This window comes from Bradyrhizobium sp., from assembly GCF_035570375.1.
Taxonomy (GTDB): Bacteria; Pseudomonadota; Alphaproteobacteria; order Rhizobiales; family Xanthobacteraceae; genus Bradyrhizobium.
This window is the reverse complement of the sequence record NZ_DATMLW010000073.1, coordinates 1-57,371: the sequence shown is the minus strand read 5'-3', so window position 1 is coordinate 57,371 and position 57,371 is coordinate 1. Positions and strand designations below refer to the sequence as shown.

Sequence of the window (57,371 nt, the reverse complement as noted above, 5' to 3'; positions counted from 1 at the left end):
TTACGAAAGTCTGGTCGCCGTGATCGCCGGGGAGGCCGGCGCCTACAAGGTGGCGGACGGCCAGTTCGTGTTCCAGTTTCAGCGCACCGTGGACCGTTTCAACGTCGCGAACCACGCAACCGCCGTCGCCGCCAGGCGCGTCGGCGACCTCGCCGAAGAAAGAAAGCGCCTCGATACCTCGCAGCAGGAAGCCTGGGTGCAGTTTGTCACCGGCAAATGATGCCAGGCGTCGGCGAGGGGATAAAAACGACCCGACGGGCAAATCACTTGCGTTTTTTCAACTTCCTCTGTCCAGCCCCTTTTGCAAAAATATTCTGATTTTCCGAATAAGCGAATCACCGTATGACTCCCGCTGTCCTGTCCTTCGGAAGAGGGGCGTTGGCCATCGTCACGAACGTTGGGACGGGATGCGGTGGACGCGAGGAGCGCCAAAGACGAAAGCGCTCTGCTTGCGGACGGAGAAGTCGTGTGGTCCTGACGCCTCGACGCCGGCGTCAAGTTCGTGAGAAGCAAGCTTCTCAGGGATGACGGTGACAAGAAAGCCCGATCACCGGGGAGAGCCTGGAATAAGCCGTAAACCCATCGCGCGGGGAATGCCGGGTGAACCGGTGTGACCTGTGGTGGACTTACTCGTGTGCTTCCATTTTTTGCACGCGAGGCCGCCGGCGCATCGGACGCCCGGCATTCCCTGCGCCCTTTGATTTCGAAGGGTAGATTGCTCATGCACAACTCGGGCGCGTGCGCGTCGCGGGAAGGTGGGTGCTCGTCTGTAGCTACCAACTTCGTCATTCCGGGGCGCCCGAAGGGCGAGCCCGGAATCCATCCGGCCACATCATACGTAGAGAAATGGATTCCGGGCTCGCTCGTTTCACTCGCGCCCCGGAATGACGGAAGGGTTTGTCACTGCAAGCGTGAAGCGTTCGGCTGCGAACAGGGGGTATCAACAAGTGGGCAGAAGATGGTAGGACATCGGCGACCGCCCGTTGCTGCCCACAACATCTTCCCAATTTCTCGCCTTAAAGCTCTACTTGATGAAAAACGACCAGATCCTGAGCCAGATTTCGGAATTCTGCCGGCAGGCGGATATGGCGGAATCGACCTTCGGGCGGCGGGCCGTCAATGACGGCAAGCTGGTGCACCGTCTGCGCGAGGGAAAGCGGATCACCATCGACACGCTGGAGCGCATTCAGGCCTATATCGCTGCTTCCATGCCGGGCGGAATGCCGCCGCCGCGGGGGCTCGAAGTACCCCCGGAAAAGCGCGATCCGAGAGGCAATTTCCGCTTCTTCGAGAACCGCCAGAAATACCTCTTGTTCGTCCATACCTGCAGCGAGAAGCGGGTGAGCGCATTGCGCGTGGCGCTTGAGTTGTCCGGCATCCATCCCCGCCCGCCGGCGCTGCGGGTATTCGATGCAGGCGTTGGGGACGGCACCGTGCTGGCGCGGGTGCTTCGGGCGATGCACAACCGCTTTCCCCATATGCCGTTCTATGTCGCCGGCAAGGAGTTGAGCCTCGAGGATGTGCGGCTGACCCTGGAAAAGGTGCCCGACCGGCTGTTTGAGCACCCGGCTACCGTGTTCGTGCTGACCAACATGTACTACGCCGAGGCGCCCTGGCTTGCCCCTGCCTCGCCGGCCGCGGCCGCCGGCATGATCTGGCACGAATTGCCCTTGAGGGGGGCTTCCTCAGGGGATTTTGAGGCCCAGATCGCGGAACTCGGCCCGTTTCTGGAGCAAAACTGGCGGGCGAGCGTCAGCCCGCGCTCGGGGATGCCTGTCTATGAACGGCCGGTCGCCATCGTGCTTTACCGGGAAGATCACCGTTTCCTGCTCGATTCGATCATCCCGCGCGCGGGCCGAACCGAGGCCAATTTCGACCTCGTCATTGCTTCCCAGCCCTACAGGGCCAAATCGAGCGTGAATTTCCGTGCCAAACGCATCATCGCACCGCTCGCCCGCTCGTTGCGTCCCGGCGGGCGGCTGATCGGAATCCACTCCCATGGCGAGGATCCAGGATTAGAGATCATCCAGGCGGTATGGCCTGGAGAAAATCCTTTCGCGGTCAGCCGTCATGAGCTATTGCGCGCGGTGAAATACGAACTGGGCTCGGGTGGGCGCGACCTTAATTTTAACGCCTACGCCGATAACCGTTCGATCTTTCGTTATGATATGGAAGCGCTGCCAAATGAGGTCACCGGCTCGATCGGAACCTCGACGGCCTTTGCAGCCTGGAACGCGGCAGTGTATGTCGCACAGATTGAAGATGACCGGTTGACGGAAATGACCCAGAGTGGCCGTTATCTTGATGCCGTCAGAGAGGTTTTGCGCAAGCATAACGGACTCTGGTTCTACGACGAATCCTACGTCATCTCGCGCCGTCGCGACTGACAATCAGGACATTTTAGATATCGAGAAAGGACCGCCGGAGGCGGCGGAAAAGGGGCTAGCTTGATGCGCGCGTCTTACTTGTTTACTTCAGAGTCGGTTTCCGAAGGCCACCCCGACAAGGTGTCGGACCAGATTTCGGATGCCATCCTCGACGCCTTCATCGAGAAGGACGTCAAGCTCGGCATTGCCGACGACAGTCTGGTCAACACCAGGCTCGGCTGCGAGACGCTGTGCACGACCAACAAGATCGTGATTGCCGGCGAAGGTCGCGGTCAGCTCTTTCGTACTATCAACGGCGTATCGGTGGTCGATCGCGAGCTGATCAGCCACATCGCCCGCGGCGTGGTCAAGGATATCGGCTACGACCAGAACGGCTTCTCCTATCACGGCGCCGACATCGAGGTATTGCTGCACGGCCAGTCGCCCGACATCGCGATGGGCGTCGACGCCAAGAGAAAGAAGGGCAGCGAGGAGGAAGGGGCCGGCGACCAGGGCATGATGTTCGGTTACGCCTGCACCGAGAGCGAGGTCTACCAGAAGGGCTCGTACATGCCGGCGCCGATTTTCTTCGCGCACCGGATCCTCAAGGTTCTCTCCGAGCAGCGCCGCAACGGTCAGCTGGCCGACCTGCAGCCCGATGCCAAGAGCCAGGTCACGGTGAAATATATCGAGGGCAAACCGGTCGGCTGCACCAAGGTGGTGGTGTCGACCCAGCACAACGAGAAGAGCCGCAACAACAAGAAATACACACCCAGCCTGATCAGGGAGATGATCTCGACGGCCGTGGAATTGGCGCTGCCGAAAGGCTGGATGCCGCAAAGGCCATCCGATTTTCTGGTCAATCCCACCGGCAATTTCGTGGTCGGCGGCCCCGACGGCGACTGCGGCCTCACCGGGCGCAAGATCATCGTCGACACCTATGGCGGCTACGCGCCGCATGGCGGCGGCGCCTTCTCCGGCAAGGACCCGACCAAGGTCGATCGCTCGGCCGCGTATGCAGCGCGCTATCTCGCCAAGAATGTGGTGGCGGCCGGGCTTGCCGAGCGCTGCACCATCCAGGTGGCCTATGCGATCGGGGTTGCCGATCCGATGTCGCTCCTGGTGGACACGCACGGCACCGGCAATGTCGACGAGAAGAAGCTCGAGAAGGTGCTGCCCGAGATGTTCCGCCTCACGCCCACCAACATCCGCCGCACCTTGAAACTCAATCGCCCGATCTATCGCCGCACCGCCGCCTACGGCCATTTCGGCCGTGCGCCGGAAAAGGACGGCGGTTTCTCATGGGAGAGAACCGACCTCGCCGACGAACTCAGGCGCGCGGTGTAACCCTTGCGTCATTCCGGGGCGCTCGCGGCAGCGAGCGAACCCGGAATCCTTATCCATCATTTCGAGATTCCGGGTTCGCCTCTTCGAGGCGCCCCGGAATGACGAGCCAGACAACGGGAATCTCACATGACCGCCACTGCCAAGAAGCCCGCTTTCACCGATTACATCGTCAAGGACATTTCGCTCGCCGAGTTCGGCCGCAAGGAGATTTCGCTCGCCGAGACCGAGATGCCCGGGCTGATGGCCACGCGCGAGGAATATGGATCCAAGCAGCCGCTGAAGGGCGCGCGCATCGCCGGCTCCCTGCACATGACCATCCAGACCGCCGTGCTGATCGAGACGCTTGCGGCACTTGGCGCCGACATCCGCTGGGTTTCCTGCAACATCTATTCGACGCAGGATCACGCCGCGGCGGCCATCGCTGCCGCCGGCATTCCCGTGTTCGCGGTCAAGGGCGAAACGCTCAAGGATTATTGGGACTACACCGCAAAGCTGTTCGACTGGCATGGCGGCGGCACGCCGAACATGATCCTCGATGACGGCGGCGATGCCACCATGCTGGTGCATGCCGGCTATCGTGCGGAAGCGGGCGATACCGCTTTCCTCGACAAACCCGGCTCGGAAGAAGAGGAGATTTTCTACGCGCTGATCAAGCGTCTCCTGAAAGAGAAGCCGAAGGGTTATTTCGCGGAAATCGCCAAAAGCATCAGGGGCGTTTCCGAAGAGACCACCACCGGCGTGCATCGGCTCTACGACATGGAAAAGAAAGGCACGCTGCTGTTCCCGGCCATCAACGTCAACGACAGCGTCACCAAGTCGAAGTTCGACAATCTCTATGGCTGCCGTGAATCGCTGGTTGACGGCATTCGCCGCGGCACCGACGTGATGATGTCGGGCAAGGTCGCGATGGTCGCGGGCTTTGGCGACGTCGGCAAGGGTTCGGCGGCCTCGCTCCGCCAGGCCGGCTGCCGCGTCATGGTCTCCGAGGTTGATCCGATCTGTGCGCTGCAGGCGGCGATGGAAGGATACCAGGTCACGACCATGGAAGATGCGGCGCCGAGTGCCGACATCTTCGTCACCGCGACCGGCAACAAGGACATCATTACCATCGAGCACATGCGCGCGATGAAGGACCGCGCCATCGTCTGCAACATCGGTCACTTCGACAACGAGATCCAGATCGCGCATCTGCGCAACATGAAATGGACCAACATCAAGCCGCAGGTCGATGAGATTACCTTTCCTGATAACAAGCGGATCATCCTGTTGTCGGAAGGACGGCTGGTGAATCTCGGCAATGCCATGGGCCATCCGAGCTTCGTGATGTCGGCCTCCTTCACCAACCAGACGCTGGCGCAGATCGAATTGTTCGCCCAGAACAAGGACGGCAAATACGAGAAGAAAGTCTACGTGCTGCCGAAGACGCTCGACGAGAAAGTGGCGCGGCTGCATCTCAACAAGATCGGCGTCAAATTGACCAAGCTGCGGCCCGACCAGGCCGAATATATCGGGGTGAAGGCGGAAGGCCCGTACAAGCCGGATCATTACCGGTATTGATGTTTGAGCATCATTGCCGGGCTTGACCCTGCTAGGGGCGTTGGCGGAACGCTTCTTTTTTGACGATGCGCCCTCGGTTCTGATCAAGCTGCGCCAGCTCAGTGAATTTCTGGCCAAGGAAATCGCCGCCCGCCACGGTTTGTTGCCCGCAAGCTCCGCGTCATTTGATGAGGTCTTAAGGACCTTGAAGCTGCGGTCGGTTCTTCCCCGTGAAATCACGGACCTCTTTTTTCACCTCAAGCGGGTCGGCAACGCCGCAGTTCACGAGAACATCGGGACCACAGCCGATGCACTTAGCGGCTTGAAAGTGGCCCGTGCCTTGGCCGTCTGGTTTCACCAGAGCTACGGTGGCTCTGCCCAATTCAAACCCGGACCATTCGTCCCGCCCGCCGCGCCTATTGATGCAACGGCAGCGTTGAAGGCGGAGCTGGAGGAGCTTCGGCAACAAGTCCGCGCCAGCGCAGACAATGAGGCGAAGGCGCTGCTGGCCCATCAGGAGGCGGAGGCAGCTCGTCTCAAAGCCACGCTCGATGCAGAGGCATCGCAAGGACCGCGAGTTCTGGGAAAGCTATGCAGCAGAGACCGAGGCGGGACTTCGAAAAACCGAAGCCGCCCTCAAGGAGGCACAGGCCAAGGCAGAGGCTACGCCGCCCCAGCAGCTTGATCTCTTGGCAATGCTTGCCAGCCAGCAGGCCGAAAAGATCGAACTCGATGAGGCCACGACCCGCATCCTGATCGACGATCAACTCCGCGCGGCCGGCTGGACCGTCGATAGCCAGGTATTGCGCCATGCGAACGGTACGCGGCCCAAACTAGGAGAGGCGATTGCAATCGCCGAATGGCCCACCGAGAGTGGTCCGGCTGACTATGCGCTTTTCATCGAAGGGCGTTGTGTTGGCGTGATCGAGGCTAAACGCGGCGTGAAAGACGTCCCCGGCCGTCTTGGCCAATCCAAACGCTACGCCCGCGACATCAAGCTCACGGCGGACGAGACCATCCCGGACAGACCCTGGATTCACAGTCTCGATCAGTTCCGCGTGCCGTTTCTGTTCGTCACCAATGGTCGTCCCTATGTAAGTCCGGAATCTGGTTTTGGGATGCGCGGCCGGGCGGGAGTGACCCGCGCGCGCTCTCGGAATGGTTCTCGCCCCGCGACCTCGTCGAACGGCTCGATCAGGTCACCGATGATGTTCGCGAACTTGCCGAGCGTGAATTGGGTGTCACGGGCCTGCGTCCCTATCAGGAACAGGCGATTGAGGCGGTCCAGTCCGCGATCGCGACAGGACAGCAGAACATCCTGCTGGCGATGGCAACGGGTACAGGCAAGACCCGGCTTGCTATCGCGCTGATGTACGAGCTTTTGCGGCGAAAGCGTTTCCGGCGGATTCTCTTCCTTGTCGATCGGAATGCGCTCGGACGCCAGACGCTCGATGCAATGAGTACCACAGACACCAGCGGCTTCCTGAAATTCGATCAGGTTTTCCCGGTGGCAGATCTCGCGAAGAAGTTTCCGGAGGCGACCGACCGGGTGCAGGTTGCAACGGTGCAGGCCTTGATCCGGCGCATCTTCGAGGACCCCGACGCGGTGCGTCCGACGCCCGGCACTTACGACCTCATTATCGTCGATGAGGCCCATCGCGGCTACACGCTCGATGCCGAGCCGCGCGAAGATGATCTCGGCTTCCGGAATCTCGACGACTATCTCTCAGCCTACCGCCGTGTTCTCGACTATTTCGACGCAACGCGGATCGCACTGACGGCAACGCCAGCCCTGCACACGAGGGAAATATTCGGTCATCCGGTGTTTCGCTATGGCTACCGGCAGGCGGTGATCGACGGCTACCTGATCGACCACCGCCCGCCGCGGCGCATCACTACTGCGTTGAGCCAGACCGGGATCACCTTCGAGCCGGGTGAGGAGGTCAATATCGTCGATCCCCGGACCGGCCAGATCGACCTCTTCAACCTTGAGGACCAGGTCGATTTCGAGGTCGCAGAGTTCAACAAGAAGGTCTATACGCGCGCCTTCAATCGTGCCGTGGCCGACGCCATCGCGCGGGAATGCCCGCCCGTCGAACGGGGCAAGACACTGCTTTTCGCCGCCCGTGACGACCACGCGGATATCCTGGTCGATGAGTTGCGCGCGGCGCTCAACGAGGAATACGGGCCGCAACCGCACGATCTCGTCGAGAAGATCACAGGGTCAGTGGACCAGCCGCTCGACCGGATCAAGGCGTTCAAGAACGATCCCCGGCCGAAATACGTGGTCACCGTCGATCTGCTCACCACCGGTATTGACGTGCCAGCGATCACCAACCTCGTTTTCGTCCGGCGGGTCAACAGCCGCATTCTCTACGACCAGATGATCGGCCGCGCGACACGGCGCTGCGACGAGATCGGCAAGGAGTTCTTTCGCATCTTCGACGCTGTCGATATCTACGCCAATCTGCAGGAAGTCACCGATATGCGGCCGGTGGTCGTCGATCCCGGGCTGTCATTCGTGACATTGGTCGGCGATCTCGAACGCGCAACCACAGACGAGGATCGTGCCTTCGTCCGCGACCAGATCGTGGTTAAGCTGCGCCAGCGGATCAAGCATATCGACGCGAACGAACGAGAGACCCTGGAAACGGTCCTCGGGCCGCTGACTGATCTCGCCGATCGCCTCAAGTCCGCTGCACCCCTGGAAACAGTGGCGCTGTTCCGCCAGCATCCGCTGCTGGCGTCGGTCCTCGATGCGGCCAATCCGACCCGCAAACGAGATGGAATGTATATCTCCGAGCACGCCGACGAGATCATCAGCGTCGAGGACGATTACGGCGGCAAGGCGAGTCCTGCCGACTATATCGAAAGCTTCGAGAGGTTCGTGCGCGACAACATGAATGCCGCGCCGGCCTTGATCGCCGCGACCCAAAAGCCGCGCGAACTGACGCGCAAAGAGCTGAAGGCCCTTGCAGTTCTGCTCGACGAAAACGGTTTTTCCGAAGCGAGCCTCCGCCAGGCCTATGGCCGGGCGCGCAATGCCGACATTGCCGCCCACATCATCGGGTTCGTCCGTCAGGCCGCGCTCGGCGATCCCTTGGTTCCCTACGAGACGCGGGTTCAAAACGGGGTGCAGCAAATCATTTCAAGCCGCAATTGGACAGCAAATCAGAGGAAGTGGCTGGAACGAATTGGGCGCGCACTAAAGGCCCAGCCGGTCGGCGATCCAGAAATCCTCGCCGACCCGCTTTTTGCACAGGCTGGCGGCTTTGAGACGGTAGACCGCGAGTTCGATCACGGGCTAGGTGATGTCCTGAAAGATCTCAACAGCGCCATCTGGGATCACCACGTTGCATAGGCAGAACCAGAAATGAATCCATCGATCGATCTCGTCAATCGCCTGTGGCGCCTGTGTACGCTGTTGCGCAAGGATGACGTGACCTACCAGCAATATGTAACGGAGCTGACCTATCTCCTGTTCCTGAAAATGGCATCGGAGCAGAAGGACGAAAGCCGCATTCCCGAGAAATATCGCTGGGCCGCGCTGAAGTCGGCCAGTGAGACCGAGGTTCTGCAGCGTTACCGCCAGGCGCTGATCGATCTTGGCGACGGCACCAAGATCGCCGACCGCTCGGTGGTCGCGATCTTCCAGAACGCCGCCACCATTGTCCGCGAGCCGGCCAATCTGCGGAAGCTGATCGATGCCATCGACGGCCTGCACTGGTTCAGCGAGGAGCGCGACGCCTTCGGCGACACTTATGAAGGCCTGTTGCAGAAGATGGCGGAGGAGACCAAGCGCGGGGCCGGGCAGTATTTCACGCCGCGCGTGCTGATCAAAGTGATGGTTGGCCTGATGCAGCCCAAACCCGGCGAGGTGATCCGGGACCCTGCGGCAGGCACCGGCGGCTTCCTGATTGCCGCGGATCGCTGGATGCGCGCTGCAACGGACGAATATTTTGAACTTTCGCCCAAGCAGCAAACGTTCCAGCTTCAATCCGCCTTGCGCGGCCTTGAAAACGTGCAGGACACGTTTCGCCTGCTTCTGATGAATCTGCATCTGCACAAGATCGATCCTGACCATCTGGACTTTGCCGATACGCTATCGCCGAACGGGGCGCAGCCGAAATTCAAGAATGCCGATCTCATCCTGACCAATCCGCCGTTCGGCCCGGCCGGTGGACCACCAACCCGAGATGACCTGACCATCACCGACCGGGTCTCGTCCTATCAACTACCGTTCGTCGAGCATTGCATCCGCGCGCTTAAGCTGGGCGGCCGGGCGGCCGTGGTTGTCCCCGACAACGTGCTGTTCGACGGATGGCCGCGGCAAGGCGCTGCGGCAGCGACTGATGAACTGGTGCGACCTCCACACCATACTGCGGCTGCCGACAGGAATCTTCTATGCGCAAGGCGTGAAAACCAACGTGCTGTTCTTCGTCCGAAGCGAGGAGGAAGCACCGGCGGAGGACGCGCCAAAGGCTGTTTGGATTTACGACATGCGCTCGGGCGCACCGCCCTATGGCAAGACCAATCCGCTGAAGCCGTCCGACTTCGATGACTTCGTTCGTGCGTTTGGCGACGATCCATATGGTCGCGCGACCCGGAAGGACAAAGGTGAGACCGGCCACTTCCGGCGCTTCACTCGTGAGGAAGTCGCCGCGCGCGCTGACAATCTCGACATCACCTGGCTCAAGGACACCAGCGCCGATGCTGAGGATGGGCTGGAAACGCCGGAGGAGATTGCGTCGGCGATCGAGGGGCATTTGGCGGCGGCGTTGGAGGAAGTCCGCGCCTTGGTCGAGGAGCTTGGGGCGGAAGCGACCGAGCCAGCGATTGAGGAGGCTGCAGAGCGAATTTGCCTGAAGGATGGACAATTGCGAATGTTGATGAACTCGCTGGCTCAACCGGATTGGTCGCCGACGGAGATTGGGTCGAAAGCAAAGATCAAGATAGTGAAGGCGGCGTCCGTTTAGTGCAGCTCGCCGATATCGGCGAGGGTGAATTTCGAGATCGCTCAAGGCGCTTCATGCGTCAGGAAGTCGCTGATCGGCTGCGGTGCACTTACCTGAAACCTGGCGACGTACTGATAGCGCGCATGCCCGACCCATTGGGACGCGCCTGCGTATTTCCTGGACTCCAGCAACCAGCCGTAACAGCAGTCGATGTAATGATTTGGCGAACGGATGGTTCACTGTCTCATCCGGACTGGTTTGCAAAAATTCTCAACAGTCCCCTCGTGCGATCGAAAATGATCGAAGGGGCAAGCGGAACGACCCGGCAGCGGATTGCAGGCGGCCGAATCAAGGAAATGACCCTTCCTCTCCCTCCGTTAGCCGAGCAACGACGCATCGTTGCGAAGTTGGACACGCTAACGGCGCACATCGCCCGCGCACGGGCAGAGCTAGATCGCGTGCCACAGCTCGCCGAGAAGCTGCGTTTAGAGGTACTGCGAGCTGTTTTTCATTGGAAGGCGGTTGATCTGCCAAGTGGCTGGTTGCTCAAACGTTTGGATGAGATCGGTGATGTTCAACTCGGCCGACAGCGGTCTCCCAAGGATCACGAAGGTCCGAACATGCGACCCTATCTTCGGGCTGCAAATATAACCTGGACCGGATGGGATTTGTCTGACGTCAAAAAAATGAACTTCTCTCCAGCGGAGTTCAAAACATTTCGACTGATGCGTGGCGATGTTCTTTTGAACGAAGGCTCGGGTAGTGCAAAGGAGGTAGGTAAGCCAGCAGTTTGGAACGGCGACTTAAAGGATGTTTGCTTCCAAAATACACTTCTCCGAATAAGGCCTCGCGAATACGATCCTGATCTTCTCAGATATTCCCTGCTGTTTATCGCGCGAAGTGGCGGATTCATTGCCAATACGCAGGGGGTCAACATTATCCATATTGGTAAGGCTGGCCTCGCGCGAACCGTTATTCCAGTTCCTCCTGCAAATCAGCAAAGGGATTTGCTTGAATTGATTGAGGAGGCATTCGCTCGCGCCGACCGACTCGAAGCCGAAGCCGCGCGCGCTCGCGCGTTGCTCGATCGCCTCGAATCCGCGATCCTTGCCAAGGCCTTCAGAGGCGAGCTGGTGCGGCAAGACCCGAATGATGAACCGGCGAGCGTCCTCCTTGAGCGGATTCGATCGCAGCGCACGGAAGCGTCCAATGGCAAGCGGAGCCGTCGTTCTGCTGCGGCGGCATCAACGTTGGTTGACTTGAGTTGAGGCGTGCCAACCCATCGACAACTTGGGCAACTGCGAAGGACTTTGAAGCAATGGCGGAAGAACATCCAATCTGGGGGATTCACATGAACAGGGATTTTGGAACCCGCCCCATTTCAGAAGGCTTTGTCGCAATCGGCTGGAAGGCCATGGGCGACCTGTCGGCTTTGCCTCCCAACAGGGAAGGTTTCAAGAAAGCAGTCTCTTCAATCTATCCCAGCGTGAAACCCGGCGCGGTCCCTGTGATAGCGGGGACCTTGTTTAAATTCATACACGAGATCAAGAAGGGTGATTTGGTCATCTACCCTTCAAAGATCGATAAAATGGTCAATTTGGGCATCGTGCAGGGCGACTATGAGTTCAAGCCTGCAGCCGATGATCTCGGATGCCCCAATCGCCGGGCGATCAAATGGACCAGCCATCTTCCACGTGCAGCCTTTTCCCAGACAGCTCTTCACGAAATTGGATCGGCGGTCACGCTTTTCAGCGTCAAGAACAATGCTGAAGAGTTCATGGCTGCGTTCGAAGGAAAGCCGCTTCACAGCGATGATGTGGATGCAGAAACCGGTAACGCGGCCGCTGTGCTGGCGGAGGAGGAGATAGAGGATTTCGTCATTAAACGGTTGAAGTCGGGCCTATCATTTCGGCAATTCGAATTTTTCATTGCTCACTTGCTGGAGTGCATGGGCTATCATTGCAGGGTAACGCAAGCGACCGGCGACGGCGGCGTTGACGTTGTCGCCCACAAGGACGAGCTAGGGTTTCATGACGTTGTCAAAGTGCAATGCAAGCAGACGCTCAACACCATAGGCCAGCCGCAGGTCGCGCAGCTTTACGGACATGTGCAGGATGATGAGCACGGCCTCTTCGTGACACTCGGGGCGTTTTCCACGCCTGCGATCGAGTTCGAAAGGGCAAATCAAAACCTCCGCCTGATCGGAGGCGAGGAGTTGATCAAGCTCATCTTTGACCACTACGAGGATTTCGACCCGCAGTATCGGATGTTGCTGCCGCTGAAGCGGGTTTATGTCGTGGCGCCGACAACCGGAGAGGACCTGATCTAGGCCAATCGCGATTTTGGGAAAGACATCCAGAGGAAAGATGAACCGTAGTTACCTTTATTTCGCTGTGGCCGGCAATTCGGCCCGGCTTTTCCCGTCCAAGTGCGGGCCATTGTGCCCAGGCATCCATATCTTTACAGTCCATCTAGCTGTCGAAGACGTGGATGGTCGGGATGAAGCCCGGCCACGACGACGATAGAGTCGAGCGGATGCAAACGACCCAACAACCCGAACATTTCGACGTCATCATCGTCGGCGCCGGGCTCTCCGGCATCGGTGCCGGTTATCACTTGCAGCACAAGTGCCCGTCCAAGAATTTCATCATCCTCGAGGGCCGCGAGCGCAGCGGCGGCACCTGGGACCTGTTCCGCTATCCCGGCATTCGATCCGACAGCGACATGTTCACGATGGGCTACTCGTTCAAGCCGTGGAACGAGCCGAAGGCGATTGCGGACGGGTCGCACATCCTCAATTATGTCCGCGAGACCGCAGCCGAGAACGGCATCGACAGCAAGATCCGCTTCCGTCACCGCGTCAGGCACGCCTCCTGGTCGACAACGGACGCGCGCTGGACGCTCGAGGTCGAGCGCACATCAGGCGAAGGCGCAAGCGAGATCGTGCGCTTCACCTGCAATTTCCTGTTCATGTGCTCCGGCTATTACCGGTATGAGGAAGGCTACACGCCGGAATTTTCAGGCCGCGAGAATTTCAGGGGCGAAATCGTCCATCCGCAAAAATGGCCAAATCATCTCGATTACGCGGGAAAACGCGTGGTGGTGATCGGATCGGGCGCCACCGCCGTGACGCTGGTACCGGAGATGGCGAAAACCGCCGGCCACGTCACCATGCTGCAGCGCTCGCCAACCTATGTGGTGTCGCGCCCGGCGCAGGATCAGCTCGCCATGAACTTGCGGGCGAGGCTCGGGGATAAGATGGCCTATCACCTGATCCGCTGGCGCAACGTGCTGCTCGGCATGTGGTTCTTCCAGTTCGCAAGGCGCAGGCCGGAGAAGGTCAGGAAACTGATCCTCGGCGGCGTGCGGATGGCTCTCGGTCCCGACTTCGACGTCGCGACCCATTTCAACCCGCGCTACAACCCGTGGGACCAGCGGCTTTGCCTGGTGCCCGACGGCGACCTCTTCAACACGATCAGGGAAAAGCGCGCCTCGGTCGTGACGAACGAGATCGACCGCTTCACCGAACGCGGCATTCGCCTCAAGGACGGCAGCGAACTCGAAGCCGACATCATCGTCACCGCGACCGGATTGGTGCTGCAATTGTTCGGCGGCATGGAAGTAGCCGTTGACGGCCACGCGGTCGATTTCGCGAAGGTGATGAGCTACAAGGGCATGATGTATTCGGGCGTACCCAATCTGGCCTCCGCCTTCGGCTACACCAACGCGTCCTGGACGTTGAAGTGCGATCTCACCTGCGAATATGTCTGCCGGCTCATCAATTACATGGACCGGCATGGCTACAAGAGTTGCGTGCCGCATAATGTCGATCCCTCCGTCACCGAAGTGCCGTGGATCGATTTCTCGTCAGGTTATGTGCAGCGCTCGATCGCGCAGATGCCCAAGCAGGGCTCGAAGCGGCCGTGGCGGCTCTACCAGAACTACGTGCTCGACATCATCACGCTGCGGTTGGGGCGCGTCGATGACGGCGTGATGCGGTATTCCTGAGCAGTCCCATAATCGGCGGTCGTTCCGGAACAGTTAACGCTACATTAATCGGTGCACCGCAAGATGGACGGCTCAGGCTCAAGACGCGTGAGAAAGCCCATGGACGCCCAGGGAATTGCCATCGAAGCTTTGGTGGCGTTGACCAATTGCGATCGTGAAATGGCCACCGCGTTCATCCGTCGTCTTTATCTTTCCGGTGTGAAGGACCCGAAGCGCCTGACCTTCAAGGGCTTGCAGGCGCTGGCAAGGGCGTAACTCGTGTTCTCAGTCGTCATGGCCGGGCTTGACCCGGCCATCCACGCCTTTCTTGTTCGCGTCGCCAAAAACATGGATGCCCGGCACAAGGCCGGGCATGACGGCTAGCGTTCGAAATGCCTGTCCTTTAATCCGCCTTGCCGATCGCAACCCTCAGCGTGCCGACGCCGTCGACCCCGCATTCGATCTTGTCGCCAGGGGAGAGTGCGGCGACGCCAGCCGGCGTCCCGGTCATGATGATGTCCCCCGCGCCGAGGGACACCTGCTGCGATAATTGCCAGATAATTTCCGGCACGCTCCAGATCAGCTCGGTCAGGTCGCCCTTCTGCCTTTCGGTGCCGTTGACCGAGAGCCAGATCTTGCCTTTCGACGGGTGGCCGATCCTTGAAGCCGGCTGCAAGGCGCCGCAGGGCGCGGAATGGTCGAACGACTTGCCGACTTCCCAGGGCCGCTCCTTCTTGCGCGCGGCGAGTTGCAGGTCGCGGCGGGTCAAGTCGATGCCGACCGCATAGCCCCAGACGTGATCGAGTGCCTTGTCGGCGGGAATGTTCAAGCCGCCGCTCTTCATGGCCACGATCAATTCGACTTCGTGGTGCAGGTCCTTGGTCAGCGGGGGGTAGGGGATAGTGGCGCCGTCGGCTTCGAGCATGTCGGGATGTTTGGCGAAGAAGAACGGCGGTGCGCGCTCATCGTTTCCCATCTCGCGGATGTGCTCCAGATAGTTCCGCCCAACGCACCAGATGCGCCGCACCGGAAAGGATTTGGAATCTCCGCTGACCGCAATCGCGGCCTGCGGAGGAGGGGGGATGACGAAGGATGAGGCGTTCATGAAGCAGTCTCAGCGGGTTGGGATTGGAACTTCGATTCAGGCCTTAAGCGGTTGCGCTGATCGGCGCCAGCGACGGGGTAGCCTGGCGCTGCTGCAGGCGGAAGAACGACGCATAGCGTCCGGCGCGGCGCAGGAGATCGTCATGCCGCCCGCGCTCGACGACCTCGCCGCCTTCGACCACGAGAATGGCGTCGGCGTGCATGATGGTGTGCAGGCGGTGGGCAATGACGATGGTAGTGCGGTTATGGCACAGATGTTCGATCGCTTCCTGCACCTGCCTTTCCGATTCGGAGTCGAGCGCGGCGGTCGCCTCGTCGAGCAGGATGATGGGCGCGTTTTTCAGCAGCGCACGCGCCACCGCAATGCGCTGGCGCTGGCCACCTGACAATTGCATGCCGTGCTCGCCGACCGGCGTGTCGTAGCCAAGCGGAAAACCCAGGATGAATTCGTGCGCGCAGGCCGCCTTCGCAGCAGCGACGATCTCTTCCTCGCTCGGGTCATGTTTGCCGAACGCGATATTGGCGCGAATGGTGTCGCGGAACAGGTAGACGTCCTGGCCGACAAAAGCGGTCTGCTGGCGAAGCGATTTGCGCGACACCGACGAGATCGACTGTCCGTCGATCAGGATCTCGCCGTCATTCACCTCATAGAATCGCAAGAGCAGCGCCAGCACCGTCGACTTGCCGCCGCCGGAAGGGCCGACGAGCGCGGTGACCTTCCCGGGTTCGGCGACGAAGCTCATGCGATTGAGCACCGGCTCGTTTGCCCGGTAGGCGAAGTTTACATTACGCAGTTCGACGCGCGCCTCGGAGAGTTTGAGCGCCGGCCTGCCGTCGTCTTCGGGTTCGCTGGCCGGACTGTCGATGATCTCAAGCAGTTTCCTGGCGCCGATCAGGCTGCTGTTCAACTCGATATTGAGGCGAGCCAGGCGCTTGGCGGGCTCATAAGCCAGCAGGAATGCGGTCAGGAACGAAAAAAACTGGCCGGGCTTGGCGCCCCATGCGATGACGCTGTAGCCGCCATACATCAGTCCGCCCGCGATTGCCAGGCCGCCGAGCGTCTCCATCAGCGGGCTCGAACGATTGAAGACCCGCGCCATCTTGTTGGCGTTGCTTTCGACCGCCGTGATGCTGGCGTCGATGCGCTCGCGCATGGTCTGTTCCAGCGTGAAGGCCTTCACCGTGCGGATGCCCTGCAGCGATTCCTGCATGGTCTCCATAATGTCGGCGGTGCCGGTGAACTGATTGTGGGCCAGCCCCTTGATCCGTTTCACCAGTTTGCGCAGCACCAGCATCGCTGGTGGCGCAACTGCGAACCCAAGCAGCGACATCCATGGATCCTGCGTCACCATCACGGCGATCAGCCCAATCAGGGACAACACATCGCGGCCCACGGCGTTGATCAGGAGATTGAGGACCTGGGTGACGGAATTGGCGCCTGCCGTCAGACGCGCCAGAAATTCGGACGAATGCCGCGCGGAGAAAAAGCCCACGCTCTCGCGCATCAGCTTGGCAAACAGCGCCCGCTGGTTGTTGGCGAGGATAGCGTTGGAAATCTTCGACAGAATCACCTGATGACCGTAGGTCGCCGCGCCCTTGATCAGGAAGATGACGATGGTGATCGTGGAAAGGATCGCAATCCCGCGGATGTTCTTGTCGACATAGGCCTGATTGATGACCTGGCCGAGCAGGTAGGCGGAACCCGCGGTGGCCGCCGCCGAAACCGCCATCAGCGCAAACGCCTGCAGGTAGCGTCGCCAGTAGGCGGCGCCCTGTTCCATGACCAGGCGGCGAATCAGGATCGCCGCGCCATAGGGATCATCGGTGATTTTCGTGGGAAGTTCGGTCATCCGCGTTCCATTGACAGTCCTGGGCGGCTCTTGCGACGCCCCAGCTGTCAGGGTTGCTCCGAAACCTCCGTTTCCTTGCCCGCTATGGGCGGTTTTTTCAAGCTAAATCAGAACTGGTCAGGGCTTGCGGCGAATGAGAATTTCAGGCCGATTTCGCCTGCGCGAGCTTCGGCACCGCAAGATGGAGCCCGACGTGGCACTTCAGAATATTTCCGCCGAAAATCTGCAAGTCGTCGTGCCTAACCTGCACAGGCGGTATTCCGGCGTCACGGCAACCAACCGCATGGTGGCGCCGAAGCTTGCGAAAATGTTCCGCGCCGCGTGGCTCGGTCGCAACCGACCCGAAGGCATCGCCGAAATCGGATTTTCCGGTCTGCTGAAATTGTGGCGGAGCCAGACGCCGCTGATCTGGCATGCGCGCCGCAACAACGAGATGATCGTGGGCGTCTTGCTGCGCTTTCTCGGCTGGCCGTTCAAACTGGTTTTCACTTCTGCGGCCCAGCGGCATCACAGCTGGGTCACGCGATGGCTGATCCGGCGGATGGATGCGATCATCGCCACCAGCGAAGCTTCCGCGTCGTTTCTCAAGCGCAAGGCAACCGTGATTTTGCACGGCGTCGATACCGATCGATATGCGCCGCCGCTCGATCGCGCCGCCGCCTTCGCCGAAACCGGCCTGCCGGGCCGCTGTGCCATCGGCTGCTTTGGCCGGGTGCGCGCGCAAAAGGGCACGGACGTGTTCGTCGAAGCGATGTGCCGGCTGTTGCCGCATTATCCGGATTTTACGGCGGTCGTGGTCGGAGCGATCACGGTCGAGCAGCAGGGCTTTGCCGGCGATCTGAAGAAGCGGATCGAGACTGCGCGCCTTCAATCGCGCTTCCTCATCACGGGCGAAGTGCCGATCGAAGAGGTGCCGCGCTGGTACCAGCGGCTGACGATCTATGCTTTCACCTCGCGCAATGAAGGTTTCGGCCTGACGCTGATCGAGGCGATGTCGGCGGGATGCGCGCTGGTAGCCTCGCGCGCGGGTGCCGCTGAAGTCGTGGTCGAGGAGGGCGTCAGCGGCGTGCTGACACCACCGGGCGACGTCGATGCGCTGGTGGCGGCGCTCGAGCCCTTGATGCGCGATCCTTCCCTTGCGACGGCGATGGGCGAACGCGCGCGGGCGAAGGTTTTGGAGAAGTTCAGCCTGGATGCGGAGGCAAACGCGATCGCGAAGGTTTATCGCGCCTTGATCTGAGCCATGACATCGGCGACAAAGGCGTCGAGGTCGCCGCCTTCGAACAGAAAGCCCGGAAGGTCCGCGGCCTTCGCCGCCTCGATGTCGCTCGCGCGATCGCCGATGACAAAACTGCCTTGATGCCGCACCGGCCAATGCGCCATGAGGTCATGGATCATTCCAGGGCTGGGCTTTCGCCAGTGATGGTCCTCAAGATATCCTTCGACCGAACCATCGGGATGATGCGGGCAATAGCGGACGTCGTCGATATGCGCGCCCTGTGCTGCAAGTTCCTCGCGCATCCAGTCGTGCAGGGTATTGAGATCGCTTTCGGTGAAAAAGCCGCGCGCCACGCCGGATTGATTGGTGAAAAAGAACACGAAATAGCCCGCGTCGTTGAGCCTGCGGATCGCCCTTGCCGCGTTCGGCATCCAGCGGATGCGCTCCCGCGTGCCCATGTAGCCGTCGTCGTGGTTGACCACGCCGTCGCGATCGAGGAATGCGGCGGGCCTCGTTGCGGAGCGGGCGAAATCGGCGCCGCTCATGTTCGGGGGGCCTCGCGCATCATGGCCTGTTCGATCGCCTCGCAAATGCCGTGCGCGACCGCGATGTGGATTTGCTGGATGACCGGCGTGTCGTTGCTGGGCGCGACCAGAAGATGATCGCAGAGCGCCGAAAGCCTCTCGCCTCTCTCGCCCGTCATTCCGACGGTGACAATGCCGCGCTCGCGCGCCGTGGTCAGCGCGGCCAGAATATTGGGCGAGCGGCCCGAGGTCGAAAGCGCGAGCAGCGCATCACCGCGTCGGCCGAGACCTGCGATCTGCCGCGCGAACACCTGTTCGAAACCATAGTCGTTGGCAATTGCGGTCAGCGCCGAGGTGTCGGTGGTCAGCGCGATCGCCGCATAAGCCGGCCGGTCCTGCTTGTAGCGGCCGACGATTTCGGCGGCGATATGCTGGGCATCGGCGGCGCTGCCTCCATTGCCGACGATCAGGAGCTTGTTGCCGCCACGCAGTGTTTTGGTGATGACTTCGGCGATCTTCCGCGCAGCCGCAAGCAAGCTTTCGTCCTTGACCGCGCGCTCAAGGGCGGCGAGCGAAAGCGCCAGATGATCCTCGATCGGGTCGTTGGAATTTTGGCTCAAGCGATACCGTCAAAGTTTGAGGTCTTCGTCCTTGGTAATGACGGCGCTGTCGCCGCGCAAGGTTAACGCGCGCCTATGTGCGCCTGCGCCAGCACGCGCTCGGCAATATCGACAACGTCGGATGCGGGTATTTCCCGCATGCAGCGATGGTCGTTCATGGTGCAAATCGGCCGATGACAGGGTTGGCACGGCACCACGGTCCTGGTCTGAACCGTTGCCGCGAGCGGGTTGAGCGGCGCCCAGTGATAGGGGCTGGTCGGGCCGAAAATGCCGATTGTCGGCGTCCCCAGCGCGGCCGCGACATGCATCAAGCCGGAATCGTTGGAGATCGCCAGCTGGGCTGCCGCCATCGCGAGAATGCCATGGCGCAGGTCGTTTCCCGTGAGGTCGCGCACGCGCGGGCCGCCTTCGGTCACGATTTCGGTAGCGAGAGCCTTTTCGCCGGGGCCGCCGACGACCCAGACGTCAAACCCTCGCTTGGCCAAAATCCGCGCCGCCTGTGCATAGTAGGTCCAGCGCTTGGCGGCCCCGACCGAACCGGGCGCCAGGGCCACGGCGGTTGCCTGGCCTAATCCGCGCGCCTGCCGAAACCGGCTGACGTCTTCTGCTGGCACTTTCAACTGCGGCACCGGCCATTCCGTCGGCAGGACGGCGCGATCGGGCAGCGCCAGCGCGCCGATCTTGTCGATCATGCGGGGCAGGGCTTTTTCACCCCAGCGCCATCGGTTAATGAGGCCAAATCTCATTTCGCCGACAAAGCCCACCCGTTCCGGGATGGCCGCGAGCGTCGGCGCGATCGCCGATTTCCAGGTCCGGGGCAGGACGATGGCCGTACCGTAGTTCCTGGCGCGGAGCTTTTCCGCCAGTGCCCGCTGCTTGGCGAGAGCGAGCCGGCTGCGCGGCAGATCCCAGACGATGCCGGCGCGGACCCCCGGCATATAATCGATCAGGGGGGCGCAGAGGGTCGTCGTGAGCAGGTCTATCGGCCGGTTGGGCCAGCGCTGGTTGAGCACCCGGACGAGGCTATGCCCGCGCACGAAGTCGCCGATCCACATATACGGAATAATCAGGATCGGCCTTGTATCCGCGGCCTCCTCGATCGTGACATCATTCTCTGAATATATGTTCATTTCTTACAGCGGGCGCTGCATCCTTCTGCAGCCTGTCGGTAACTGCTCCTTGTGGCGGGGTAAAGCCGGCAATGCGACGGTTTTCACTGTGCCCGGCGACCCAAGTTGCTTGCGGGCAAGGAGTGGGGCAAAGCTGGCGGCAGATGGAGGGCAGGGCGCGGAATGTTGCTGGTGACCGGCGGCGCCGGTTTTATCGGGTCGAATGTCGTGGCAGCGCTCAACGAGGCTGGCCGCACGGATGTCGTTGTCTGCGACGTGCTCGGCGAGGCCGGTAAATGGCGCAACCTCGCCAAGCGCCAACTCGCCGACATCGTGCCTCCGAAGGAACTGCCGGATTGGCTGAAGGGCCGCCGGCTTGATGCGATCATCCACATGGGCGCCATTTCCGAAACCACGGCGACCGACGGCGATCTCGTGATCGAGACCAATTTTCGTCTTCCCATGCGGCTTTTGGACTGGTGCACGGCCAATCCGACGCCGTTCATCTACGCGTCCTCGGCGGCGACTTACGGCGACGGCACGCAGGGGTTTGCGGACGATCGGTCGTCTTCGGCGCTGAAGGCGCTGCGGCCGATGAACCTCTATGGCTGGAGCAAGCATCTTTTCGACCTCGCCGTTTCCGAGCGCGCAGGCAGAGGCGAAAAACTGCCGCCGCAATGGGCCGGGTTGAAATTCTTCAACGTGTTCGGCCCCAATGAATATCACAAGGGCGCGATGATGAGCGTGCTGGCGCGGCGCTTCGATGAGCTGCGTGCCGGTCGCGTGGTGGAATTGTTCAAGTCGCACCGCGAAGGCATCGCCGACGGCGATCAGCGGCGCGATTTCATCTATGTCGACGACGCCGTGCGCGTGGCGATGTGGCTGCTCGCCACGCCATCGGTCTCGGGCATTTTCAACGTCGGCACCGGCAAGGCCCGCAGCTTCAAGGATCTGATGCTAGCGGCCTATGCCGCCCTGGGAATGCCTGCGAACCTTCGCTATGTCGACATGCCCTTGTCGATCCGCGACAGCTACCAGTATTTCACCCAAGGCGATGTCGCCCGCCTGCAGCGTGCCGGCTATAACGGCGGCTTCACGCCGCTGGAGGAGACCGTCGGCCTCTATGTCAAGGGCTACCTCGATCGCGCCGATCCCTATCGCTGAGCGCGTCACGGATAACGGGAACCAATGTTCGATTTCGAAGCCCTGACTGATGAGATTGCCGGCAAGACCGTGCTCTGCGTCGGCGACCTCATGCTCGACGAATTCGTCTATGGCGAGGTGTCGAGGGTTTCGCCGGAGGCGCCCGCGCCGGTGATTGCCGTGCAGCGGAGCGAGACCAATATCGGCGGAGCGGGGAACGTGGCGCGCAATGTGGCCTCGCTTGGCGGGCGTTGCATTTTCGTCGGCCTGGTCGGTGACGACGATGCGGGAAGTAAGCTTAGGGCCGCGCTCGCGAAGGAGGCCAGAATCGAAAGCGTTCTGGTTTGCGATTCGACACGGCCGACCACGCGAAAGGTGCGCTTCGTCTCCGAACATTTCTCCACCCATATGCTGCGCGCGGATTGGGAACTGGCACGACCGGCGGCGGCCGAAACCGAGCAGAAACTGATCGACGCGATTTTGCCGCTGGTGCCGCGAGCCGACATCGTGCTGTTGTCCGACTATGCCAAGGGGACGCTGACCGCGCGCGTGATCCGCAATGTCATCAATGCCGCGCGCAAGCTCGGCAAGGCCGTGATCGTCGATCCCAAGAGCCTCAATTTCGCGATCTATCGCGGTGCGACCCTGCTCACGCCGAATCGCAAGGAGTTTGCGGAAGCAACCCGAAGCCTGGCGGATTCGACCGAGAGCATTGCGGCTGCCGCGCAGGACGCAATCCAGCTTGCCGACTGCGAGGCCATTCTGGTCACGCAAAGCGAACACGGCATGACGCTGGTGCCGCGCAAGGGCGAGGCGATTCATGTGCCGGCGCACCCGGTGAAGGTGCGCGACGTCTCGGGCGCGGGCGATACGGTTGCCGCGGTGCTTGCCGCCGTGCTTGCGGCAGGGGCGGATTGGGAAACCGCCCTGCGGATGGCGAATGCCGCAGCCGCGGTCGCGGTCGGCAAGAAGGGTACGGCCAGCGTAACCTCGGCCGAATTACGGCGGAAAATCCTGCCGCATGCGTTCCTCGCGGCGGAGGAAAAAATCGTCTCCGATGGCGAGCTCGATGAGCGCCTTTCGGATTGGCGTAAGGAAGGCCTGAGGATCGGTTTCACCAACGGCTGTTTCGATATCCTGCATCCCGGCCACGTCAAGCTTCTGACCGCGGCACGTGCCGCCTGCGATCGTCTGATCGTTGGCCTCAACAGCGACGCTTCGGTCATGCGGCTGAAAGGCGAGGGTCGTCCAGTCCAGAACGAGCGGGCGCGAGCGGAAGTTCTCGCCGCACTCGAAGCGGTCGATCTCGTCGTGATCTTCGCGGAAGACACGCCGATCAGGTTGATCACCGCGATCAGGCCGAGCGTGCTGGTGAAGGGTGGCGACTATAGGCGCGAGCAGGTGGTCGGCCACGAGATCGTCGAAGCGCTTGGAGGTGAAGTAGTGCTGATCGACGTCCTGCCGGGCTTTAGCACCACCTCGCTGGTCGATCGCGCGCGCGGAGGCAAAGCGTGAGCGCGGTCGCGGGGGATTCGGTGGGCGCGCTGTTGTGGCGGCGGTTGCGGGATCGGGCCGGCTGGACCGCAGCGACGGATTTTTTCCTGATCCTGGTTGCGCTTGCGCTGCCGTGGTCGACCTCACTGGTCGCGATCTTTGTTGTCGCGGCGCTGGTGACCATGGCGCCGTTCTTCGATGCCAGTGCTTTCCTGCGATCGCTCAAGCGCCCGGCCTCGCTGCTGCCGGCTGCGCTATTTGTCCTGGCGCTCATCGGCACACTGTGGTCGGACGTGCCGTGGGGCGCGCGGATTTACGCCGTTGGCCCCAGCGCAAAGCTGCTGATGGTCCCGATCCTGTTCTATCATTTCGAGCGATCGAGTCGCGGCTTGCAGGTTTTCACGGCATTTCTTGCTTCATGCGTCGCCTTGATGGCGATGTCCTGGTTGGTGGCGTTCGACCCGCATCTTGCGCTGAAATCCGGCGCCCATTACGGCGTGCCGATCAAGAACTATATCGACCAGAGCCAGGAATTCGCACTCTGCGCCGTGGTGCTCGCCTATCCGGCCGTTTTATTGTTCCGGTCGGGAAGGATTGTGCCGGCACTGTTGCTGAGCGCAATCGCGCTGAGCTTCGTCATCAATATGACCTTCGTCGTGGTCTCGCGCACGGCGCTGGTGACGATGCCGGTGATGCTGGCCGTTTTTGCACTCCTGCATCTTGGATGGCGGAGCCGACTGGTGATCTTGTGCGCGGTGATCGTGCTGGCGGGACTGGCGTTTGCGTCCTCGCCGAAATTGCGCTCGACCATCGAAACCTTCTCGAGGGAATACAAGGGCTACGAGGAGCAAAACTTGTCGACATCGATGGGGATGCGGCTGGAATTCTGGAGGAAATCGCTTCGCTTCATTGCCGACGCGCCGGTGCTCGGTCACGGCACGGGATCGATCAAGCGGCTTTTCGAGCAGGCATCAACCGGTCCGGCCGGCGGCGCCTCGGCCGAGGTGATCGCCAATCCGCATAACCAGACGCTGAACGTGGCGGTTCAGTGGGGCGCGCTCGGCGTGATCGTGCTCTATGCCATGTGGCTTTCGCATTTGATGCTGTTCCGTCACGACGGCCTGATGGCCTGGATCGGATTGATGGTCGTGGTCCAGAACTTTTTCACCTCGCTGTTCAACTCCCACATTTTCGATTTCAACGAGGGCTGGATGTACGTTCTCGGCGTCGGCATCGCGGGTGCGAGGATGCTGGAAGAGGGCAGGCGTGAAATGCCGGTGGGAACAACGAATTCGTTACGAACCTGACGGCTGGTGTGCGTGCGCCAGATCAGCTATCAGGGATGCCGTGAAACGAGCCATGCCCGCCGTCTTTGGTGACCGGTCAACCACATGATGCGCCTCCCGAATCTGACTTCGCGCAATGCGTTGATTGCGGCGCATGACGCGCTGGCGACTGCAGTCGCCCTTGTCGGCAGTTTTTATATTCGTTTCGAAGGCAATTTCGCCGATCGTCTGCCGCTGCTCCTCAACATCCTGCCCTATTTCATCGCATTCAGTCTTTTCGTTTGCTACTTCTGCCACCTGACGACGACGAAATGGCGTTTCATCTCGCTGCCCGACGCGCTGAACATCCTGCGCGCCGCCACCGTGCTGGCGCTGACGCTGCTGGTGCTGGATTATATCTTCGTTGCCCCCAACGTTCACGGCATGCCGGTGGCGCCGAACGTTCAGGGCGCGTTCTTTTTCGGCAAGGTCACGATCATCCTGTTCTGGTTTCTCGAGGTATCCCTTCTCGGCGCCTCGCGCTTCGCCTACCGCTATTTTCGCTATACGCGCGTGCGGCGTCATGCGAGGGCCGAGGACGCGGCGCCGACGCTGCTGGTGGGCCGCGCCGCGGATGCCGAAATCCTGCTGCGGGGAATTGAAAGCGGCGCGGTGAAACGGATCTGGCCGGCCGGATTGCTGTCGCCATCACCTGCCGATCGCGGCCAATTGATCCGCAACATTCCGGTGCTCGGCGGCATCGATGACCTTGAGGACGTCATCGCCGATTTTGCCAAGCGCAACAAACCGATCGCCCGCGTTGTGATGACGCCCTCGGCATTCGAGCCCGAGGCCCGGCCCGAAGCCGTCCTGATGCGCTCGCGCCGGCTCGGACTGATCGTCAGTCGCCTGCCGTCGCTTGAGAGCGGAGATTTGCCGCGATTGACGTCGGTTGCGGTGGAGGACCTGCTGCTGCGGCCGAGCGAGAAGATCGATTATGCCCGTCTCGAGGCGCTGGTCAAAAACAAGGCCGTCATTGTCACCGGCGGGGGTGGTTCGATCGGTTCGGAGGTTTGCGCCCGCGTCGTGACTTTCGGCGCCGCGCGGTTGCTGGTGATCGAGAATTCCGAGCCGGCGCTCTATGCCATTACCGAAGCGCTCACCGCCACTGGAAGTAGCGCCTCGATCGAGGGACGGGTGGCGGACATTCGCGACCGCGACCGTATCCTGCGGCTGATGCACGAATTCAGGCCGGACATCGTCTTTCACGCCGCAGCACTCAAGCATGTGCCTATATTGGAACGTGACTGGAGTGAGGGCGTCAAGACCAATATTTTCGGCACCGTGAATGTTGCTGATGCGGCGCTGGCGTCAGGCGCAGGCGCGATGGTGATGATCTCGACCGACAAGGCGATCGAACCGGTATCGATGCTCGGCCTGACCAAGCGCTTCGCCGAGATGTATTGCCAGGCTCTCGATCACGAGCTCGCCGCCATGCCGGACGGCAAGCCTTCGATGCGGCTGATTTCCGTCCGGTTCGGCAACGTGCTGGCGTCCAACGGCTCGGTGGTGCCGAAGTTCAAGGCCCAGATCGAGGCAGGTGGGCCGGTCACCATCACCCATCCCGACATGGTCAGGTATTTCATGACCATCCGCGAAGCCTGCGATCTGGTGATCACGGCCGCCGCCCACGCGCTGTCGCCGCAACGCCCCGACGTTTCGGTCTACGTGCTGAACATGGGGCAGCCGGTCAAAATCGTCGAACTCGCCGAGCGCATGATCCGCCTTTCCGGACTTGAGCCCGGCCACGACATCGATATCGTCTTCACCGGAATGCGCCCGGGAGAGCGCCTAAACGAGATTCTGTTCGCGCATGAGGAGCCGCCGCTTCAGATCGGCGTCGCCGGCATCATGGCGGCCAAGCCCAACGAACCACCAATGCAGTCGATGCGGAAATGGATCGCTGCGCTCCAGCAGGCGATCGTCAGGGATGACCGGTCCACCATCAAGGCGGTGCTCAGGGATGCCGTCCCCGAATTCGGCTCGAACGCTGCCTGAACTATTTCCCGGAACGCGGCTGCGAAAACCGGTGCAACAACAATGCGACCGCACCGGCGCCTATGACGACGAGCGCAACCTCAAACGAGAATGACTGTATCCTGGTCGAGGCAATTGCCAGCGCCGCAAGCACGAGGTTGAGCGTGAACACCGCGCCGACCACGCCGATCACCGAAAAGCCGTTGTCGGTGGCGCGCTGATAGAAATGCGAGCGATGCCCGGCCCAGAACGGCTCGCCGCCCGCGATCCGGCGCAAAAGCGTCGAGGTGGCGTCGGCCAGGTAATATAGCGGCAACAGCAAGGCTGCCGCGATTTGCTGATGCCAGGCCAGTTGCAGCAGGCACCAGCCGAGCAGCAGGCCGATCGGCAGGCTGCCGACATCTCCGAGAAAGATCGTCGCGATCGGCCGATTGAACGGCGCAAATCCGATCATGGCGCCGCACAGCGCGGCGGCGAGGATCGCGGCGGGCCAGGGGAAATCGCCGATCGAGCCCAGCACGATCATTGCGGCCGTGATCGGAACGACTTCCGCGACCGTCATCCAGTCAAGCCCATCCATGAAATTGACGAGATTGACGAACCAGAGGCCCGCCAACAGAAGCAGGCCGCGCTCGATCCAGAACGGGACGGCCGGCACGACACGAAGATCGGCCGGAGCGGCAAGCAGGATCGCAGCGACCGCGCTCGCCTGCAGCACGAGCCGCGTCACGACCGGCAACGATCTGAGGTCATCGGCACAGCCGACCACCGCAATGAACAGCGTGGCAGCGAAAACCGCCATCGGGAATTGCGCAGCGGACGCATCCATCAAGGCGATGATGGTGCCCGCCACCGCAAGCGTCGCCGCAACCACCGCAATCCCGGCCCCTTGCGGCGTCGGGAGTTGATGCGAGGAGCGTGCGTTGGGCCTCGCCAAGGCGTGCCTGAGAAGCAGAGGCCGGATGATGCGGATCAACGCCGCGGACAGCATCGCCGCCGCCACCGTCGCCACCAACGTCCACATTCCGGAGTTGTTCATGTTTGCCGCCGCTACTCCGGCACCCCGATCGGCTTTGCGCCCTTGGCGGCCTTCTCGGCGGAGACGATCCACACCAGACCGCCAATGGTGCCGACAATGAACGACACCGCGCCATAGAGCAGCGAAATATTGATGCCCTCATTGGTCATCAGTCCGGCATATCCGAAAGCCAGCCCCATGGTAGCCTCGCGCACGCCCCAGCCGGCGATCGAGATCGGCAGCATCGTGATCAACATGACCGGCGGGACCAGCTGGAAAATCTGTCCGAACGCCACCGGCGCTGCGATCGACTGCACGACGCACCAGGCGATGACCACGGCCAGAACGTGGACCAGGAGTGACAGCACCGCGATTTTCGGCCCGCTATGCCTATCGAAAATCACCCGGTTGGCGATCACCGCGCAGGCATGAATGTGATGTGTGCCCCACCATTTCTTCAGCCAGGGCCAGGGCAGCACGCCGATCAGGAGAAATCCCACCCCGCCGGCGAGCGCGGCAAAATCGACGAGCAGCAGCGCGTAGCGGCCGTATTGATCGCCGATCAGGTGATAGCTCCACGGCAGGGTAGCCACGATAATGACCGCGAGCGCGATCAGGCCGATGGCGCGGTCGACAAAGATGGAATAGGTCGCTGCGCGCCATCCGGCACCGGCACGCGCTACCAGCCAGAGCCTCACCGCATCGCCGCCGATCGATGATGGCAGCGTCTGGTTGAAGAATGTTCCGATCAGATTGTAGCGCATCGCCTGCCGGACCGACAGCGGCGCGCCGCATTCGGCGCTGACGATCCGCCACCGCAAGACGCCGATGAATATCTGGAGGAAGGTCACCGCGATCGCAAGGGCAATCCAGCCCAGGCTCGCAACATCGATGCGCGAGGCGAGATCGGCAAAATTGGCCTTGCGGAGCGCGAAGTAGAGTAGCGCCGCCGATACCAGTATCTTTATCGCTGAAAGCAGGATTCGGCGCATTTCGCCCGTATTCGCCAAGCCTGGAGGAAGCCAGAAAAACGACGCAACCCCGCCTGCGCCGAACTTCGGGCGCCTTGGTATGGTCTAAATGCCGATCTTGCAATAGTCGCCCGACGAGGTATTGCCCGACCCGCAGCACTGCGCTTAAAGGATCCTTATAAGCCCTTGAAGGCCTGAAGGCTTTCCGGGGACCTGGGGCCCCGCCGGTGATCAACCGGAAGAGTTAAGGTTAGTTGACGCGGTTCCGGCGAAGAAGTTGGGTCGCGAGGCAAGGCGAGATATGTTTTCGCTTGAACTTCGTGACATCATCAAGCCCGGGTCGACTTCTTGAAACTCTCTTTTGGTTCGAGACCTTTGAGGGCGGCGCGCGCCACGTGGTGTCCTGGTTCTGGCCGCAGGAATTTGTGAGGTGCGGATGGGCGGAAAAATTGTTCCACTGATCATGTGCGGCGGCGCCGGGACGCGGCTGTGGCCGGCATCGCGCGAGGTTCGCCCCAAACAGTTCCTGCCTTTATTCGGCACGCGTTCGACCTTCCAGGACACGATCCTGCGCGTCTCAGAGCCTGCGCTGTTCGATCGCCCGATCATCATCACCAACGCGGCATATCGCTTCATGGTGCTGGAGCAACTGGCCGAGATCGGGATTGAGGCCGATATTCTGCTCGAGCCGATGCGACGGGATTCGGGACCTGCGATTGCCGCGGGCGCGGCGTTTGCACGGATGCGCGCCGCGGATGCAGTGGTTCTGGCGCTCGCCGCCGATCACGTCGTGCGCGACAGCGAGGCTTTTGTCGCAGCATGCCGCGAAGGGCTCGCCGCGGCGGAGGCGGGACGTATCGTGACCTTCGGCGTCCGCCCCGAGCGTGCCGCGACCGAATATGGCTATATCAGTCCTGGCGAACCGGTTTCCGGCAAAGTCCACACGGTTCAGAAATTCGTCGAGAAGCCGGATCCGGCGACCGCCGCCGAATACGTCAAGGCCGGTTATTTCTGGAACAGCGGCAATTTCATGTTTCGCGCCGCCGTCCTGCTCGACGAATACCGCGCCCTCGATGCCGAAAGCATCCAGGCGGTCAGCGACGCCGTCACCAAGGCCGGCCGCGACCTCGGATTCGTGACACTTGATACGACTGCATTCGGGTCGGCGAAGCCGATTTCGATCGATTATGCGGTGATGGAAAAGACCTCGCACGCCGCGGTGGTGCCGGTCGCCTGCGGCTGGTCCGATGTCGGCTCATGGCATGCAGTTTGGGAATTGTCGAACAAGGACAGCCAGGGCAACGCCGTGCACGGTGTGGCCGTGTTCGAGGATTCCCGCAACTGCAACGTTTCGACCGACAAGGCGCTGGTCGCATTGGAGGGCGTCGACGACCTCGTCGTGGTGGCGACGCAGGACGCGGTGCTGGTGTCGCGTCAAAAGGATGCCAACGGATTGAAGCGCCTGGTGGCGAAACTGAAGACGGTGGCGCCGCAGGTGACCGAAGATCACCTGAAGGTGCATCGCCCCTGGGGTTCGTATCAATCGGTCGACATGGGCGAGCGTCACCAGGTCAAACGTATCATCGTCAAACCCGGTGGCCGGCTGTCGCTGCAGAAACATCACCACCGCTCCGAACACTGGATCGTGGTGCGCGGCACCGCGCGGGTGACGGTCAACGAGGACGTCAGGATCGTGCACGAGAACGAATCGATCTATATCCCGATCGGCGCCGTCCACCGGCTGGAGAACCCGGGCAAGATTTCGCTGGAATTGATTGAGGTCCAAACCGGCAGCTATCTCGGCGAGGACGACATTATTCGCATCGAGGACGACTACCGGCGCTCGTGAAGGGCCGGAATTGAGTCTGGCTAGCTTGCCCCCGGTGGCGTAATATGGATGTAATTCTTTGAATCAAAACGTGTTTGGGTTCGCTCGCCAATCAATCGCCACACTCAGGATGACGTGTTAGAGAACCGGCGGTGCCCGGGGGTGAGTTGAGGCGCCACTTACGGGTTTTGGGGGTTTAACTTCATGGTTTCCAAGGCATCCGCGTCCGGTCAGAAGGCCGTGGCAAAGCCCGCGCTTCGCATCGGCGTGATCGGGGCAGGCATCATGGGCAGCAATCATGCCCGCGTGCTGGCCGGTCTGCCCGATATCAGATTGGTCGGTGTCGTCGATCCGCTGCCGGAGCATCGCGCGCGCGCCACCGATTTCGCGGGCTGCCGTGCCTTTGCAAGACTTGACGAATTGTTCGCCGAAGGCGTCGATGCAGTGACAGTCGCAGCTCCGACGCATCTCCACCACGAGATCGCGCTCGCCTGCATCGAACGCAACATCCACATCCTGGTCGAGAAGCCGATCGCCTCATCGGTGGAGGAGGGGCACGAAATCGTCGCTGCGGCCCGCCGCGCCGGCGTGACACTGATGGTGGGGCACGTCGAACGGTTCAATCCGGCGGTGGCCGCCGTCAAGCAGGCAATATCTGGTGAGGACATCCTTTCAATCGCGATCACCCGCGTCGGGCCGTTCCCGCCCCGCATGTCGAATGTCGGTGTGGTCATCGATCTTGCCGTGCACGATATCGATCTGATCCGCTGGTTTACCGAATCCGACATCATCGAAGTGCAGCCGCAACTTTCCAGTGCGGTCGCCGAGCGCGAGGATATCGCGCTGTTGCAGTTCAGGACGGCCTCGGGCGTGCTTGCCCATATCAACACCAACTGGCTGACGCCGTTCAAGGCGCGCAGCGTCACCGTGGCGACGCGCGGCAAATATGTGATGGGCGATCTGCTCACCCGTCAGGTGACCGAGTGCTTCGGCTTCAAGCCGGACGGCAGCTATTCGATGCGCCATCTGCCGGTCGGCCATGACGAGCCCTTGCGCGCCGAATTGATCGCCTTTATCCGCGCCGTACGCAGCGGCAGCCAGCCCGCGGTGACCGGCGACGAAGGCGTCGCCAGCCTCGAAATCGCGATCCGTTGCCTCGAAAGTCCCGCCAGGCCTGCGGTAGCTTCTCACGCCCTCAAGGGACCCCGGCGTGTCGTCGGCTAGGCCGCTTCGATAAGATGTCGCGCTCTCAAAATCTGCAAGGCAAGATGAACCAGCACACGCGCCCCGATCCCGTTCCCCTCATCGACGTCGCCGCACAGCGCCGCAGGCTTGGCAAATCCGTCGACGAGGCGGTCGCGCGCGTGCTCGCCCATTGCCAGTTCATCAACGGCCCGGAGGTGACCGAGCTCGAGGCGGCGCTTGGTGCCTTCTGCGGGGCAAAGCACGTGGTGACGTGCGCGAGCGGCACGGACGCGCTCTTGATGGTGCTGATGGCAAAAGGCGTCGGTCGGGGCGATGCGGTGTTCTGTCCCTCGTTCACATTCTGCGCGACCGGCGAGGCGGTGGCGCTGACCGGCGCGACGCCGGTGTTCGTCGACGTCGACGAGGCGACCTTCAATATCGATGTTGCCTCGCTCAAGCGCGCCCTTGCGACCGCAAGACGGATCGGTCTCAGACCGCGCGGAATCATTCCGGTCGATCTGTTCGGCCAGAGCGCCGACCATGATGCTGTCGGTGCGGTCGCGCAAGCCGAGGGTCTGTTTGTGCTCGATGACGCCGCGCAGGCGTTCGGTGCAAGTTACAAGGGCCGCCGCCTCGGCGGCTTCGGCGTCATCACTGCGACCAGTTTCTTCCCTGCAAAGCCGCTTGGCTGTTTCGGCGACGGCGGGGCGATTTTCACCGACGACACCGAATTTGCCGAAATCCTGCGCAGCGTCCGCGTTCACGGACAGGGCTCGGACAAATACGACAATGTTCGCATCGGCCTCACCGGGCGGCTCGACACAATCCAGGCGGCGGTGCTGATCGAAAAGCTGAAGATCTTCGAGGATGAAATCGCCGCGCGCAACCGCGTGGCGGAGCGTTACGCGCGAGGTCTCGGCAATGTCGTGACGGTGCCGCATCTTGCGAGTACCTCCACGTCGGTCTGGGCGCAGTACACCATCCGCATGCCGAAGGGAACCGACCGCAATGAATTCGCCTCGGTTCTGAAGGCGCAGGGCATTCCGACCGCCATCTACTATCCGAAATCGATGCACCAGCAGACCGCGTACCGGGACTTTCCGGTCGCCGACGGTGGCCTGTCGGTCTGCGAGCGTCTATCCGCCGACGCGATCAGCCTGCCGATCCACGCCTATCTCGACGAGTCGACACAGGCGCGAATCATCGAGGCCGTGCGCGGGTATTTTGCAGCCTGATTGTGCTGTTTTGAAGTGCGAGCTTCACACGCTCGACACTCTGATGGAATCGCACTGCCTGCCGCACAGCCCACCTCGCCCCGCTTGCGGGGAGAGGTCGGAGGCGGCGCGTAACGGCGTCTCCGGGTGAGGGGTCCTTCGAAGAGCGCGGCCTATCGAGACTCCCCCTCACCCTAACCCTCTCCCCGCAGGCGGGGACAGGGGAGAACATCCGCTTCAAAGTAGGCGGATGATGCTTTAGAAGCGGCGCATGCTTGGTCGTATCTTCACCGTCGGCGGCTATACGCTTCTTTCGCGGCTGACCGGATTCGCCCGCGACATCATGCTCGCGGCGGTTCTCGGTGCGGGTCCCGTCGCGGATGCGTTCTTCGTGGCGCTGCGCCTGCCCAATCACTTCCGCGCGATCTTCGCCGAAGGCGCTTTCAACGCGGCGTTCGTGCCGGCCTACGCGCATGTCCATGGCGAGCGGGGTGAAGCTTCGGCCAAATTGTTTGCCGACCGCATCTTCACGCTCCTGTTTGCCTCGCAGCTTGTCCTGCTCGTGCTCGCCTTGGTGTTCATGCCGCAGGCCATGAGCGTTCTGGCGCCAGGCTTTACCGAGGATGCCCAACAGCGGCGGCTGGCAATCGAACTGACGCGGATCACCTTTCCCTATCTGCTCCTGATCACGCTGGTCACGCTCTATGGCGGCATCCTGAATGTGATGCAGCGCTTCGCCAGTGCCGCAGCAGCGTCGATCTTTCTCAATATCTCGATGATGGCGACGCTGGCGCTCGCCGCCTTCTTTCCCACCCCCGGCCACGCAGCCGCATGGGGCGTGCTGATCTCCGGCTTCCTGCAATATTTCCTGCTCGCCGGCGACCTCGCGACCCATGGCGGTTTGCCGCGCTTTGCACCGTTCAAGCTCGATGAGGATGTCCGCGCCTTCTTCCGGGCGCTGGGCCCTGCGACCATCGGTTCGATGGGGACGCAGGTGGCGTTGTTCGCCGATACCATCATCGCAACTTTCCTGCCGGCTGGTGCGCTCTCCGCGCTCTATTATGCCGACCGGCTCAATCAGCTTCCGATCGGGGTGATCGGAATCGCGATGGGCACGGTGTTGCTGCCGGAAATGTCACGCCGGCTGACGTCGGAGGACCACGACGGCGCGCTTGCCGCGCAGCGCCGCGCTTTCGATTTCACGTTGCTGTTTTCCTTGCCGTTCGTGGTCGCATTCCTGACCGTTCCCGATGTCATCATGCGGGCGATGTTTGCGCGCGGAGCCTTCACCAAGGGCGATGCCGCGGCTGCGGGCGCGACGCTCGCGGCCTATGCGGTCGGGCTGATTCCGTTTGTGCTGATCCGGAGCGCGGTGGCGACCTTCTACGCGCGCAAGGACACGGCAACCCCGGTGAAGGCCGCATTGATCGGCGTCGCCGTCAATGTCGCCTTGAAGATCGCGCTGGTCGGGCCGCTCGCGCAGGTCGGTCTTGCATTCGCCACGGCAGTCGGAGCCTGGATCAATCTGGGGCTGGTGATCGCGTTCGCGGTGCGCGCCGGTTATCTGAAGCTCGATTCCACGCTGACGGGCTCGCTTGTCAAGTTCGTCGCGGCCGCCGTCGTGTTGGGCGCGGCGCTGTGGCTTACGGCGAGATTTTCCGGCATCTATCTTGCAGGCCTCAGCACACTGCGGGACGAGACCACGTTCATGGTGCTGATCGTTATCGGCGCGCTGGTCTATGCGGGATCGATCCTGTTGCTGTTCGGCAAGACCTGGCTCAGTTCGCTGGTACGCGGCTAAGGCGCATTCGAAGCGCGACGTGCCTTCGGACTTGATTTCCAGCCGCCTCCTGCGTCGCATCACGAAAGCTTGTCAAGATGGGCGGGCATTTGCGCTGCCTGGCGATCCGCTGCAATATGGGCACAAGATGCGCGCGATCGGCCGGATCGTGCGTCGTTTGAACAATTCACGGCGCGGCTTGCGTCGCGCAACGCAGTGGTGACAGGATGGCTCCGATCAAATTTGGCGTCGGTCAAAGCGTGCTTCGCAAGGAAGACGATGCGCTGATCCGCGGCAAGGGCCGCTACACCGACGATTTTGCGCCGAAGCCTTCACTGCATGCCCTTGTGCTTCGCTCGCCGCATGCGCACGCGAAATACAAGATCGACGTCACGGCCGCCCGCAGCCTGCCCGGTGTCGCCCTGATCCTCACCGCGGAGGATGTCAAGGATCTCGGCGATCTGCCGTGCCTGTTCAATCTTGAAGTCGATCCGTTCACCGCGCCGCCTTACCCGATCCTGCCCGGGGACGAAGTGCGCCATGTCGGCGATGCGGTGGCGTTCGTCGTCGCCGAGACCCTCGACCAGGCGCGCGATGCGATCGAGGCGATCGAGGTCAACTGGACGCCGCTGCCGGCCGTCGTCGGCGTTCTCCACGCGGTCAGGGCAGGGGCGCCGCAGGTGTGGCCGCAGCATCATGGCAACGTCTTGTTCGACGTCTCGCTCGGCGACAAGAAGGCGACGGAGACGGCGTTCGCAAAGGCGGACGCGGTGGTCGAGTTATCGCTAATCAACCCGCGCGTTGTCACCAATTTCATGGAAACCCGCGCGGTAGTTTGCGAATACGATGCCAAACGCGATCACCTGACACTGACGGTCGGCAGCCAGGGCAGCCATCGCCTGCGTGAAATCCTTTGCGGGATAGTGTTGAAGATTCCGTTAGAAAAGATGCGCGTGATCTGTCCGGACGTGGGCGGCGGGTTCGGCACCAAGCTGTTTCCCTACCGCGAATACGCGCTCGCTGCGGTTGCCGCGCGGCGCTTGCGCAAGACGGTGAAATGGACCGCCGATCGCGCTGATCATTTCATGGGTGACGCTCAGGGCCGCGACAACGCGACCACGGCGCGCATGGCGCTGGCCTCCGACGGCAAGTTCCTTGGCATGGATGTCGACCTCCTCGGCGACATGGGCGCGTATCTATCGACCTTCGGGCCCTACATCCCCCATGGCGGCGCCGGCATGCTGCCCGGCCTCTATGACATCCAGGCCTTCCATTGCCGCGTGCGGACGGTGTTCACCAACACCGTGCCGGTGGATGCCTATCGCGGCGCGGGGCGGCCTGAGGCTGCTTACGTGCTGGAGCGGCTGGTCGATGCGGCTGCGCGCAAGCTCGGCATGACGCCGGACGCGATCCGTCGCAAGAACTTCATCCCGCCGCGGGCGATGCCGTACAAGACGGCAACGGGGAAGGTCTACGATTCCGGCGACTTCACCGCGCACATGAAGCGGGCGATGGAAATCGCGCAATGGAAGGAGTTTCCCAAACGGGCCAAGGCTGCGAGGAAACAGGGGCTGGTGCGCGGCATCGGCCTGTCGACCTATGTCGAGGTTTGCGGCACCATGGGCGAGGAGACCGCCAATGTGCGGCTTGATTCCGACGGTGACGTTTCGGTCCTGATCGGAACGCAGTCGACCGGTCAGGGCCACCAGACCGCCTACGCCCAGCTCGTCGCGGAGCAGTTCGGCCTGCCGCCGGAGCGCGTCCACGTCTTGCAGGGCGACACCGACACGATCGCCACCGGGCTTGGCACCGGCGGTTCGTCGGCAATTCCAACCGGCGGTGTCAGCGTCGAACGCGCAACGCGCGAACTCGGCAAGAAGCTGCGCGAGATCGCGGCCGAAGCGCTGGAAACGAGTGCCGGCGATCTCGAGATCAGCAACGGAACCATCAAGGTCGCGGGCACCGACCGCTCGATCAGCTTTGCCGACCTCGCCGGGCGGCCGGGCATCGATCCGGCCAGGTTGAATGCGAGCGCAACGTTCACTGCCGCCGACGGCACCTATCCGAACGGCACTCATCTTGCCGAAGTCGAAATCGATCCCTCAACCGGCATGATCGGCATCGTCAACTATGTGATCGTCGACGACTTCGGCGTGACGCTCAATCCGTTGCTGCTCGCCGGCCAGGTGCATGGCGGCGCGATGCAGGGGATCGGCCAGGCGCTGATGGAGCAGGCGGTCTATAGTCCGAAGGATGGACAGCTCGTGACCGGCACCTTCATGGACTATGCGCTGCCGCGGGCGGCCGATGGTCCGGCATTCGTGTTCGAGACGCACAACGTTCCCTGCAAGACCAATCCGCTGGGCGTCAAGGGCGCGGGCGAAGCCGGGGCGATCGGTTCGTGCCCGGCAGTCGTCAATGCGATCATTGACGGACTTTGGCGCGAATACAAGATCGATCACATCGACATGCCGGCCACGCCTGAACGGGTCTGGATTGCCATCCGAGAGCATCAGCGCAGGCACAGTCTCTGATATCCATGAGGCGGAATGGAATCGCGCTTGCGGTGTTGGATCGATAGTTGCGGACTGCAGACATCAGATTTTCGCTCGGCGTGCACTTGAGGAAAACAGGAGACCAGACTGATGAGACGAATTGCCTTGGTGGTTGGAACGATGCTGCTCGGAATCGGCGCTGTCATGGCGCAGCAGGAGGTTGCCGTTCAGCAGCAAAATCTGATGAAGGCGCAGGGCAAGGACATGTACGGCGTGTTCGGCAAGATCCTGAAGGGCGAAATTGCCTACGATCAGGCGGCCGTGGACGCCGCGCTGGCCGACCTCGAAGTGCAGGTGACCAAGATCGCCACCACATTCACGCCAAATCCAAAGCAGAACGTGAAGGATGCGAGCTTCGGAGCGTCCCAGAAAATCTGGCAGAACAAGTCCGATTTCGAGTCCAAGATTCCACCGGTTTCGAAGGCGATCGCGGAACAGAAGGGAAAGATCAAGGACAGCGCAAGCCTGAAGACCGCCTACGACGCGATCCAGGACAAGTGCACCGGTTGCCACGACGACTATCGTGTCAAGCTGAAGTAATCGGCGCCTCCAGCGTCGGCGCGATTTTCTTCTGAAATCCAAACGAGCAAAAAACGGGCAGAAAAAAGGGTGGAAGCCATCCGCTTCCACCCTTCGTTTTTAGATTAAAAGACCTGCTTTGAAGAACAGCGCTTCTCACAGGAGCGCCTTTTGCAGAAGTCTTACTTCTTCACCACCTGTCCGCGGATTTCGCCGCCCGGGTTCGCTGCGGTGTGGACGTTGATGTATAGCTTGCCGCCCGTCAGATCGGCGGCCTGGGCGTCGGTCAGCGTTGCGCTGCCTTCGGCGGGGCTCGACGTAGCGCCGGGGATCGCCACGGCCACGCCGGCATTTTTGCCGGCCTCGGCGGGCCCGTGGAAATGCGCCGCGGTCGCAGGGCCGGTCAGCCCGGAATAGGTCAGTTTCCAGCTCAGTTTCTTGGTGGCGGGATCGTAATCGACGTCGGCGGTGCCCTTGCCGGGACTGGTGTTGGGAGGCACCTCGGATGCGCCGTCCAGCATAATCGTCATTTTCTCGGCAACGGCAGGTCCGCTAAAGGCAAAAGCTGCCCCCAGCGCAAGCGTCGCAAGCATGATTTTGGTATTCGACATGGTTTTCTCCCTGTGGGCGTCAATTGACGCTGCCGGCCTCAAAAACAGCGGCCATTCGATCTTATTCCCGTTTCCAGCCCAAATGGCGAGAAATTTTCGGGCGGCATCTGGCTGCAATGGCTGGCATGCTATCGGGTGCGACGTCGTAGAATAGGGAACGGCAGCGGATGATACGACGAATTCTCCTTGGTGCGGTGATCGTGGCGGCCGGATTGGCGATTTACTGGTGGCTGACCGAACCGATGCTGCTGTCCCGCGATTTTGTCACCCGGCCAGCCCATACTTCCAATCTCGCCAATGGCCTGATCGTCTTCAACGCGGGTGGTTGTTCGTCCTGCCATGCGGTTCCCGACCAGCCTGATCGGCTGAAGCTCGGTGGCGGGCTCGCGCTGCCCTCGCCATTCGGGACGTTCTATGTGCCCAACATTTCGCCCGATGCGAGCGATGGCATCGGGCGCTGGACCGAAACGGAATTTGTAACTGCGGTGACAAAAGGGGTTTCTCCGCAGGGCACGCATTACTTTCCCGCTTTCCCATATACGTCGTATTCGCACGCCAAGCCTGACGACATTCGCGACCTCTTTGCTTACCTGAAAACGCTGACGCCCGTGTCCGGCAAGGTGCGCGATCACGACGTGTCGTTTCCGTTCAACATCCGGCGCAATGTCGGCATCTGGAAATTGCTCTTCATGGACGGCAAGCCCTTCACGCCCGACGTTGCGCATTCGGCGCAGTGGAATCGCGGCGCCTACCTCGTCAACGGCCTCGGTCATTGCGCGGAATGTCATTCGCCGCGAAATTTCCTCGGCGGCATCGTCGCCGCACAGCGCCTTGCGGGCGGACCGAACCCGGAAGGCGAGGGCTGGGTGCCGAACATCACGCAAAAGAATCTCGGCGATTGGACCCCGAAGGACTTCGCCTTTTTTCTTCAGACCGGGCAAACGCCCGATGATGACAACGCCTCTGGGTCGATGAAGCGCGTGATCAAGAACACTTCGCAATTGCCGGAAGAGGATCGCATCGCGATGGCGGAATATCTCAAATCCCTGCCGCCGGTCGAGGGGCCGCCGCGGCCGAAGACGCCGGAAAAGAGCGAGCCCGGCAATTAATGCTATCCCATCGCCACCCCTTCGCCCTTTGCGCCGTGCTGGTGCCGGTCCAGCCACATGGTGCCGAGCGCGAAGGCGATCCAGCCGAAATTATAGACCAAGCCGACGATCAGGACGACCCAGCCGGGAATGGGGCCGACCGCAGCGCGATCGGCAAACTCGGAAAGCGTGGTCGCCGGCGTCGGATGGATGGCGATCTTGCCGTAATAGGCGATCACCTGGACCGCCAGGATCCATACATAATTGCGACGCAACCGGCGTCCCGCCGCGCGCATAAATGAAATGTGATGACGCGGCCTCGTCAAGTCGCGGGCAAGGATGGCCTGCCAGTCGTTGTCGCGCGCCTCGCCAGTGAAGATCGGCGCGTAGAAATTCGTCTCCAACCAGCGAGCGCGGGCGCGCCAGACATTGAAATAGCGATAGCGCCGCGCCTCCATGCCGAGGAATACGGCAATCAGGAGCCCGACGAGCAGCAGCGGCAGCGGCGAGGCTTCCAGGACTTGAGAAGGCCGTCGACAGTGCGATTCCCATCGTCACGATCGACCAGTTGGTGGTGTTGTCGAGCCGCGTGCGCCAGATCGTTGAGCGGTAGACCTCGCCGCGATAGAGATGCGCGATGGCGCCGATTTCGGCGGAATCGAATGTGCGCAGCGGCTTTGCTTCGTTGGAAACAGTAAGGGACATGGCGCGCCTCCGTTGCCCGAACGAATTTTTTGCGAACCGGCCGGCGTAAACGGCAGACAATGATCTCGTCGACGCCGATAAGCCGGCCACGAAAATCTGCCGCCACTATGCGGGTCCCGCGGGCCGATTACCAGCACGAGGCGGGCGAAGGGCGCGGTGCGCCGCAATATGTGAGGCTCCAGTGTCCCGGTTCTGACATTCGTATCGAATCGCGGCGGGTTCGTTTACGAACGTCAGAACCAAAGGGACGCTAGAGCTCCGATTCCGAAGTTCGCAAGCATGGCTTTGGTTCAGAAGTCCGCATGACGAACTCGCAGTAGCAATGATGCGGACTTCTGAACGGCCACACTAGGGCGTGCCGAAAGCCTTGAAGGTGATGATGGTGTGGGTGTCCTGGATACCCGGGATGGTCTGCACTTTCTCGTTGACGAAATGTCCGATATCGACGTCGTTCTCGACATAGAATTTCACCAGCAGGTCGTAATGGCCTGCGGTGGAATAGATTTCGGAGGCGATCTCGGCCTCGGCGATGGCGTTGGCAACGGCGTAGGACTGGCCGAGCTTGCATTTGATCTGGATGAAGAAGGGAACCATCGCGTCGTCTCCAGGGGCAATTTCGAAAAGGCCCGGTCTGATCGACTAATATAACCTCCCGGAACTTGCTGGCAACAACACGCCGCGGTAGGAGAAATCATGGACATGAAGCAGCAGCCTCTCTCGCATCGAGCGGCGCGATGACCATACCGATCGCGGTTACAATTGCGGGTTCGGACTCCTCCGGCGGTGCCGGCATTCAGGCCGACCTGAAGACGTTTGCCGCCCTCGGCGTCTACGGCGCCTCGGTCATCACCGCGCTCACCGCCCAGAACACGCGTGGCGTGAGTGGTATTCACGCCGTGCCGCCGGCATTCGTGACCGCGCAGATCGATGCGGTGTTCGGCGATCTCGACGTCAAGGCGGTAAAGATCGGCATGGTCGGCGAGTCAGCCACGATAGAGGCGATCGCCGCGGCGCTGGCGCGATGGCAGGTGGCGCATGCCGTGCTCGATCCCGTGATGGTCGCATCCTCCGGCGACCGGTTACTGGCAGCTGATGCGGTTCTAAGCCTGCGGACAAAGCTCATCCCTCGCGCCTTTCTGATCACGCCGAATTTGCCCGAAGCAGCCGCACTCCTCGATGAAGCGGTCGCGCCCGACGAGGCCGCGATTGCCAATCAGGGCAGGCGCCTGCTGGCGTTCGGCTGCCGGGCGGTATTGATCAAGGGTGGCCACGGGCAGGGGGCGGAGAGCATCGACTATCTGTTCAGCGGCAACGGCATGGTCAAGCTGCCGGCGCCGCGCATCGGCACCAGAAATACCCATGGAACCGGGTGCTCGCTTTCATCTGCCATCGCCGCCGGCCTTGCCAAGGGCGAGGACATGGAGATCGCCGTGCGCAACGCCAAGGCGTGGATCAGTGCGGCGATCGCAGCCGCCGATCGCCTCGAAGTCGGCCACGGTCACGGACCGGTGCATCATTTCCACCGGTTTTATTGATCGCTTCACGGTCTTCGTAACGATCAGGTAGTTGAATCTTATCTCAAGGGCTGAAGATGGCTGCCTTCGAAACGCGCGCTGCGCTTCCTTTGGTCTTAAGCTTCAACGCAGGCTATGTAGACACGGCCGGCTTTCTTGCGCTGCAGGGCCTTTTCACCGCTCACGTTACCGGCAATTTCGTCACTCTCGGCGCATCGCTGGCGCTCGGCACCTCCGGCGCCCTCGCCAAGCTGCTTGCGCTGCCCGTCTTTTGCGCGGTGGTGATTGCGGCGCGACTGCTCGGCACGCTGTTGTCAAACCGCTCGATCGCTGCCTTCGAGACCTTGCTCGGCCTCAAGGTTCTCTTCCTCATCGCCGGCGCATCGCTCGCCATTCGGTTCGGTCCCTTCCATGACGGGGATGGTTGGCAAGCGATCTTGACGGGCATGGTCCTGGTCGCCGCCATGGCGATCCAGAACGCGGTTCACCGCGTGCATCTCGGCAGCGCTCCGCCTTCCACCCTCATGACTGGCACTACAACCCAGATCATGATCGATCTGGCCGACAAGCTTTACAAGCGTGCAGGGGAAAGCGCCCAATCGCCTTCGCGGCTTGTTCGGATGTCGACCAATGTCCTTGTCTTCGCTTGTGGCTGTGGTGCTGCGGCGCTCTTTTTCACGCGATTTGGCGTGTGGTGCTTTGTGTTGCCGCCGATCGTGGCCATGCTTTCGCTGATTGTTCGCCTGCTGGATCCGCCCAAGACGAATCCGTGATGGCCGGCGACTGAAGCAAGGGCCGCGACCTTTCGCGCACAGCGCAGTGGAAGCGGCGAGCAATGCCTCGCAACTGCTCCGTCCATGTCGCCTGATTGTCGCAACGTCCTGCTATCGCCGGGTGAAAGACGACCTGGTCTGATTCGTGGTTAACGGCAACGACTTAGGCGAGCCGTGAGCGGTCATCCCATTGTCATGGGAATCTGTTAGGGGCGCGCATGGCTAGCTCCGCCGATCTGAGGTCCCTGCACCACAAGCGGCGAGTTCTTTTCAGGGACTTCAGATCGATGAGCGGTACTAGAATCATAGATTTGCTGGTGCCCATGGCTTTCCGAAGTTCGTGAAAGGTGGGTGCTGCAGTGGAACACGAACCTCGGAAAGTGGGCACTAGTGACTCCCTGAGTGAAGAGTTGCCCGAACGGCGCTTTCGCACTTTGTTTATTTCCGACGTCCATCTCGGAGCCCGAGGCTCACAGGCCGACCGCTTGCTCGACTTTCTCCGCAGCCATGACGCCGACACGATCTATCTGGTCGGCGATATTGTCGACGGCTGGGCGCTGCAATCGAGCTGGTACTGGCCGCAATCGCATAACGACTTCGTGCAGAAGGTTTTGCGCAAGGCGCGCAAGGGCGCCAAGGTGATCTATGTGCCGGGCAACCATGACGAGTTCCTGAGGAACTATTACGGCACGCATTTCGGCGGCATCGACGTGGTGGAAAATACCGTCCATGTCGGCGTCGACGGGCGGCGCTACCTTGTCATTCACGGCGACATTTTCGATCTCGTGGTCCAGAACGCGCGCTGGCTCGCCCACCTCGGCGACAAGGCCTATGATTTCGCCATCCAGATGAACCGGCTTGTCAACTTTTTCCGGCGCGCCTTCGGCGTTCCCTATTGGTCGCTGTCGCAATGGGCGAAGTTGAAGGTGAAAAACGCCGTCAACTACATCGGTGCCTTTGAGACGACGCTCGCGGCGGAGGCGCGCCGCCACGGCGCCGACGGCGTGATCTGCGGCCACATCCACTACGCCACGATCCGTGACGAACACGGCATTCGATACATGAACTGCGGCGACTGGGTCGAGAGCTGCACGGCCCTTGTCGAGCACGATGACGGTCGCTTCGAAATCATCACCTGGACCGATCCGCTGCGCCGGTCGGCTCCGGTTGCCCCGGTTGCGGCGCGCGCCGCGGCGTAATGCGCATCCTGGTCGCGACGGACGCGTGGCACCCGCAGGTCAACGGGGTGGTGCGGACGCTGACCATGACCGCGGAAGCGGCAAAGTCTTTCGGCATCGAAATCACTTTTCTCACGCCACAGTCGTTCCGCACCTTTGCGATGCCGAGCTATCCGGATCTGCGCCTGGCATTGCCCACTGGCGCGAAGATCGCTCGCCTGATCCAGGCGGCGCAGCCCGACAGCATTCATATCGCGACCGAAGGACCGATCGGAATTTTGGTGCGCCGCTATTGCCGCAAAGACGGTGTGCCGTTCACGACCAGCTTTCATACCCGCTTTCCCGAATATGTTTCGGCGCGTTTGCCGGTTCGCGAGTCATGGGTGTGGAGGGCGCTTCGCGCCTTCCACCGCGGCAGCCGGGCGGTGATGGTGGCAACGCCGGCGCTTGCCAGCGAATTAGGTGCGCGCGGCTTTCGCAATATCGTGTTGTGGCCGCGCGGGGTGGACACGAGGCTGTTTCATCCGCGCGCTGTCGACCTCGGCATGCCGCGCCCGGTCTTTCTTTCTGTCGGCCGTGTCGCGGTGGAGAAAAACCTCGAGGCGTTTCTCGATCTTGATTTGCCGGGCACCAAGGTCATCGTCGGCGACGGTCCGGCGCGCGCAGCCCTGATGCGAAAATATCCGCAAGCCGTGTTCCTTGGCGCGCAGCAGGGCGAGGAACTGGCGAGCACCTATGCTGCGGCGGACGTGTTCGTGTTCCCGAGCAAGACGGATACTTTCGGTCTGGTGCTGCTGGAGGCGCTCGCAAGCGGCGTGCCGGTTGCAGCCTTTCCGGTGACCGGACCCCGCGATGTGCTCGGCTCGGCGCCTGTTGGCGCGTTGAACGACGATCTCCGACAGGCATGTCTTGCCGCCTTGCGGATCCCGCAGCAGGAATGCGCAAAATTTGCCGCACGCCACAGCTGGGACGCCTCGGCGCGGGCTTTCATCGAGAATATGGCCGACATTCGCAGCCTCCCGGTGGAACCCGGCACGATGCGTTTTGCGACCGAAGAGGCACACCTTCTCGGCTAGCCACCTTGTCGGCCAGCCAGGGGGCCGATACAAGGGTCGCTGTATGATGGATACGTCCCTCCTGCCTGTCGGCCATGCCGATATCGACGCGGCGGCGCGCGCGATCGCGCCGTTTGCGGTGCGGACACCATTATTGTCGCCACCTGTGCTCAGCGAGCGCCTCGGCGCAAAGGTCTTTGTCAAACCCGAGGTGCTGCAGCGGACCGGATCGTTCAAATTCCGCGGCGCCTTCAACAAGCTGTCGTCAATCCCGCCCGATGCGCGCGGCGGCGGCGTGGTCGCGTTCTCTTCCGGCAACCACGCCCAGGGCGTGGCGGCGGCCGCGCAAATTCTCAACATGCGGGCCACCATCGTGATGCCGGCTGACGCCCCGCTCGCCAAGCGCGAGCGCACCAAAGCCTTTGGCGCGGAGGTCGTGCTGTACGACCGTGACCGCGAGGACCGTGAAGCGATCGCCCGCGACATTGCCGGTCAGCGCGGGGCTACGCTGGTGCCGCCTTATGATGACCCGATGGTGATCGCAGGCCAGGGCACGGTGGGGCGCGAAATCGCCGAAGATCTGGCGGTGCTGGGCGTTGAGCCGGATATCGTGGTGGTACCCGTCTCCGGCGGCGGGCTGGTCGCGGGCGTCGCAACCGCGATCAAGGCACGCTTTCCGAGAGCCATGGTGATGTCCGCCGAACCGGAAGGGTTCGACGATCACGCCCGTTCCCTGCGCGCGGGCAAGCGCGAAGCCCACGAGGCCAGGGGCCGCACCATCTGCGACGCGCTGATGGCCCTGACGCCCGGTGAAATCACCTTCGCCATCAACAGTCGCTTGCTTGCCACGGGCGTCACTGCTTCGGATGCGCAGGTGGCAGCGGCGGTCGCTTTCGCATTCCGCGAATTGAAGCTCGTGGTCGAGCCGGGCGGGGCGGTAGGGCTGGCGGCACTTCTGGCCGGTCACGTCGAAGCACGCGGTAAGAATGTCGTGATCGTGCTTTCCGGCGGCAACGTGGACGCGGATTTGTACGCCAGACTGATCGCCTGATCGGGCCCGTCGATATTGGTTCTCCCGGAAATCCTGTCGGTCTGTTACGGTCGTTTCGCTCGGCCTTTTCTGCTGGCGGATCTCGGCCGAAGGGCGAGTCAGAGCATGATCCGGACCCGGAGGGCCGCGTTAGCGCAAAGTGGATACCGGTTTTCCGAAAAGATCATGCTCAAACAAAGAGATGAGATCATGATGCGATTCCAATTAATTGCATCACGATCTAGAAAAAAATCGGGAGGTTTTTCATGCACAGGCTGCTCGTCCTCTACAATGAACCCAAGGATCCCGCCCACTTCAAGAAGTACTATGTCGAGACGCACGTGCCTTGCGCACAAGATTCCAGGCATCAAGAATCCCCGTTATGGCTTTGACGTGAAGCCGATGGGGCCGGGCAAGGCGCCGTATTTCTGCGTCTTCGAAGCCGACTTCGAAAGCGAAGCGGCTATGATGAGCGGTTTCGGGTCGAAGGAAGGTCGGGCGGTGGCAGCCGATGTGCCCAACTACGCCTCCGGCGGCGTTACCATGATGCATTTTCCGTTGAAGTGACGGGTTGGCACCGGCAAAGGATATCCGCGCATTTTTTGGATCAGCCTACGAGAAGAACGCGATCTTCTCGGTCTGGCTCATGCGCCGGATCGGAGCCAGTGGATCGGGTTTCGAAATACGCGGCCTTTGCACGATTCCGTTCGCGAGCAGGCTCGAACCAAGGGAAGGTCGGGCCGAGGGCGAGGTGGAAACCTCGACGGCACGTTGAACGGCCAGCGCCGACCTCGGCTCCGGCCGTTCAGTGACGACGGGCTTGACCGGCTCCGCGCCGGTGGCTTCGCCTTCGAAAGCCTCGTTTTCGTAAGTCCTGAATTCGGCCGGAACGTAGGCTTCGTCCGAATCCGGCGCGGCCATTTCGGCCGCAACCACGTCGAGGACGGCCTCGTCCTCGACCTCGAAAGCGTCGACAGGTTCGAGAATTTCGTCGTCGGCATCAAGCGTTGCCTCGGCGACTTCAACTGCCGTTGCAGGATCGCCGAGCGCATCCTTAGGAGCGACGCCCGTGCCAGATGCTGCCATTCGGGCTGCCGCTTCGGACCCCTCATCGTGCAACTCTTTGGCGACCGCCGCATCCGCGGCAAGAATGCCCTGGTCGGTCTCTTCGTCCTGGGCTTCGAACGCGGCGAGTTGCGCCTCGATCAGATCGAAAGCCGCGTTCAGAGAGCCCGCCGGATCTGTTACGGCAATTTTGGCCGAAGCCCCTTCGATGGCGCCGACCTGGGAATCGATCAGATCGCAAATCCGGCCGTCCGCGCCGATCTCGCGCAAGCGCCAGGAGATTTCCCGGATGACGCGGGCGCCCTTGCGCACGGGCGCGAGATTTTCTTCAAGCGCAAGCTCACCGAGCGCCGCGGACGCGGCGGCCCTCGCCTCGTTCAGCGTGGCACGAAGGGCGGCCAGCGCCTCATCGAAGCGGGGATCGTGGACAGGTGCTTTTTGCGCGGCAAGCGTCTCCTCGATCCGCGCCACCGCGTCGAGCACCATTCTGGTGTCGGCGTTACGGTTGCGTTTGGCATATTCGCCGAGAAACCAGCGGCCGCGCGAGGTCTCCAAAAATGCTTCCCTGATCGCCTCATAATCCGCCTCGCTCGGCTGGGCCGCGCGGGCGGAAATCGGTGACAGGGCGAAAGCTTCGTTGGCCATGGCGAACTCGTCGCGCAAATCATTGCACGTTAGTGGTCCGATTCTCACATTCGCATCCCTTCTCGGCGGCCACTTTTGCGAATGTTGGAATCATTGGACCATTAGCAAATATTAGATTCTACTAGAGTTTAGGATTTGACATTCGCTTTCCGGACTCGCGGCCAGGTGGGAAGCGAATGTCAGATCCACTCCACTAGCCTAACGATCACCACGATATCGACCGAATCGCAATTGATTTGATGTCATTTGACACACAAATCCCCATCCCATCGGGGAACGCCTCACGCCGATTCGCGAACCGGCTGGCGCTGTTTTATGGGGCCGTGTTCACCCTGATCGGCACCCATCTGCCGTTTTTTCCGTTGTGGCTGCGCTCGGTCGGCATCGAACCGTCCTGGATCGGCATCATTACCGCGGTCCCTGCGGTCACCCGGTTTACGGTGCTGCCATGGGTCGCAGGCCTTGCCGAACGGCGCTCCGCGTTGCGCGGCGCCATGATCGTGACGGCGATCATGACCACGCTCGGGTTCTCGGTGGTCGGCACGCAAGCCCGGGCGCCGCTCGTATTCCTCGCCTATGTTGTCACTGCCTCGGTGTGGACGCCGATGATCCCGCTGACCGATGCCTATGCCTTGCGGGGGGCCGCGCGGTACGGCCTCAAATACGGACCATTGCGATTGTGGGGCTCGGCCGCCTTCGTCGTTGGCGCGCTCGTGTGCGGGCTGCTGGTCGATATCATTGCCTGGCAACACCTGATCTGGGTCATCGTCGCAACCGCAGCGCTGGGCGCCGTGCTCAGCCTCGGGCTTCAACCGCTGGACGGTTCAGGAAAGCAGCCGGCGGCGCATCATGGTGCCAGTGCCTTGCTGCGCGACCCTCGCTTTCTCGTCATCATCCTCGCTTCGGCGCTGATCCAGGGCAGCCATGCCGCCTACTACACTTTCGCTTCCATCACCTGGGAGTTGTCGGGCCTTTCCGGATTGACGATCGCAGTGCTCTGGGCGCTTGGCGTCATTGCCGAGATCGTGGTGTTTGCCATCTCGCCGCACCTCAAATGGCAGCCGGCGGTTCTGGTCGTGATCGGCGCGCTCAGCGCCGTGGCGCGCTGGTTGATCACGGCGCAGGAGCCGCCGGTCGCTGTGCTGGCGATCGTCCAGCTCGCGCATGGGCTCACCTTCGGGATCACCCAGGTCGGCACTATGGGGCTGATGCTGCGCCATGTGCCGCTCCATTTCATGGCGCGAGGCCAGGGTTATCTCGCCGCCTGCCACGGGATCGTCGCCTCGGGAGCCTCGATCCTCTCGGGCGCGATCTTTGCCCGCCACGGGCAGGGGGTCTACTACGTGATGGCCGCGATGGCGCTGCTCGGCGCCGCCGTGATGTGGTCTGCGAGGGACCGCATGGCGTTTTCAGGCTCGACGGGGACTGGTTGGCGCAAGGCCCTTGACTAGGGCGTGGCTCATTAGCGCGCAGCCAACTCCTTCTAGAGATCACACGAAGCAATAGGCACCAGCAAAGGACGATCGATCAAAAAACCCGGACGCCCGGCTCTAAATTTTTTGCGCCATTCGGGTCATGCTCACGCCGCCGATGCCCACAGCAATGATGCCCGCTCCAGGGGAGGAAGCCGTCATGGGAATAGCATTCAGAACATTGGACGCCTCCATGAAAGTCATCGAGCCCGCGACGATTGAGGCCTTGCAGGCAACCATTCGCGGCGAGGTCCTGACCCCGGACAGTCCTCATTATGATGAGGCACGCACAATCTGGAACGCTGCGGTGAACCGCAAACCGGCGCTCATCGTCCGGTGTCGGGAGGCTGGCGACGCAATTCGCAGCATCCGCTTTGCGCGCGACAATCATCTGCTTGTGGCTGTCCGCAGTGGCGGCCATCACATCGCCGGCAATGCGATCTGCGACCAAGGGATCGTGATCGACCTGTCCGGAATGAAAGGCGTGCGCGTCGATCCGAAGGCGCGCAGGGCGTGGGTCGAACCCGGTGCCACGCTGGCCGACCTCGACCGGGAAACGCAGCCGTTCGGACTCGCCGTTCCGACTGGCATCAACTCTACCACTGGCATTGCCGGTTTGACGTTAAAGGGGGCGGCTTCGGCTGGATTACCCGCAAATTCGGCTTGACTATCGACAGTCTCGTTGCGGCGGATGTGGTCACCGCGAACGCCGAACTTCTGCACGCCAGTTCGACCGAGAATCCGGACCTTTTCTGGGCGCTGCGGGGCGGCGGTGGCAATTTCGGTGTCGTTACGGCGTTCGAATTTGAACTCCGCGAGGCGGGGCCGCAGGTGCTGGCAGGGCTGGTGATCCATTCGCTCGATGGCGCGGAGGCGCTGATCGGGCGTTATCGCCAACTGATGGTGGGGGCGCCCGATGAACTCACGTGCTGGCTGGTGCTGCGCGCGGCCCCGCCTCTGCCATTTTTGCCGGCCGAGTGGCATGGCCGCAAGGTGCTGATTTTCGCCATGTGCTACACGGGTGATCTGGCGGATGGCGAACGCGCTGCTGCCGGACTACGTGCGCTTGGCACTCCGATCGCCGATGTCGTGGGTCCGACGCCATTTGCCGGCTGGCAGGCCGCGTTCGATCCGCTGCTGGCGGCTGGCGCCCGCAACTACTGGAAAAGCCGCGACTTCGCCGAATTATCCGATGCCGCGGCGGACGTCATCGTCGAGGCCGCCCGCACGGCGCCGGGACCGGAGTGCGAGATTTTCATCTTTCATATCGGCGGCGCGGCAACCCGCGTGCCCGTTTCCGCGACCGCCTTTCCACAGCGCAGCGCGCATTTCGGGATGAACGTGCATGCGCGCTGGCAGGACAAGTCGGCAGACCGGCCCCACGTGGAATGGGCGAGGGAAACCTTTGAGAGGACCGCACCCTTTGCTTCGGGCACCGCTTATGTGAACTTCATGCCGGATGACGAAGGGGAGCGGGTCAAGACCGCCTACGGCGCGAACTATGCAAAACTAACCGAAGTCAAGCGCCGCTACGATCCGACCAACCTTTTTCGCCTCAACCAGAATATCATCCCTTGATTTGCTGTGTTTATTTGTCACGACGCATGAGAGAGTCCTTTAGCGAGCGTCAGATCAAGCTCCGGTTTCGGAGCGAAGCGGACATCCAGCCGGCTGCGCTCACCGCACGGATTTATGAGCACGCGCCTAGCCCCATAGCGCAGGCTCGGGCGGATAGATCAGGCTATCGTCGTAGCGCAATCCGCCGTCGCGGTCGCGCTTAAGCAACAGCGGGCCGTCGAGATCGACAAAGCGCGCCTCTGGCGCGAGCAGCATCGCCGGCGCCATCGCCAGCGAAGTCGCAACCATGCAGCCGATCATGATTCCGAACCCGTGCGCGTGCGCCGCATCCGCCATCGCCAGTGCTTCGGTCAAGCCGCCGGCCTTGTCGAGCTTGATGTTGACGGCGTCGTAGCGTTCGCGAAGCCCTTCGAGCGAAGCGCGGTCATGCACGCTCTCGTCGGCGCACACCGCAACCGGCCGCATGATCCGCGCCAGCGCCTCGTCTTCGCCCGCCGGCAGCGGCTGTTCCACCAGCGTGACGCCGGCCCTGGCGCATTCGGCGAGGTTTGGCTCGAGATTGGCCGCGGTCCAGCCCTCATTGGCATCGACGATAAGTTCGGACCGGGGCGCCGCCTCGCGCACCGCCGCAATCCGCGCGCCGTCGCCTTCAGCGCCAAGCTTGATCTTGAGCAATGGCCGGTGTGCGACCTTGGCGGTTGCCGCCGCCATCGTCTCGGGCGAGCCAAGCGAGATCGTGTAGGCGGTGGTGCAGGCGCGCGGGGCAGGGCGTCCGAGCAGGTCCCAGACGCGCTTGCCGCTGGTCTTGGCCTCAAGGTCAAGCAGGGCACAATCGAGCGCATTGCGCGCAGCCGAGGGCTGCATCATCGCCTGCAAGGCGCGCCTGTCGAGCCCTCGGCCGACCGCCTCCTGCATCGACAATATCGCCTTAAGCGTAGCCTCCGGCGTCTCGCCGTAGCGGGGATAGGGGACGCACTCACCCCGTCCGACATGGCCGCCACGGCCGATTTCCGCCACAACTGTGACCGCCTCGGTTTTGGCGCCCCGGCTGATGGTGAAATGGCCTGCGATCGGCCAGCGTTCGATTTGTGCCGCAAGGACAGCTGATTCGGTCATTTTAATACCTTGCAACTCGAACGACCTGCTTGCCCAACGTAACCAAGTATGGCTGGTTAGTGACCTGTTCTACAATTTTTTCAACGTGCTGCTGCAATTTCCTCTCAAAGCGCTATCAGGAAAAATCCGGAAGACGATACGGGAGTTGGCATCGTGAAGGGCGACCCGACATTGGAGCGGATTGCAAGTGGTAATGGGCTTGCGCTGTGTGCGGGTGGGTCATGGACCGCCGGTTTTGCCTCGCAGCTGGAGGAGATCGTGGCCGATGCGGAGAGGCTGACCGGCAGCCGGTCGAATATCTCCATCGACGTGTCGAAGGTCTCCAGGCTCGATACTTTCGGGGCCTGGCTGATCGAGCGGCTTCGGCGCAGCCTGACCCATGGTGAAATGGAGGCGAAGATTGCGGGCCTTTCGGCTGACTATTCGAGCCTGGTCGACGAGGTGCGGCGTGTGAAGGCGATCCCCGCGGCCGAGGTCCCGACCGTGACGATCGCGGGCATGCTGGACCAGATCGGCCGCACCATGTTCGGCATCGGCGGCACCGTGGTCGGCCTGATCGACATGCTTGGCGCGGTGCTGACCGCGAGCGCGAGGATGTTGCGCCACCCTGGAAGCTTTCGTTTGACCTCCACCGTGCATCATCTGGAACAGGTCGGCTGGCATGCCGTGCCTATCGTGATTCTGATTACCTTTCTGATCGGCTGCATCATCTCTCAGCAGGGTATCTTTCACTTCCGGAAATTCGGCGCGGATATTTTCGTGGTCGACATGCTGGGCGTGCTGGTGCTGCGCGAGATCGGCGTGCTCCTGGTAGCGATCATGGTGGCGGGACGATCGGGGAGTGCCTACACCGCCGAGCTCGGCTCCATGAAAATGCGCGAAGAGATCGATGCGTTGCGCACGATGGGTTTCGATCCGATCGAGGTTCTGATCCTGCCGCGGATGCTGGCGCTGATCATCGCACTGCCGATCCTGGCTTTCCTCGGCGCGATGGCTGCGCTCTATGGCGGCGGGCTGGTGGCCTGGCTCTACGGCGGCGTCGACCCCGAAGCGTTCCTGCTTCGGCTGCGTGATGCGATCTCGATCAATCATTTCATCGTCGGTATCGTCAAGGCGCCGGTGATGGCGGCGGTGATCGGGATCGTCGCCTGTGTCGAGGGCCTCGCCGTGCAGGGCAGCGCGGAATCGCTCGGTCAGCACACCACATCCTCGGTCGTGAAGGGGATCTTCTTCGTCATCGTGATGGACGGCGTGTTCGCGATTTTCTTCGCCTCGATCGGAATGTGACAATGGCTGGGGAGGCACAGAACGCCGTCATCCGGGTGCGCGACATCTCGGTGAAGTTCGGCAAGACAAAAGTCCTCGACGGACTTAATCTCGACGTGAAGCGCGGCGAAATCCTCGGCTTCGTCGGACCCTCCGGCGCGGGCAAATCGGTGCTGACGCGGACCATCATCGGACTGGTCCCGAAGATTTCCGGGCGGATCGAGGTATTCGGGGTTGATCTCGACGCCGCGAGCCCCTCGGAGCGGCGCGCAGTCGAGCGGCGCTGGGGAATCCTGTTCCAGCAGGGCGCGCTGTTCTCCTCGCTGACGGTGCGCCAGAACATCCAGTTTCCGGTGCGGGAATATCTCAACGTCACCCAGCGCCTGCTCGACGAGATCACCGTCGCCAAGCTCGGCATGGTCGGATTGCGCCCCGAGGTCGCTGACCGTTTCCCTGCCGAATTGTCGGGCGGCATGATCAAGCGTGTGGCGCTTGCCCGCGCGCTCGCGCTTGATCCGGAACTGGTGTTCCTGGATGAGCCGACCTCGGGTCTCGATCCGATCGGCGCCGGGGATTTCGACGAACTGGTGCGGACCCTGCAGCGGACTTTGGGCCTGACTGTTTTCATGGTAACCCACGATTTGGACAGCCTTTACACTGCATGTGACCGTATTGCTGTTCTAGGTAATGGTAAAATCATTGCCGCCGGATCGATGGCCGACATGCAGGCCTCGCAGCATCCCTGGTTGAGGGCTTATTTCCACGGAAAGCGCGCCCGCGCAGTCATGGGCTAGTTTTTGGTGGTTTCGGAGCTGGTTTGATGGAAACGCGGGCGAACTTCGTTCTGATCGGTTCCTTCACCCTTGCGGTGATCGCCGCCGCGTTCGGCTTTGTGCTCTGGTTCCAGAGCCTGCACACCACCAAGTTGCGCAGCCCGCTGCGTATCGTCTTCGAGGGCCCGGCCGCAGGCCTTCGCAACGGCGGCAATGTAAATTTCAATGGTATCAGGGTAGGTGAAGTCGTTTCGGTAAAGCTCGATAACCCGCGTCGCGTGGTCGCACTCGCAATGGTCGAAAACAACGCACCGCTACGCAAGGACACCTTGGTTGGGCTCGAATTTCAGGGGCTGACGGGCGTCGCTGCGATTTCGCTCAAAGGCGGCGATGAAAATGCCCCACCGGTGCCGCTCGGCGAGGACGGCATTCCCGTGCTGACTGCCGACCCGAATCAGCTTCAGGACGTCACCGAGGCGATCCGTGGCACGCTGCAGAACATCAACCGCGTGGTTGCTGACAACCAGCAGGCGGTCAGGAACTCGCTGCGAAACCTCGAGACCTTCACCTCGTCGCTGGCGCACAATGCCCAGAAGATCGACGACGTGATGCTGAAGGTCGAGGGCGTGATAGGGAAGGCCGACAACCTGATGCTCGGTCTCAATACGCTCGCCGGCGGCAAGGAGGGCGGCGAGCTGTTCCTGACCGTGAAATCGATCCGGGAACTGGCTGAAGATTTCGACAAGCGCTCGGGCGCCCTGATGGCCGATGGCCGCCGCACGCTGGCCGACATCAGCCGCGCGGTGAACAATCTCGACCGCAACCCGACGCGGCTTCTGTTCGGCGCAAGCGGTTCCCCAAGCCCACCGGCGGCGGCTTCGGCCTCGACGCCGGCGCCGCCGCCTCCGCCCGCGGGGGAAAGAAGGCGGCAATAGCGCCGCGCGTCTCCAGCGGGCGGCCGATCGGGGCGGCGGCTATTTCTTTGGAAGCTTGTCGGCGAGGATGTCGATCCTGTGAATCGCCGGCGGCTTGGCCAAAAGTTCGCCGGCCTTCGCCATCAGCGCCGCGGCGACCTTGCCGCTAAGATGCGCGTTGCGGCCGTTTTCGTCATCGAAGGTGTCGAAAATCGCAAATGACGACGGCCCGTTCTGGATCGCAAACCAGCTGACGGTACCCGGTTCGGCATCGACCAGCGGCAGCGCGGATTTGAGGAACTCCGCGACTTCCTTCTCCTTGCCAGGCTTGGCTTCGAGGGGGACGTAAAGAGCCAGTTTTGACATGTTTTGCTCCAGCAAATCATTGGTTGCAGCCATCCGAACCGCCTTCACCGCACGACCCAGATCGGGCGTTTCACGGGCCAATCCAGAGCTACGCTCAACAACGCGCAAAGTTACGCTCGGGACCTGATGAAGTTGCCGTTCCGGTCAAAAAAATAAAACGGAGGCAGCGATGCCTCCGTTTTCTCCAACAGTTCGCTTGAAGCCTAGCCGAGCCGTCCTGCGGCATGGGCGAGCAGGGTGTAGACCAGACCCGTCTCGGAGGTGAGGTGACCGCGTAGCGCCTGCGGCCCCCGGTCCTCGCGGGCCACTTCGTCGAGCAGGCGCTCGAACTCGGCAATGTAACGGTCGACCGTCTGCTTGAAGTTGCGGTCGGCGCGATATTTGCGCGCGACCTCGTCGAACGCCTTCTGGCCGGCCGGCGTATAGAGCCGCTTGGAGAACGCCTTGTTCTCGCCGCGTTGATAGCGATCCCACATCTCAGCGGCGAGATTGCGGTCCATCAGGCGGCTGATGTCGAGTGACAACGACTCCAGCGGATTGCCGCCGGCGGCCGGCTGGGCCGGGCGAGCGCGCGTCGTCTCGCGATTGACGGGACCTGTTCCCCAGCTGCTATCCGTGCGGCTCAAGAGATCGGAAAGCCATCCGTCTCGTCCCTGATCGGCATTGGCAGGCGAGACCGGCGGAGCTTCGGTTCGTCGAGTGCCCTGCAGACCGAGATCGGGCAGCGGCAGGCTCGATGCACTGGCGCGTGTTGCGGGGCGTGCCTCGCCGCGCCCGGTGACGGCAGCCAGCGACGGCTCTTCCTCGCGTGGCACACTGGTGCGGTTGGTGACCACGTCGAGGCCGCGGCCGTGATGGGCGACGATCCGGTTCAGTTCGGCGAGCGCCTCGATCTGGTCGACGATCACCTTGCGCATCTGCGCGGTGCTCTCGGCCGCCTCCTGCGGCATTTCCAGCACGCCACGGCGAAGCTCGCCGCGGGTGGCCTCCAGCTCCTGGTGCATTTCGGCCGCCATCTGCTTCATGCTCGCGACCATGTTGGCGAATTTCTCCGCCGACTGCTTGAACATCGCGTCCGCTTCCTCGGTGCTCTGCTGATAGAGCTCGGCCATGGCGTCGGTGGTTAGGCGGCGTTCCTCTTCGGCCGCCGTGCGCACCGCCTCGAAATGCCGGCTGATCGCGGCCGAGCCCGCGCCGGCGGTTTCCGCCACGACGCGGGCGATGTCGCGGGCGCGTTCTTCGGCCGCGGCAAGCGACTCGTCGAGCAAGCCGGTGAAGCGCGACAACCGTTGATCGAGATCGGCGGTGCGCTGGTCGATCGTGGCGATGAGCGTATCGAGCGTCGACTTGCGTTCCGAGAGCGTAGCGCTCGTGTTGCGGTTGCTTTGTTCCACGACCGAAGCCGCGTCGAGCAGAGCCTTGCCGTGAAGGTCGAACTGGCCGGAAAGCGCGTTGAGGTCCTCCAGCGCCTTGGAGGTCTTCGTGTTGAAGATTCCCAGCTGGTTTTCCAGCGTCTGCGTTGCGACGCCGTTTCGCGTGGTGACATCGTTCATGGAGGAGACGAAGTCGGCCACGCGGGTGACGAGCGCGCGCTCCAGCGAGTTGAGGTTGTCGTGCGCACCGGTCAGAACTTCCTGCAGCAGGATATTGCCCTCGCGGAGCCGTTCGAACAGCGCCACCGTATCGGTGCGCAGGATCTTGCTGGTTTCCTGCATCTCGGTCACCGCCGCGATCGAGACCTGGCGCGACTGGTCGATCGCCGTACGCGACGACTGCTCCAGCTCCTTCAGCGACTTGCTCACCGAGTTGGTGGCAAGTTCTCCGGCGGAGATGATCGAACGCGCCACTTCATTGCCGTTGCCCAGAATCCCTTGGGAGAAGGTCTGGCCGCGGGTCTCGATCGACCTCAATGCTTCCGACGTGGCGCGGTCGATATCGGCCGTCAGCAGGTTGGCCTTGGCGCCGAGGGCCTCGACGAGCGCGCCTCGCCTGCCGTCGATCATCTGCGACAGACGTTCGGTCTGCTGTTGCACGTAGCTGACGATTTCGTCGGTCTTGCCGGTCATGGCGGTGCCGAAGGTGCCGCTGACGGCCAGCACCGCGCGCTCCACTTCTGCCGACGTCGACTTGACCTTCGAGCTGACCTCGTTGGAGGCAGCCACCAGCGCCTGCTGCGCGCTCTGTGCGCTCTGTACGATCCGGTCGGTGGTGTTGGTCGTCACCGCGCCGAGCGCGCGTTCGATATCCGTCGAGATCGCTCGGATCTGGCTGGCGGCGTCGGCGGAGGTTGCAGTCAGCGAACCCTGGGCCTGGCGCGCGCTGTTCAGGATGGAGGCGGCGGTGTCCGTGCCGGCCGCGGTCAACGTACGCTCCAGATCGGCTGCCAGCGACTTGACATGGCTGGCAGCTTCCGAGGAGGCCGCCACCAGGGTGGTCTGGGCCTCGCGTGCGCCTGCGATGATCGCGCTTGCCGACGCTGAGTGCGCCGTCGAGAGCGATCGCTCGATTTCGGCGGAAAGGGATTTGACCTGATTGGCGGCCTCAGAGGAGGCCGACACAAGGGTTGTCTGCGCATCGCGGGCGCTGGTCACGATCG

At 62.0% G+C, this 57,371-nt stretch carries 45 protein-coding genes and 5 pseudogenes; 35 read left to right on the top strand and 15 right to left on the bottom strand.

Features of this window, described 5'->3' with window-relative positions; all coding sequences use genetic code 11:
- The 12 genes and pseudogenes from VNX23_RS08345 to VNX23_RS08290 form a co-directional block, all read left to right on the top strand.
- Positions 1-220, top strand: a 220-nt coding sequence (locus VNX23_RS08345) for a hypothetical protein (protein WP_325628927.1), incomplete at its 5' end; no start/stop codon positions are given.
- 811 nt (positions 221-1,031) lie between these two features.
- The gene (locus tag VNX23_RS08340; RefSeq protein WP_325628926.1) at positions 1,032-2,387 is read left to right on the top strand and encodes a hypothetical protein; all 1,356 of its coding nucleotides are present in this window, start codon (positions 1,032-1,034) and stop codon (positions 2,385-2,387) included.
- A gap of 63 nt (positions 2,388-2,450) precedes the next feature.
- Entirely contained in the window at positions 2,451-3,713 is a 1,263-nt protein-coding gene (gene metK, locus VNX23_RS08335) for a methionine adenosyltransferase (protein WP_325628924.1), read from the top strand.
- Positions 3,714-3,839: 126 nt separating this feature from the next.
- Positions 3,840-5,270, top strand: a complete 1,431-nt coding sequence (gene ahcY, locus VNX23_RS08330; RefSeq protein WP_325628922.1) for an adenosylhomocysteinase — start codon at positions 3,840-3,842, stop codon at positions 5,268-5,270.
- A 40-nt stretch (positions 5,271-5,310) separates the two neighbouring features.
- Positions 5,311-5,934 (top strand): DUF4145 domain-containing protein, encoded by a 624-nt coding sequence (locus tag VNX23_RS08325; RefSeq protein WP_325628920.1) that lies wholly within the window; start codon positions 5,311-5,313, stop codon positions 5,932-5,934.
- Between the two features lie 285 nt (positions 5,935-6,219).
- Positions 6,220-8,610, top strand: coding sequence for a type I restriction-modification system endonuclease (hsdR, locus tag VNX23_RS08320; RefSeq protein WP_325628933.1), 2,391 nt, complete (start codon positions 6,220-6,222; stop codon positions 8,608-8,610).
- A gap of 12 nt (positions 8,611-8,622) precedes the next feature.
- Positions 8,623-9,510 (top strand): annotated as a pseudogene (locus VNX23_RS08315) (N-6 DNA methylase); the annotation flags it as partial.
- A gap of 91 nt (positions 9,511-9,601) precedes the next feature.
- Positions 9,602-10,225 carry an N-6 DNA methylase gene (locus VNX23_RS08310; protein WP_325628919.1) on the top strand — a complete coding sequence of 208 codons (624 nt, stop codon included), beginning with the start codon at positions 9,602-9,604 and terminating at the stop codon, positions 10,223-10,225.
- On the top strand, positions 10,162-11,472 hold the full coding sequence (locus VNX23_RS08305; protein WP_325628917.1) for a restriction endonuclease subunit S: 1,311 nt from the start codon (positions 10,162-10,164) through the stop codon (positions 11,470-11,472). The genes VNX23_RS08310 and VNX23_RS08305 overlap by 64 nt, the downstream gene beginning before the upstream one ends.
- A 50-nt stretch (positions 11,473-11,522) precedes the next feature.
- The gene (locus tag VNX23_RS08300) at positions 11,523-12,533 is read left to right on the top strand and encodes a restriction endonuclease (protein ID WP_325628915.1); all 1,011 of its coding nucleotides are present in this window, start codon (positions 11,523-11,525) and stop codon (positions 12,531-12,533) included.
- Positions 12,534-12,703: 170 nt separating this feature from the next.
- Positions 12,704-14,212: an NAD(P)/FAD-dependent oxidoreductase gene (locus VNX23_RS08295; RefSeq protein WP_325628931.1), complete on the top strand. Its 1,509-nt coding sequence runs from the start codon at positions 12,704-12,706 to the stop codon at positions 14,210-14,212.
- 99 nt (positions 14,213-14,311) lie between these two features.
- Complete coding sequence (locus VNX23_RS08290; RefSeq protein ID WP_325628913.1) at positions 14,312-14,467, top strand: hypothetical protein; 156 nt, start codon at positions 14,312-14,314, stop codon at positions 14,465-14,467.
- Positions 14,468-14,594: 127 nt separating this feature from the next.
- Here the strand turns inward: VNX23_RS08290 and VNX23_RS08285 are convergent, their stop codons facing one another.
- Both VNX23_RS08285 and VNX23_RS08280 read right to left on the bottom strand, forming a co-directional pair.
- Positions 14,595-15,296: a fumarylacetoacetate hydrolase family protein gene (locus VNX23_RS08285; RefSeq protein ID WP_325628911.1), complete on the bottom strand. Its 702-nt coding sequence runs from the start codon at positions 15,294-15,296 to the stop codon at positions 14,595-14,597.
- 43 nt (positions 15,297-15,339) lie between these two features.
- Entirely contained in the window at positions 15,340-17,145 is a 1,806-nt protein-coding gene (locus VNX23_RS08280) for an ABC transporter ATP-binding protein (protein WP_325628910.1), read from the bottom strand.
- Positions 17,146-17,326: 181 nt separating this feature from the next.
- On the opposite strand from VNX23_RS08280, the gene VNX23_RS08275 reads away from it, so the two are divergent.
- Positions 17,327-18,385, top strand: coding sequence for a glycosyltransferase family 4 protein (locus VNX23_RS08275; protein WP_325628929.1), 1,059 nt, complete (start codon positions 17,327-17,329; stop codon positions 18,383-18,385).
- Here VNX23_RS08275 and VNX23_RS08270 read toward each other — a convergent pair.
- From VNX23_RS08270 to waaF, 3 genes are all read right to left on the bottom strand, one after another.
- A complete protein-coding gene (locus tag VNX23_RS08270; RefSeq protein WP_325628908.1) occupies positions 18,367-18,909 on the bottom strand; it encodes an HAD family hydrolase in 543 nt (180 codons plus the stop codon). The genes VNX23_RS08275 and VNX23_RS08270 overlap by 19 nt on opposite strands.
- Positions 18,906-19,508: a D-sedoheptulose 7-phosphate isomerase gene (locus VNX23_RS08265; RefSeq protein WP_325628906.1), complete on the bottom strand. Its 603-nt coding sequence runs from the start codon at positions 19,506-19,508 to the stop codon at positions 18,906-18,908. The genes VNX23_RS08270 and VNX23_RS08265 overlap by 4 nt, the downstream gene beginning before the upstream one ends.
- A gap of 62 nt (positions 19,509-19,570) precedes the next feature.
- Complete coding sequence (gene waaF, locus VNX23_RS08260; RefSeq protein ID WP_325628904.1) at positions 19,571-20,638, bottom strand: lipopolysaccharide heptosyltransferase II; 1,068 nt, start codon at positions 20,636-20,638, stop codon at positions 19,571-19,573.
- Positions 20,639-20,800: 162 nt separating this feature from the next.
- Here waaF and rfaD point away from each other — a divergent pair, with 162 nt between their 5' ends.
- The 4 genes from rfaD to VNX23_RS08240 all read left to right on the top strand — a co-directional run bounded on the left by rfaD (position 20,801) and on the right by VNX23_RS08240 (position 26,577).
- Positions 20,801-21,781 (top strand): ADP-glyceromanno-heptose 6-epimerase, encoded by a 981-nt coding sequence (rfaD, locus tag VNX23_RS08255; RefSeq protein WP_325628901.1) that lies wholly within the window; start codon positions 20,801-20,803, stop codon positions 21,779-21,781.
- A 24-nt stretch (positions 21,782-21,805) separates the two neighbouring features.
- Positions 21,806-23,275, top strand: coding sequence for a D-glycero-beta-D-manno-heptose-7-phosphate kinase (rfaE1, locus tag VNX23_RS08250; protein ID WP_325628899.1), 1,470 nt, complete (start codon positions 21,806-21,808; stop codon positions 23,273-23,275).
- Complete coding sequence (locus VNX23_RS08245) at positions 23,272-24,561, top strand: O-antigen ligase family protein (protein WP_325628897.1); 1,290 nt, start codon at positions 23,272-23,274, stop codon at positions 24,559-24,561. The genes rfaE1 and VNX23_RS08245 overlap by 4 nt, the downstream gene beginning before the upstream one ends.
- A gap of 84 nt (positions 24,562-24,645) precedes the next feature.
- Entirely contained in the window at positions 24,646-26,577 is a 1,932-nt protein-coding gene (locus VNX23_RS08240; protein ID WP_325628895.1) for a nucleoside-diphosphate sugar epimerase/dehydratase, read from the top strand.
- Between the two features lies 1 nt (position 26,578).
- On the opposite strand, the gene VNX23_RS08235 is transcribed toward VNX23_RS08240, so the two are convergent.
- Entirely contained in the window at positions 26,579-27,595 is a 1,017-nt protein-coding gene (locus tag VNX23_RS08235; protein ID WP_325628893.1) for a glycosyl transferase, read from the bottom strand.
- An 11-nt stretch (positions 27,596-27,606) separates the two neighbouring features.
- Entirely contained in the window at positions 27,607-28,566 is a 960-nt protein-coding gene (locus tag VNX23_RS08230; RefSeq protein ID WP_325628891.1) for a lysylphosphatidylglycerol synthase transmembrane domain-containing protein, read from the bottom strand.
- A 415-nt stretch (positions 28,567-28,981) separates the two neighbouring features.
- Here VNX23_RS08230 and VNX23_RS08225 point away from each other — a divergent pair, with 415 nt between their 5' ends.
- The 6 genes from VNX23_RS08225 to VNX23_RS08200 all read left to right on the top strand — a co-directional run bounded on the left by VNX23_RS08225 (position 28,982) and on the right by VNX23_RS08200 (position 37,647).
- Positions 28,982-30,394: a mannose-1-phosphate guanylyltransferase/mannose-6-phosphate isomerase gene (locus tag VNX23_RS08225; RefSeq protein WP_325628889.1), complete on the top strand. Its 1,413-nt coding sequence runs from the start codon at positions 28,982-28,984 to the stop codon at positions 30,392-30,394.
- Positions 30,395-30,577: 183 nt separating this feature from the next.
- Positions 30,578-31,597 carry a Gfo/Idh/MocA family oxidoreductase gene (locus tag VNX23_RS08220; protein ID WP_325628888.1) on the top strand — a complete coding sequence of 340 codons (1,020 nt, stop codon included), beginning with the start codon at positions 30,578-30,580 and terminating at the stop codon, positions 31,595-31,597.
- Between the two features lie 44 nt (positions 31,598-31,641).
- A complete protein-coding gene (locus tag VNX23_RS08215; RefSeq protein WP_325628886.1) occupies positions 31,642-32,793 on the top strand; it encodes a DegT/DnrJ/EryC1/StrS family aminotransferase in 1,152 nt (383 codons plus the stop codon).
- Between the two features lie 250 nt (positions 32,794-33,043).
- On the top strand, positions 33,044-34,573 hold the full coding sequence (murJ, locus tag VNX23_RS08210; protein WP_325628885.1) for a murein biosynthesis integral membrane protein MurJ: 1,530 nt from the start codon (positions 33,044-33,046) through the stop codon (positions 34,571-34,573).
- Between the two features lie 206 nt (positions 34,574-34,779).
- Positions 34,780-37,086 carry a xanthine dehydrogenase family protein molybdopterin-binding subunit gene (locus VNX23_RS08205; protein WP_325628883.1) on the top strand — a complete coding sequence of 769 codons (2,307 nt, stop codon included), beginning with the start codon at positions 34,780-34,782 and terminating at the stop codon, positions 37,084-37,086.
- Between the two features lie 111 nt (positions 37,087-37,197).
- Positions 37,198-37,647 carry a cytochrome c gene (locus VNX23_RS08200; RefSeq protein ID WP_325628881.1) on the top strand — a complete coding sequence of 150 codons (450 nt, stop codon included), beginning with the start codon at positions 37,198-37,200 and terminating at the stop codon, positions 37,645-37,647.
- Between the two features lie 161 nt (positions 37,648-37,808).
- On the opposite strand, the gene VNX23_RS08195 is transcribed toward VNX23_RS08200, so the two are convergent.
- Positions 37,809-38,237, bottom strand: coding sequence for a CHRD domain-containing protein (locus tag VNX23_RS08195; RefSeq protein WP_325628880.1), 429 nt, complete (start codon positions 38,235-38,237; stop codon positions 37,809-37,811).
- 167 nt (positions 38,238-38,404) lie between these two features.
- Between VNX23_RS08195 and VNX23_RS08190 the strand changes: the two genes are divergently transcribed.
- Positions 38,405-39,346, top strand: a complete 942-nt coding sequence (locus tag VNX23_RS08190; RefSeq protein ID WP_325628878.1) for a c-type cytochrome — start codon at positions 38,405-38,407, stop codon at positions 39,344-39,346.
- A gap of 2 nt (positions 39,347-39,348) precedes the next feature.
- Here VNX23_RS08190 and VNX23_RS08185 read toward each other — a convergent pair whose 3' ends face one another.
- From VNX23_RS08185 to VNX23_RS08175, 3 genes and pseudogenes are all read right to left on the bottom strand, one after another.
- Positions 39,349-39,783 carry a DUF2270 domain-containing protein gene (locus VNX23_RS08185; protein WP_325628876.1) on the bottom strand — a complete coding sequence of 145 codons (435 nt, stop codon included), beginning with the start codon at positions 39,781-39,783 and terminating at the stop codon, positions 39,349-39,351.
- 115 nt (positions 39,784-39,898) lie between these two features.
- Positions 39,899-40,030: pseudogene (locus VNX23_RS08180) on the bottom strand (DUF2270 domain-containing protein); the annotation flags it as partial.
- Between the two features lie 348 nt (positions 40,031-40,378).
- The gene (locus tag VNX23_RS08175) at positions 40,379-40,624 is read right to left on the bottom strand and encodes an Lrp/AsnC family transcriptional regulator (protein WP_325628874.1); all 246 of its coding nucleotides are present in this window, start codon (positions 40,622-40,624) and stop codon (positions 40,379-40,381) included.
- 140 nt (positions 40,625-40,764) lie between these two features.
- Here VNX23_RS08175 and thiD point away from each other — a divergent pair, with 140 nt between their 5' ends.
- The 6 genes and pseudogenes from thiD to VNX23_RS08145 all read left to right on the top strand — a co-directional run bounded on the left by thiD (position 40,765) and on the right by VNX23_RS08145 (position 46,147).
- Positions 40,765-41,565, top strand: coding sequence for a bifunctional hydroxymethylpyrimidine kinase/phosphomethylpyrimidine kinase (gene thiD, locus VNX23_RS08170; protein WP_325628872.1), 801 nt, complete (start codon positions 40,765-40,767; stop codon positions 41,563-41,565).
- A 56-nt stretch (positions 41,566-41,621) separates the two neighbouring features.
- On the top strand, positions 41,622-42,317 hold the full coding sequence (locus VNX23_RS08165) for a YoaK family protein (RefSeq protein WP_325628870.1): 696 nt from the start codon (positions 41,622-41,624) through the stop codon (positions 42,315-42,317).
- 398 nt (positions 42,318-42,715) lie between these two features.
- A complete protein-coding gene (locus tag VNX23_RS08160) occupies positions 42,716-43,516 on the top strand; it encodes a UDP-2,3-diacylglucosamine diphosphatase (RefSeq protein ID WP_414642960.1) in 801 nt (266 codons plus the stop codon).
- Positions 43,516-44,571, top strand: coding sequence for a glycosyltransferase family 1 protein (locus VNX23_RS08155; protein WP_325628867.1), 1,056 nt, complete (start codon positions 43,516-43,518; stop codon positions 44,569-44,571). The genes VNX23_RS08160 and VNX23_RS08155 overlap by 1 nt, the downstream gene beginning before the upstream one ends.
- A 46-nt stretch (positions 44,572-44,617) precedes the next feature.
- Positions 44,618-45,601 carry a threonine/serine dehydratase gene (locus VNX23_RS08150; RefSeq protein WP_325628928.1) on the top strand — a complete coding sequence of 328 codons (984 nt, stop codon included), beginning with the start codon at positions 44,618-44,620 and terminating at the stop codon, positions 45,599-45,601.
- Positions 45,602-45,846: 245 nt separating this feature from the next.
- Positions 45,847-46,147 (top strand): annotated as a pseudogene (locus VNX23_RS08145) (EthD family reductase).
- Positions 46,148-46,192: 45 nt separating this feature from the next.
- On the opposite strand, the gene VNX23_RS08140 reads toward VNX23_RS08145, so the two are convergent.
- On the bottom strand, positions 46,193-47,290 hold the full coding sequence (locus VNX23_RS08140; RefSeq protein WP_325628863.1) for a hypothetical protein: 1,098 nt from the start codon (positions 47,288-47,290) through the stop codon (positions 46,193-46,195).
- Between the two features lie 239 nt (positions 47,291-47,529).
- Here VNX23_RS08140 and VNX23_RS08135 point away from each other — a divergent pair, with 239 nt between their 5' ends.
- Together VNX23_RS08135 and VNX23_RS08130 are read left to right on the top strand one after the other, a co-directional pair.
- The gene (locus VNX23_RS08135; protein ID WP_325628862.1) at positions 47,530-48,741 is read left to right on the top strand and encodes an MFS transporter; all 1,212 of its coding nucleotides are present in this window, start codon (positions 47,530-47,532) and stop codon (positions 48,739-48,741) included.
- A 181-nt stretch (positions 48,742-48,922) separates the two neighbouring features.
- Positions 48,923-50,340, top strand: a pseudogene (locus VNX23_RS08130) (FAD-binding oxidoreductase).
- A 126-nt stretch (positions 50,341-50,466) separates the two neighbouring features.
- Here VNX23_RS08130 and dgcA read toward each other — a convergent pair.
- The gene (gene dgcA / locus VNX23_RS08125) at positions 50,467-51,456 is read right to left on the bottom strand and encodes an N-acetyl-D-Glu racemase DgcA (protein WP_325628861.1); all 990 of its coding nucleotides are present in this window, start codon (positions 51,454-51,456) and stop codon (positions 50,467-50,469) included.
- Positions 51,457-51,609: 153 nt separating this feature from the next.
- On the opposite strand from dgcA, the gene VNX23_RS08120 reads away from it, so the two are divergent.
- Genes VNX23_RS08120 through VNX23_RS08110 form a run of 3 tightly spaced genes read left to right on the top strand, consistent with a single transcriptional unit; the run spans position 51,610 to position 54,430 of the window.
- Entirely contained in the window at positions 51,610-52,743 is a 1,134-nt protein-coding gene (locus VNX23_RS08120; RefSeq protein ID WP_325628859.1) for an ABC transporter permease, read from the top strand.
- 2 nt (positions 52,744-52,745) lie between these two features.
- On the top strand, positions 52,746-53,516 hold the full coding sequence (locus VNX23_RS08115) for an ABC transporter ATP-binding protein (protein WP_325628857.1): 771 nt from the start codon (positions 52,746-52,748) through the stop codon (positions 53,514-53,516).
- Positions 53,517-53,542: 26 nt separating this feature from the next.
- Entirely contained in the window at positions 53,543-54,430 is an 888-nt protein-coding gene (locus VNX23_RS08110; RefSeq protein ID WP_325628855.1) for an MlaD family protein, read from the top strand.
- Between the two features lie 39 nt (positions 54,431-54,469).
- On the opposite strand, the gene VNX23_RS08105 is transcribed toward VNX23_RS08110, so the two are convergent.
- Both VNX23_RS08105 and VNX23_RS08100 read right to left on the bottom strand, forming a co-directional pair.
- Positions 54,470-54,775: an antibiotic biosynthesis monooxygenase gene (locus tag VNX23_RS08105; RefSeq protein ID WP_325628853.1), complete on the bottom strand. Its 306-nt coding sequence runs from the start codon at positions 54,773-54,775 to the stop codon at positions 54,470-54,472.
- A 203-nt stretch (positions 54,776-54,978) separates the two neighbouring features.
- A pseudogene (locus VNX23_RS08100) lies at positions 54,979-57,371 on the bottom strand (negative regulator of septation ring formation); the annotation flags it as partial.

Coding starts and splice junctions, on each gene's coding strand:
- VNX23_RS08200 (WP_325628881.1), top strand. CDS start 37,198: ATGAGACGAATTGCCTTGGTGGTTGGAACGATGCTGCTCGGAATCGGC.
- VNX23_RS08140 (WP_325628863.1), bottom strand. CDS start 47,290: ATGGCCAACGAAGCTTTCGCCCTGTCACCGATTTCCGCCCGCGCGGCC.
- VNX23_RS08155 (WP_325628867.1), top strand. CDS start 43,516: ATGCGCATCCTGGTCGCGACGGACGCGTGGCACCCGCAGGTCAACGGG.
- ahcY (WP_325628922.1), top strand. CDS start 3,840: ATGACCGCCACTGCCAAGAAGCCCGCTTTCACCGATTACATCGTCAAG.
- VNX23_RS08285 (WP_325628911.1), bottom strand. CDS start 15,296: ATGAACGCCTCATCCTTCGTCATCCCCCCTCCTCCGCAGGCCGCGATT.
- VNX23_RS08220 (WP_325628888.1), top strand. CDS start 30,578: ATGGTTTCCAAGGCATCCGCGTCCGGTCAGAAGGCCGTGGCAAAGCCC.
- VNX23_RS08175 (WP_325628874.1), bottom strand. CDS start 40,624: ATGGTTCCCTTCTTCATCCAGATCAAATGCAAGCTCGGCCAGTCCTAC.
- VNX23_RS08135 (WP_325628862.1), top strand. CDS start 47,530: ATGTCATTTGACACACAAATCCCCATCCCATCGGGGAACGCCTCACGC.
- VNX23_RS08235 (WP_325628893.1), bottom strand. CDS start 27,595: ATGAACAACTCCGGAATGTGGACGTTGGTGGCGACGGTGGCGGCGGCG.
- VNX23_RS08230 (WP_325628891.1), bottom strand. CDS start 28,566: ATGCGCCGAATCCTGCTTTCAGCGATAAAGATACTGGTATCGGCGGCG.
- metK (WP_325628924.1), top strand. CDS start 2,451: ATGCGCGCGTCTTACTTGTTTACTTCAGAGTCGGTTTCCGAAGGCCAC.
- rfaE1 (WP_325628899.1), top strand. CDS start 21,806: ATGTTCGATTTCGAAGCCCTGACTGATGAGATTGCCGGCAAGACCGTG.
- VNX23_RS08165 (WP_325628870.1), top strand. CDS start 41,622: ATGGCTGCCTTCGAAACGCGCGCTGCGCTTCCTTTGGTCTTAAGCTTC.
- VNX23_RS08110 (WP_325628855.1), top strand. CDS start 53,543: ATGGAAACGCGGGCGAACTTCGTTCTGATCGGTTCCTTCACCCTTGCG.
- waaF (WP_325628904.1), bottom strand. CDS start 20,638: ATGAACATATATTCAGAGAATGATGTCACGATCGAGGAGGCCGCGGAT.
- murJ (WP_325628885.1), top strand. CDS start 33,044: ATGCTTGGTCGTATCTTCACCGTCGGCGGCTATACGCTTCTTTCGCGG.
- VNX23_RS08185 (WP_325628876.1), bottom strand. CDS start 39,783: ATGGAGGCGCGGCGCTATCGCTATTTCAATGTCTGGCGCGCCCGCGCT.
- VNX23_RS08105 (WP_325628853.1), bottom strand. CDS start 54,775: ATGTCAAAACTGGCTCTTTACGTCCCCCTCGAAGCCAAGCCTGGCAAG.
- VNX23_RS08270 (WP_325628908.1), bottom strand. CDS start 18,909: ATGAGCGGCGCCGATTTCGCCCGCTCCGCAACGAGGCCCGCCGCATTC.
- thiD (WP_325628872.1), top strand. CDS start 40,765: ATGACCATACCGATCGCGGTTACAATTGCGGGTTCGGACTCCTCCGGC.
- VNX23_RS08115 (WP_325628857.1), top strand. CDS start 52,746: ATGGCTGGGGAGGCACAGAACGCCGTCATCCGGGTGCGCGACATCTCG.
- VNX23_RS08150 (WP_325628928.1), top strand. CDS start 44,618: ATGGATACGTCCCTCCTGCCTGTCGGCCATGCCGATATCGACGCGGCG.
- VNX23_RS08295 (WP_325628931.1), top strand. CDS start 12,704: ATGAAGCCCGGCCACGACGACGATAGAGTCGAGCGGATGCAAACGACC.
- VNX23_RS08215 (WP_325628886.1), top strand. CDS start 31,642: ATGAACCAGCACACGCGCCCCGATCCCGTTCCCCTCATCGACGTCGCC.
- VNX23_RS08225 (WP_325628889.1), top strand. CDS start 28,982: ATGGGCGGAAAAATTGTTCCACTGATCATGTGCGGCGGCGCCGGGACG.
- VNX23_RS08340 (WP_325628926.1), top strand. CDS start 1,032: ATGAAAAACGACCAGATCCTGAGCCAGATTTCGGAATTCTGCCGGCAG.
- VNX23_RS08300 (WP_325628915.1), top strand. CDS start 11,523: ATGGCGGAAGAACATCCAATCTGGGGGATTCACATGAACAGGGATTTT.
- VNX23_RS08195 (WP_325628880.1), bottom strand. CDS start 38,237: ATGTCGAATACCAAAATCATGCTTGCGACGCTTGCGCTGGGGGCAGCT.
- VNX23_RS08280 (WP_325628910.1), bottom strand. CDS start 17,145: ATGACCGAACTTCCCACGAAAATCACCGATGATCCCTATGGCGCGGCG.
- VNX23_RS08290 (WP_325628913.1), top strand. CDS start 14,312: ATGGACGCCCAGGGAATTGCCATCGAAGCTTTGGTGGCGTTGACCAAT.
- VNX23_RS08275 (WP_325628929.1), top strand. CDS start 17,327: ATGGAGCCCGACGTGGCACTTCAGAATATTTCCGCCGAAAATCTGCAA.
- VNX23_RS08190 (WP_325628878.1), top strand. CDS start 38,405: ATGATACGACGAATTCTCCTTGGTGCGGTGATCGTGGCGGCCGGATTG.
- VNX23_RS08240 (WP_325628895.1), top strand. CDS start 24,646: ATGATGCGCCTCCCGAATCTGACTTCGCGCAATGCGTTGATTGCGGCG.
- dgcA (WP_325628861.1), bottom strand. CDS start 51,456: ATGACCGAATCAGCTGTCCTTGCGGCACAAATCGAACGCTGGCCGATC.
- VNX23_RS08205 (WP_325628883.1), top strand. CDS start 34,780: ATGGCTCCGATCAAATTTGGCGTCGGTCAAAGCGTGCTTCGCAAGGAA.
- rfaD (WP_325628901.1), top strand. CDS start 20,801: ATGTTGCTGGTGACCGGCGGCGCCGGTTTTATCGGGTCGAATGTCGTG.
- VNX23_RS08310 (WP_325628919.1), top strand. CDS start 9,602: ATGAACTGGTGCGACCTCCACACCATACTGCGGCTGCCGACAGGAATC.